Origin of the sequence: Aeromonas sp. QDB62 (assembly GCF_027705695.1) — a bacterium.
GTDB classification, from domain to species: domain Bacteria; phylum Pseudomonadota; class Gammaproteobacteria; order Enterobacterales; family Aeromonadaceae; genus Aeromonas; species Aeromonas allosaccharophila.
In genome coordinates, this window is the sequence record NZ_JAPDCD010000044.1 from 1 (window position 1) to 46,757 (window position 46,757).

Below are 46,757 nucleotides of genomic sequence, written 5' to 3' on the forward strand. Positions count from 1 at the left end.
CCAGCCCATTGAGGGTACCAGCCAGCCCTGTTGCGCTCACACTCTGGCCAGACCCTTCGCTGTTGCCGCTGGTCAGCACATCTTCATGGACCAAACTGCGCACAGATTGTTCTTCCCCATCAGCCAGAGTTGGTATGTCATCCAAAATGGTGACATCAAGGGTATCGCTGGCCGTATCACCATCACTATCGATCAGTACAACGCTGAAGCTTTCGCTCAGGGAGGTGTCATTGACGGGTCTTGTATGGTTTTCATTATCGCCAAGGGTATAGCTGTAACTGACTTGCCCTTCACCGGTCGCGGGGTTGTAGGTCACCGCTGTGATGGTCAGTACATTTCCTAATGGGCTGATAATGGACTGTGGAAACGACGCGCCTAACTGGCCATCGGTGATCAATGTAACGCCCCCCAGAGTCAAGCTCTGGACGCCGTCAGGAGCATTGAAGGTAAACACCCCACTTTGCGTCAAGGCTGCAGCGTTGGGAGCCGAGCCATCCGCTAAATTGGTATCGCTGACTTGTACCTCACCCCCTTCCCGATCCAGCCCAGCCAGATCTACTTCTTCATCAACCGGAGTGATGGAGATAACGAGTGTTGATGTCACTGTGTCCTGGCCATCAGTCACCTGATAATTTATTGGGGGAACGGCGCCATCATAGTTAGGCGCTGGCGTGAAGGTATAACTCCCATCCGGATTGATGCTCAGCGTGCCCACACCAGTAATAGTGGCAGCAACTCCAGCAGGCACACCGATGTTGATACCCCAGTCATATGAAACGATAGAGGCATCAGCTGGTCCATCAGGATTGGTGCTATTTTCGAGCAGATTACCGCTGACCTGAGAGTCTTCGAGGGTCACGACGGCTTCACTCAAATCATCAAGTTGATTCTCAAGAATTAAATCTTCTGCCTGATTTTCATTGATAACGACACCTGTATCGTAAGTAGTATCAAAACCGGCCTCGGCAATGGTCGCATCACCAGTTCGATCGATAGTGACAAAGCCACCATTACCACTCGCTCCGGCGACGCCTCCAATACCGCCACCACCACCGGCAGCAGGAGCACCACCAGCTGCAGAAGCCTCAAAATTCTGAGTAGGGTCCACACCTTGCAGAATCGATTGCTGCAATGCGGCAATATCGGAAGGGGCGCCTTCGGTGGGCGAAGCCCCTTGCGGTTGACCTGGCTCAACCGACTCGGAACCCGTAGGTGAATTCTGTGCAGGTGTGTCGTCATAAGGGGAAAGTGCCAGCTTGGCATCATCCGCTATGGTCAACTTGGCTCCGGGTTGGAGGATTTCACCTTTTTGCAGAGGGCGGCGGCTTCCATCAGCCAACACAATCTCCACATTCCCTTCGATGGCTGAGACAACCACGGACTTGTCGATAATTTGGGTACGCATATCCATTGCTCCAACGTGACAGATCTTGATGTCTATACGGTAGAAGGAGATAGCGTTCTGTTCCGTTGCAAAAATGTATGCATTTCGATCTGCATCGAACAGGTACACGGAAAAAAATCGAAGAGTTCAGTTTTTTCAATATAAATCAGAGCTCTATAGGCAGCCCCATTCAGCACTACGTGTACTTTGATTATATAAAGATGGAGAAAAGAGAATAGATAGATATAAAAATGACCCCATTCGGGGCCATTTTATGGCGTCTTATTCAAGACAATGGGAAGGTGGGGTGAACAAATCCCTGATAACCATCGATATGCAACTTGGAGAGCAACTCGACTTGATGTTGATCTTCGACACGGGTCGCAATGGTGGTCACACCCGCATTGTGCGCAGCTCGGCACACTGCGGCCAAGAATGAGGTGTCAGCTCCCGGCTCCATAACCTGGCTGGTATAACCATGGTCGACCTTGACATAAGCTGGCGACAACTCCTCCAGATAACCCAGCGACTGGAAGTGACGACCATAGTGGTCAACCCCCCACTGGAAGCCATGTGCCTGCAAAGTGCCCACCAATGCAGCGACGTTATCTTTATGCTTCATGATGGCGACTTCAGGTATTTCGAATAGCAACCGCTCTTTCAACTCGGCATGATCGGTCAGATAGCCCGTCAGCCAGGTTAAAAATTCATCCGAGCAGAGCGAGCCAGCAGTGATGTTGATCGCAAGCACCAGATCAGACTGCTTTTGTAATAAAGGAACGCAGGCATCGAGAACCGCCTGGTCAAACTCGCCACCCAATTTGAACTGTTCAATTGCGGGCAAGAACTGGCCAGCAAAATAGTCTGTGCCATCACGGGAGATAGAGGCAAACAGCTCGGCATGCAACCTGGCGCCATTATCGAATCGGCAAGCTGGTTGGGCTTTGAAACGCCAGAGTTGCCGTGAGATGGCATCTTGGACCAAATCTCGCCAGGCCAAACGCCCCATCAAACCTTGTTCGGTGCCCCCTTCCATCACGACAGCACCGCGGCGTTCATTGCGCGCCTTGCCAAGCGCATTATCGGCCTTGGTCAACAAGGCAGAGAGATCATCATTACCATCACGACCGGCAATACCGATGACGGAGAGCGCATCGCCTTCGCCCATTGGATTCACCACCAGATCGGCGATGCGGCTATTAATCACTTCAGCCAACTCCTTGAGCTGAGTGAGGTCGTCGGTTGGACATAGCAACGCATATTCCGTCGCAGAGATCCGTGCCAAGGCTGCGCCATCCCACCCTTTTAATTGCTCTTTCAAGGCCTGTGCGATCGATTTGACCATGTTGTCTCTGGCCGCAAAGCCTTCATCACGATAGATATCGTCCAGCATATCGACCGCAACAAGCATGACACCACCTTGACCAGCCTCCGCTATCCATGCGTTCACTTGCCCTACAAAATAGGCGCGGTTGCCAAGGCCAGACACAGCATCGACATAAACCCGTTCACGCAATTTCTCGGCCTCATCGGCTTGCTCTTTGAACTGCAACGCCAACTTGCCTGATAGGGTATTGATCGCTTGAACGACCTGCTTCAATTCATGGGTGTTAGGCTCCGGTATCGTATGACCAAAATGGTGCAGCTCAATCTCGACTGCCTGTTCACAGATCTGTTTGAGTGGCTTGAGCAAGTAATTAAGTGCTCTCATCAACAAAATCGTGGTGATCAAGAAACCGACCAGAAACCAGCTCGCCAGTTCGCTCATTCCGCGCCACAACTCGTAATAAGCCTGGCCCGGATGGCCAACCACTTTTAATTTTCCAAGCTGCAGCCAGCCAGACGTCAAAATTGACTCGTTGGATACCTCGGGAAACAGCCCCAAATTGATAAACCACTGCGGCACACCCTGAATGGTGTTGGTATTTTCCTGCTCGATAACATCCTTTGATGCCAGCAGATCGAGGCGAACCAGTCGATAATAGCCGCCATCAAAGATGGCCTGGATCACCGACTCGGCACCGACCTTGTCACCATTCTCCAGATAGGGGGTGAGAGCAAGCCCAAGTGAGGTTGCTGTATTGATGACCGTTGTTTCCTGTTGCTGCGCCAGATAAGTGCGGGTTGAATTGAATTGCACCCAGTATGTGGCCGCAAATAACAATCCAAACAGCAGCAGCATGGTGGCTAATAACTGTCGATAGAGCGTCATAGGTTAATCATCCAAATTCACCACAGGCCGAGCCAATCGCCCCGATGTCATGCGATTGCGTAAATCATTCCATAATCCCAAGCGAGATGATTGACCAGCCAGTTCCCCTTGGCCACGCGCCTTCATCAACCACAAGTGACTACCGTTAAAGCTATAAATAGGTACCAGATCCCGACGTTGACTTGCCGGACGGATAGAACCGATAAGATTGTCCAGGATCACCGGGACCGATGATGGCGTCTCGTAATAGGCAACAACCATATGAAACTGGTTATAATCGAGCGCCTTGACGTACACCATCCTCATTTTTTCATCCGGGATACCCAATTCAAGCAAAGTTGAATATTTGGCAATACTGAAGTCTTCACAGTCTCCCCCGGCTGCCCCCAAAAATTCCAACGGGGTTGCCCAATAATCTTTCTTACGCCACAACTTGATATCGTCAATAAAACGCATCCGATTGAAAAAATTATTTACCCGTTCGAGCTTTTTTTCTTCGCTCAGGGCTCTGCCCTTCGTCTCCATGACCAGCATACGCCAACTGGTAACACGCTTGCCGGCTCTGACGCCATAAGTCTGCTCCGCCCGCTTGATCAAGTTGAGATCTTCTTGTGGCAAAGGCTGACTGGCACAGAGCAACAGTGAGAAGGGTAACAGCAGGATCCATAGGGAGTGGCGCAGAGCACGTAGCGATCGGTATCTCCATTCATTGAGGAGATAACACCATCTGCCACCGATCCCGCGCTGGAGTGTCACATCATATTCCTGCTGCATTATTGCTGCTGCACTCCTCAAACCCGTGCAACCACCTGCTTTAGCCAAACATGGTGACTGCAAGCAGCAGTCACCATGATGGCGTCCATCATCCCGGCTGGATCATGGGCAAACGGTTATTGCTTGGCCTGCCATTCAGCGGGTTGTTTGACGCTAAATGCATTGAGCAGGCTGCCTGTCGCGTTAAGAATGCGATAGTCCGCCAGCAGTGCATCATACTCGGCAGTGATGTAGCTGCGACGCGCCTCGAACAATTCGTTCTCGGTGTTCAATACGTCCAGCAATGTCCGTTGACCCAAGCCAAACTGCTTCTTATATGCCTGTACGGTATCGTAGCTGGCGTCAACATGCTCTTTCAGGAAGGTTTTTTGCTTGGCCAGCGACTCTTTCGCATTCCAGGCCAAACGAGTTCCTTCCTCCACCTGGCGGAACGCATTCAGATGAATGTCTTTCGCCTGAGAGTAGAGCGCCGATGTTGCATTGCTCTCTGCCACATCAGAACCGCCACGGAACAGGTTGTAACGCATCCGCACCATGGCGGTCAGGTCATCGTTACGTCCTTTGACCGCATCGATATCCTCATTCCAGTTCTGATCTACCTCAAATGTCACATTGGGGTAGAAACCGGACTTGGCACCTTCATGCTGATACTTGGCCGCTTCAATATCCTGCAGGGAAGATAGCAGGGTCGGGTGGACTTCGGTCGCCGTTTTCAGGGCAGTATCGAGGCTGGTCGGGATAAGCTCGGTATTGGGAACCGGCTGTACCAGATCTTTGGGAACCTCGTTCACGACACGAATAAATTCACTCTCTGCATCGCGATAGTTGTTCTCGGCAGCAGCCTGGTTCGAATAGGCTCGAGCAACACGACCATCGATCTGGGTCTGGTCTGCGGTAGAACCCAGCCCGGAATCAGTCCGCTTGCTGATGTCGCTGCGGATCTGTTCGTGTGTTTCCAGGTTCTGCTTGGAGAGCTCCAGGATCTCCTGCTGGCGCAGCATATTGAGGTAGACCTCAGCTACCCGCAGCGCGGTGTTCTCTGCCTCGGAGATCATCGCCAGACGCTGGGCATTGGCTTCAGCTTCTGTTCTGGACACGTTGTTGCTGACATCAAAGCCATCAAACAACATTTGCCGTAAACTCAGTCCTGCCTCTTTACGAGTCATGGAGTCATCAATATTGCTGTTGGCGCTGGCAGCCCGGGTAGAAGGACTGTCAGTTTTTTCATAGCCTACGCCACCACGCAGATCGATCGTAGGATAATAGCCACCCTTTGCTCCATCATGCTGATAGAGGCGTGCCTGATAAAGATCAAACGCTTCCTTGATCTTGGGATGCGTTGCGAGTGTCTGTGCCACCGACTCTTCCAGAGTCTGAGCCTGACCCAGGCCGGGGATCAGGGTGATGCCACTGACCAGCATGGCAACAATCGTTTTTTTCATGTTATCTCCAGTCATGTTTTGTTTTTTAGATTGTTGGCTTATCGTTCTCTCAGTGCCGACTGCCTTGCCCTTAATATGGGTTTCAGCAAATAGTCTAGGACACTTTTTTTACCAGTAATGATATCAGCACTGGCTAACATACCGGGGATGATGGGAAGTGCGTTAAGCTCATCGCCCAAGTAACTCTTCTCGGTACGCACCCGAACCAGATAAAAGGAGTTCCCCTCCTCATCCTGGATCGAGTCCGCACTTATCTGTTCAACCTTGCCATGCAATCCTCCATAGATTGTAAAGTCATAGGCAGTAATTTTGACGATGGCCTCCAGCCCTGGACGCAGGAAGGCAATATCTTTCGGTGATACTTTGGCCTCCACCAGCAAGGTATCCTCCAGCGGCACGATCTCCATCAAATCCATGCCGGGCTGAACCACGCCGCCCAGGGTGTTGATCTTGAGTTTTTTAATGGTGCCTTTAAGCGGTGCGATCACACTGGTGCGATCCACCCTGTCTCTCAAGCCGACCTGCCCCTCTGACAACTGGCCAAGCCGCCCCTGCTTCTCATTCAGTTCGGTCTGGGAGTCTGCCCTGAACTTCAGCGCAATATCGTTGCGCTTGGAGATGGTCTCACGCAACACCGAATTGAGTTTTGGAATCAGCAGGCGGTTGCTCTCCAGCTCCCCCTGCATCTCGTTGACCTGACGCTCCAACTTGATTAGCTCCACTTGAGGCACTATACCTTCTTTCGCCAGCGGACGACTAATATTGAGCTCTTGTCTGGCCAAATCCACACTGCGGTTCACGGTACGGATTTTGGCATTCAGTTCGATCAGTTCCTGCTCTTTCTGCTCGATCTGCTGACCAAGAATATAGAGCTGGTTCTTCAGGTTATTCAGACGATCCCGCTGTACCGAGCGCTCACGGTTGGCATATTCGGCAAAGACGGTTTCATAACCATCGGGGAACTGGATAGGTGCCTCTCCCACTACCACCTGTTCACGCCATCCCAGCGCAGGCTCATTTTTCACCTCGACACTGGCCATCTCGGCGCGCAGACGGGCCACATCCCCTTTCAGGGTGACCACCTCCTGCTCACGCTCACGAAAATCGGAGCGGAAACGGGTGTCATCGATGCGCAGCAGTGGCTGCCCCTTTTCGACGATGTCGCCCTCCTTGACGAAGATCTCTTTGACGATCCCCCCTTCCAGGTTCTGGATCACCTGCAGTTGGCGGGATGGGATCACCTTGCCCTGACCCACGGTGACTTCATCAAGCTCGGCCCAGGCCGCCCAGACGATGGCGCTCATGAAAAAGAGGAAACAGCACCATAGCAGGATGCGAGCGCCGGTCGGCGTGGTCAGCAGTACAGCCGCAGCACCATCATCGACAAACTCCAGATGCTCGGGTGCTGGCAATACATCGCCGGAAGGCGCCTTTTTGCTGCGTTTGAACCAGCTCATGATCCCCTTAACCATGAGACACCTCCTGCACACGCACCTTGCCTTCCTTCAACTGCTGCAACACCGCCTCTTTGGGGCCATCAGCAACAATTTGCCCCTGTTCGATGACAATCACCCGTGACGCCACATCCAGCATCGAGGTCTTGTGAGTGATGAGGATCAAGGTGGTTTCCGGGCCGAGTCGAGCCAGCTCCTGTTTCACCTGCATCTCTGACTGGTTGTCCATGTTGGAGGTCGGCTCATCCATCACCAGAATGGGGGGATCATTGAGCAGGGCGCGCGCCAGCAAGATCGCCTGACGCTGGCCACCGGAGAGCTGGCGGCCCCCCTCGCCAATCTGGCGGTCCAGCCCGTTGGGATCCCGGTTGGTAAAGTTGGTGACGCCCGCCCGCTTGGCGGCACGCAAAACCCGCACATCATCCACTAGTGGATTGCCCAGCATGATGTTGTCTCGCACCGAACCAAAGAACAGGATGACATCTTGCGGGACACAGCCGATATTGCGGCGGATCACCGCAGAGGGCAGCTGATCCAGTTCAAATCCATCGATGCGCACCGAACCATCGGTCGGCCGATACAGTCCCATCAGCAATTTCTCAAGGGTCGTTTTGCCCGCACCAATCCGGCCGATAATCGCCACCTTTTCACCCGGCTGAATACGCAAATTGATATTGTGCAGAGTGCTGGTTTCCATTCCCGGATATTTGAAGGAGACATTTTCAAATTCAATGCGACCGGCAATCACCGGATGATGAATATATTGCTTGCCCTCCTCCTGCTCCCCCGGGGTTTGCATGATTTTTTCCAGAATATCCAACGCAGACTTGGCCTGGTTATAGCGGGTCGACAGCACGGAGAGCTGCACCATGGGCGCAATCGCTCGGCTGGAGAGCATCACGGCAGCAATCATCCCCCCCATGGTGACCAAGCCTTCGGATATCTGGTAAACACCGACGATCACCAGTCCGACGGTCACCACCTGCTGGATGTAACTGGCCAGCGATGACATGGAGTTGGTAATGCGGCGGGTCTGCACGCCCCAGGTGGAAATATGGGAGACGGCCTGTTCCCAGCGATGCTGGAACATACTCTCGGCACCGAAGATCTTGACGGTTTCCAGCCCGGAAATACTTTCAATCAGGTTGGCGTTTTTCTGGGAGGCCAGACGCGAGCCCTCTTCGATGGACTGCTTGAGCGGCTCTTGTATATAAAAGCTATAGGCGACCAGGATCAGCATGGCCACGATGGGCACAACCACCATCACGCCGGCAAACATCCAGATGATAAAGAGGAAGAAGACGGCAAAGGGAAGATCGATAAGGGTCGAAACGGTCGCGGAGGTGAAAAACTCCCGCACCGATTCAAACTCCTGCAGATGTTTGGCGAAAGCACCGGTAGAGGCGGGACGAGACTCCATCCGCATGCCCATTACCTTGGCGAAAATCTTGGCCGACAACAGCACATCGGACTTTTTACCGGCGATATCGATAAAGTAACTGCGCAACTGTCGCATCACAAAATCGAAGGTAAAGACCACCATGGCCCCGACCGCCAGTACCCAGAGCGAATCAAACGCCAGATTGGGCACAATCTTGTCATAGACGTTCATGGTAAAGAGGGGGCTGGCGATGGCAAACAGGTTGATCAGAATGGAGGCGATCAATACATCACGATAGATGCCGCGGGATTCGAACAAGGTGCTCCAGAACCAGTGGCCATCACGGGTTTCCAGCACCTTGGGCGAGCGCTCGTCAAACTTGAACTGCTTCTTCACATAGAAGAGGCGACCCAGATACTCATCACCCAACTGGGCAGCCGTCAGCCATTGCGCGGCATCACCGGCCTGCGGGAAGATCACCTTGCCCTGGCTGCGATCTTCGTTCCACTCCAGCAAAATGCAGGCGCCACCACTGCGCATCTGCAATACGCAGGGCAGCAGCAAGGGAGAGATATCGGCCAGTGGCTGGATCACTTCACGGGCGGATAAACCGCCCCGCTCGGCAGCACGGCAAAAGAGTGCGGTAGTCAGGCGTCCGGAGACCAGTGGCAACCCGGTCGTCAGGGCATCCTGGCTGTTGGGCACACCATAAAAACGGGTCAAGAAGACCAGACACTCCAATAACTCATCAATACGACTTGTTTCTGCTTGCATAGCATCCTGTCACTGCATAAATGAGGCCGACACGAAGAATAACCACTCATATTATCCTGCAATAGCGACTCTCAACACCGAGTCACACTCCCACTGAGGTGCCTGTTCAGTAGATAAACCGGTCTGGATAAAGCGCAACCTTCCCCATATTTACCAGTCAGGAAACAATTGCAGCATGATTCATTATTGGTAAAGCATGATTTCATCGATGTCATGCTAACACGCTAACCAGAGTGAATGCCGATGTTAATTGATAACGACATTTTTTATGGCGCATCACTATATCAACCGAAACGTACCAAAACTATAGTTTACGGTATGAACTTTTTTATATAACCCTATGTTTTTTGTAAAAATAATAACTACGCACTCAATTATAGGTCAGGAAGTATGAAGGGTCTTCCCAGCGAGTGACCTTGCGGGCCGCTCAATGAGAGGGCTTTGGCAATGTCCGCCATGGCCGTCCAGCGATTTTCACACCAGACCGGCGCCAGCAGGGTCGGACGGCGCGCCGATGCCGAGATCCGGTGATACACCACCTCGGGCGGCGTGTGCTGGATCATGGCGACAGCTGCTTCCACATACTGCTCCAGCGTCAATACCTCAAGCCGCCCCGCTTGCCATGCCTTGCCAAGAGTACTGCCCTCAACCACATGAAGCGGATGCAGCTTGATCCCCTCAACGCCGGTCTCCACGATGCGATGCAGGGTATCGAGGCTGTCCATCGGCACTTCGCCTGGCAAGCCAACGATCAGATGAGCACATACCTTGATGCCACGCTGATGGGCACGTCTTACCGCATCCTCATAGGCGGCATAGCCGTGGCCGCGATTGATCCGTTGCAGGGTTTTGTCGTTGGCGCTTTGCAGCCCGAGCTCCAGCCACACCTCGTAACCCCGGGCCTGATAGCCCGCCAGCAGATCCAGCACCGCATCCGGCACGCAATCAGGGCGAGTGCCCACACAGAGCCCCACCATATCGCTCACCGACAGCGCATCTTCATACATACGCTGCAGATACTCGACCTCGGCATAGGTGCTGGTATAGGCCTGAAAGTAGGCGAGATAACGCTTGGCACGGGTGACTTCATCGCGGCGTGCCAGCAGTTGTTGCACCACGGAGAGTTGCTGGGCCGACTCGTCGGCAAAAGAGGAGACATTGCAGAAGGTGCAGCCACCGCGGCCCAGGGTGCCGTCCCGGTTCGGGCAGGTGAAGGCACCGTGGATGGAGAGTTTGTGGATCTTCTGACCGTGACGCTGCTTGAGATCCTGACCGAATGTATTGACGAGTTCGTGTAACTGCATGACACCTCCGCTAAAGGAGCGTCATTGTACGAGCTTGCGCAAAACAGGGGCTGAGCTGGATCAAGCTAGCGAAGGGGGCAAAACATATAAATATCCGGTCAAATTTGAATAAATATAGAGAAAAAGCGCAAAAAATGGAGTCTGGCAGATCGTTGATCATTCCAACAGTAAACGTTCATATGAAAATGAGACCCGATAACTCACTGTTGAACAATGAAAATTTCAAAGAGACCCGACAGCACACAATTGCAAGCATGGGATATTGAAAATGTGATCCCATCCGCTGTCGGCAACGTCGGGTTGGTAAAATTACTACATTCACCCACAGTCGCTGAGCGCACCATTGAACCTTTCAATGGCGATATATTTAACCAAAAAAATCAAATTATACAGAACAACCACATCACCCCAACCAATTAACCCCTCCAATCCGACATTTTGTTATGCGAATGTAACCATGAAGACAAACCTGACCTGCGATTGACCTCGTCAGAAAATCCCATTAGTTTGGAGATTCGCCACGTCAGGCAGACGGAACCACAAGAGCCAATCGCAATTTATGCAGTCAGGTGATGACTGTGCGATGCAAGGCCGAGCAAGGGAGAAATGCAATGTCACTATATGATCCAAAGCTGGAGAGGGATAACTGTGGCTTCGGCCTGTTGGCCCACATGGAAGGGGAAGCCAGCCACAAGCTTGTTCGTCTCGCGATGTCAGCATTGGCTCGCATGCAGCACCGCGGCGGGATCTCCGCCGATGGCAAGACCGGCGATGGCTGCGGTCTGCTGCTGCAAAAACCCGACAGCTTCTATCGCGCGGTCGCCGAAGAGAAGGGATGGCACCTTGGCCGCAAGTACGCGGTCGGCATGCTGTTTCTCAACCCCGACCCCGTATTGGCGCAAGCCACTCGCGACATCATCGACGAAGAGCTGGAAAAAGAGACCCTGAGTCTGGTCGGCTGGCGCAAAGTACCCGTCGATACCAATGTGCTCGGTCCTATCGCCAAAGCCTCCCTGCCCAGTATTGAACAGGTCTTTGTCAACGCGCCCCCCGGCTGGGTTGAACAGGATCTGGAGCGCCGCCTCTATATCGTGCGCCGCCGTATCGAGAAGCGCATCAACGACGACTACTTCTATATCGTCAGCCTCTCCAACCTGGTCACTGTCTATAAAGGGCTGTGCATGCCGGTGGACTTGCCGCGTTTTTATCTGGATCTCGCCGACATCCGCATGCAGGCGGCCATCTGCGTGTTCCACCAGCGCTTCTCCACCAACACCAGCCCGCGCTGGCCGCTGGCCCAGCCGTTCCGCTATCTGGCCCACAACGGCGAGATCAACACCATCGCCGGCAACCGCCAGTGGGCCAAGGCACGCAGCTACAAGTTTGCGACGCCGCTCATTCCCGATTTGCAGGAAGCGGCCCCCTTCGTCAACACCACGGGGTCGGATTCCTCCAGCCTCGACAACATGCTGGACCTCTTCCTCGCCGGTGGTATGGACCTGTTCCGGGCCATGCGTCTGTTGATCCCGCCTGCATGGCAAAAGCACCCGAACATGGATGACGACCTGCGCGCCTTCTACGACTTCAACTCCATGCACATGGAGCCGTGGGATGGCCCTGCCGGTATCGTCATGACCGACGGTCGCTACGCCACCTGCGCGCTGGACAGAAACGGCCTGCGTCCGGCCCGCTACGTCATCACCAAGGACAAGTTCATAACCTTGGCCTCTGAGGTCGGCACCTGGGACTACACCCCGGACGAAGTGCTGGAGAAGGGCCGGGTCGGCCCGGGCGAGCTGTTCGTGGTCGATACCAGCAACGGCAAGGTGTGGACCAGCTTCGAGATCGATGACGATCTCAAGAACCGCCACACCTACAAGCAGTGGATGGACAAGCACTGCACCAGACTGGTGCCATTCGAGCAGATGGACGACAGCCAGACCGGCCGTCGCGAATTTGCCGACGATCAGCTGAAAACCTATCAGAAGCTGTTTGGCTACTCCTTCGAGGAGCTGGATCAGATCATCCGGGTACTGGGTGAGAACGGTCAGGAAGCGGTAGGCTCCATGGGGGATGATACCCCGATGGCGGTGCTCTCCTCCGGCCCGCGCACCCTCTATGACTACTTCCGCCAGATGTTTGCGCAGGTGACCAACCCGCCCATCGACCCGCTGCGGGAAAACCACGTGATGTCGCTGGCGACCTGTATCGGTCGCGAGCAGAACGTCTTCAACGAGACCTTCGGCCACGCCCACCGGGTGCTGTTTCAGTCACCGATCCTGCTCTACTCTGATTTCCACCAACTGCTGGCACTGGAGGGTGAGTACTACCGTCATCAGGTAATCAGCCTCAACTTCAAGCCAGAAGAGGGGCTGGAAGCGGCCATCGTGCGCATCTGCGACGAGGCCAAAACTGCTGCCAAGAGTGGCACCGTGCTGCTGGTGCTGTCGGATCGCGATATCAGCGCCGACACCCTGCCGATCCCGGCCGCCATGGCGGTGGGCGCGGTACAGCGCACCCTGGTAGACAACAACTTGCGCTGTGACGCCAACATTCTGGTGGAGACCGCAAGCTGCCGCGATCCGCACCACTTCTCGGTGCTGCTGGGCTTTGGCGCGACCGCCATCTACCCCTATCTGGCCTACGAAACCCTGGCTAAACAGGTTGAAGAGGGCGTGCTCACCATGTCCCTGCGCCAGGCCATGGTCAACTACCGCAACGGCATCAATAAAGGGCTCTACAAGGTGATGTCCAAGATGGGCATCAGCACGGTCGCCAGCTACCGCTGCTCCCAGCTGTTCGAAGCGGTGGGCCTGGCCAAGTCGGTGGTCGATACCTGCTTCCGCGGTGTGTCGAGCCGTATTCAAGGCGCCGACTTTGCCGACATCCAGCAGGATCAGCACAATCTGGCCCGTCAGGCCTGGCTGGTGCGCAAGCCCCTCGCCCACGGCGGCCTGCTCAAGTTCGTCCACGGCGGCGAGTACCACACCTACAACCCGGATGTGGTGCAGACCCTGCAAACAGCGGTGCGCTCCGGCAACTATGCCGACTACAAAGAGTACGCGCGTCTGGTGAACGAGCGCCCGGTCGCCACCCTGCGTGACCTGCTGGCCCTGAAGAAGGTCGACAATCCGGTCGCGCTGGATCAAGTGGAGCCGGCCGACAAGCTGTTCCCCCGCTTCGACTCCGCCGCCATGTCCATCGGCGCCCTCGGCCCTGAGGCCCACGAGGCACTGGCTGTCGCCATGAACCGCCTCGGCGGTCAGAGCAACTCCGGCGAAGGTGGCGAAGATCCCAAGCGTTTCGGTACCGAGAAGAACTCCCGCATCAAGCAGGTGGCTTCCGGTCGCTTTGGTGTCACCCCCCACTACCTGATGAACGCCGATGTGGTGCAGATCAAGGTGGCTCAGGGCGCCAAGCCCGGCGAAGGTGGCCAGCTGCCCGGTGACAAGGTCACCGCCCAGATCGCCAAGCTGCGCTATTCCGTGCCCGGCGTGACCCTGATCTCACCGCCGCCGCACCACGACATCTACTCCATCGAGGATCTGGCCCAGCTCATCTTCGACATCAAGCAGATCAACCCGAGCTGTCTGGTGTCGGTGAAGCTGGTCTCAGAACCCGGCGTGGGCACCATCGCCTGCGGCGTGGCCAAGGCCTATGCCGACTTCATCACCATCTCCGGTTATGACGGCGGCACCGGCGCAAGCCCCCTCACCTCGGTCAAATATGCCGGTTCCCCGTGGGAGCTGGGTCTGGCCGAAACCCAACAGGCGCTGGTCGCCAACGGCCTGCGCCACAAGGTGCGGCTGCAGGTGGATGGCGGTCTCAAAACGGGTCTCGACATCATCAAGGCGGCTATCCTCGGCGCCGAGAGCTTCGGTTTTGGCACCGGCCCCATGGTGGCGCTCGGTTGCAAATACCTGCGTATTTGCCACCTGAACAACTGCGCCACCGGCGTTGCCACTCAGGATGAGAAGCTGCGTCGCGAACACTTCACCGGCTTGCCGGAGATGGTGATGAACTACTTCAAGTTCATCGCCGAAGAGACCCGCGAGCTGATGGCCCAGCTGGGCGTCACCCAATTGACCGACCTCATCGGCCGCACCGATCTGCTGGAAGCCCTGCCCGGCCTCACCGCCCGTCAGGCCAAGCTGGATCTCTCCGGTATTATGGCAAGACCCATCGCACCGGCAGGCTCCAGCCTGTTCAGCCAGCAGCACAACCCCACCTTCGACAAGGGGCCGCTCAACCTGCAAATGGTCGCGGATCTGCTGGAAGCGGTAGAAACCTCAAGCGGTGGCGAGTTCCGCTACGACATCCGCAACACCGACCGCTCGGTGGGTGCGCGCCTCTCCGGCGAGATCGTCAAACGCCACGGCAACCAGGGGATGGCGGCGGATCCGGTCAAGGTGCACTTCAACGGCACCGCAGGCCAGAGCTTCGGCGTCTGGAACGCGGGTGGCCTCGAGATGATCCTCACCGGTGACGCCAACGACTACGTGGGCAAGGGGATGACCGGCGGCAAGCTGGTGATCAAGCCCCATGTCGGCGTGGCGTTCAAATCCAACGAAGCGGCCATCATCGGCAACACCTGCCTCTACGGTGCCACCGGCGGCAAACTCTACGCCGCAGGCACCGCTGGCGAGCGTTTCGCAGTGCGCAACTCTGGCGCGCTGGCAGTGGTCGAGGGGATTGGCGACAACGGCTGTGAATACATGACCGGTGGCATCGTCACCGTGCTCGGTCAGACCGGCGTCAACTTCGCGGCGGGCATGACCGGCGGCTTTGCCTACGTGCTCGACGAGTGCGGCAACTTTGCCAAGCGCACCAACCCCGAGCTGGTGGAACTGCTGGACGTGGCGGATCTCGCCATCCATCAGGAGCACCTGCGCGGCATCATCACGGCGCACCTCAATGAGACCGGCAGCTCGCGCGCCGAGGAGATCCTGGCCAACTTCGACTCCTATGTGCCCAAGTTCAGGCTGATCAAACCCAAGTCCAGCGACGTGAAATCGCTGCTGGGTCACACCAGCCGTTCCAGTGCAGAACTCAGAATCCAGGCGCAATAAGGAGGGAACCCTATGAGCCAGAACGTATTTCAGTTTATCGATGTCCAGCGGGTCGACCCGCCTAAGAAGCCGCTCAAGATCCGCAAAATCCAGTTTGTGGAGATCTACGAGTCCTTCAATCAGCCGCAGGTACAGATGCAGGCGGATCGCTGCCTCGAGTGCGGCAACCCCTACTGCGAGTGGAAGTGTCCGGTCCACAACTACATCCCCAACTGGCTGAAACTGGCCAAAGAGGGACGCATTCTGGAGGCGGTAGAGCTCTCCCACCAGACCAACAGCCTGCCGGAGGTGTGTGGTCGGGTCTGCCCGCAGGATCGCCTGTGCGAGGGCTCCTGCACCCTCAACGACCGCTTCGGTGCGGTGACCATCGGCAACATCGAAAAATACATCACCGACAAGGCGTTCGAGATGGGCTGGAAGCCCGATCTCTCGAACGTGGTCAAGACCGGCAAGCGGGTCGCCGTCATCGGCGCGGGCCCGGCGGGTCTCGCCTGTGCCGATGTGCTGGCACGCAACGGCGTCACACCGGTGGTGTTTGACAAATATCCGGAGATCGGCGGCCTGCTCACCTTCGGCATCCCCTCCTTCAAGCTGGAAAAAGAGGTGATGCAGCGTCGCCGCGAGATCTTCCAGGGGATGGGCGTGGAGTTTCGGCTCGAGACCGAAGTGGGCAAGGACATCACCTTCGCCGATCTGCTCGGCGAGTTCGATGCGGTCTTCCTCGGGGTCGGCACCTACAAGTACATGAAGGGCGGCTTTGCCAACGAAGAGGCGCCGGGAGTCTATGACGCCCTGCCCTACCTCATCGCCAACGCCAACCGCTTGCTGGGTTTCGAGAAGGCGCAAGCCGACTATATCGACTTCGCTGGCAAGCAGGTGGTGGTTCTCGGCGGTGGCGATACCGCCATGGACTGCGTGCGTACCGCCATCCGCCAGGGAGCCGCCAAGGTGATCTGCGCCTATCGCCGCGACGAGGAGAACATGCCGGGCTCCAAGCGGGAGGTGAAAAATGCCCGCGAAGAGGGGGTTGAATTCATGTTCAACCTGCAACCGGTGGCGGTCGAGCTGGATGCCAGTGGTCGCACCGTCGGCATCAAGGTGGTGAGCACCGAGCTGGGTGAACCCGATGCCAATGGCCGCCGCAATCCGGTGGTTATCGAGGGCTCAGAACAGGTGCTGGCCGCCGATGCGGTGGTGATGGCGTTTGGCTTCCAGCCCAACCCCCAGCCCTGGATGGCGGAGTTCGGCATCGAGCTCGACAACCGGGATCGCATCAAGGCTCGTGAGCAGGCGGAATATGCCTTCCAGACCAGCAATCCCAAGGTGTTCGCCGGTGGCGATGCGGTACGCGGCTCCGATCTGGTGGTGACCGCCATCTATGAGGGGCGCAAGGCAGCCGAAGGGATCATGGATTACCTCGCTGTCTAACCTGCTATTCCTCAGTCAACGCAAAACAGAGCCCCGCCAGTGCGGGGCTCTTCTTTTCAAACTCGGAATTTAAGGCTCGGAATACTCGCTGGCAGCGTGTCACTTATCGCCCATCAACCTCGTCTGGGGAGCAACTAGATGCTCCAGCTCTCCGGCAACCGCTCGGTGAGGGTAGAGATGTACTCGAAGGTACGCGCCCGCTTGGGGGTAGTGAACATCTGGCGTGCGCTACCTGCTTCCACTACCTCACCCGCCTCCAGAAAGATCACCTGCTGCGCTATCTGGGCTGCCAGCCGCAAATCGTGGGTGGCAATCAGCATGGTGGTTCCCTCCCGGGCCAGCTGGCGCAGTACGGTCACCACCTCCTGAGCAAGCTCGGGATCCAGTGCCGAGGTGGGTTCGTCACAGAGCAGCACCTTGGGCGCTGGCGCCAGCGCCCTCGCAATGGCAACCCGCTGCTGCTGACCACCGGACAAGGTGGCAGGCACCGCCTCGGCCTTGTGCCTGAGCCCCACCTTGTCGAGCAGTTGCAAGCCGCGCGCCTGCGCTTTAGCCCTTGGCCACTTCAACACGGTTACCAGCCCCTCTATGACGTTTTCCAGTACCGTCATGTGCGGAAACAGCTGGAAATTCTGGAACACCATGCCGGTCTGCTGGCGCAATGCCAGCACGCTCTGGCGGGGTAGATGATGAGAAAAATCGAGTTCGCTTCCCCCCAGCACCAATTGCCCTGCATCCGGCCGCTCCAGCACATTGACGCAGCGCAACAGGGTGCTCTTGCCACTGCCTGAGGGGCCAATCAGGGCGGTCACACTACCCGCCACCATGGCAAGATCGATCCCCTTGAGCACCCGCTGCCCGCCAAACTGCTTCTCGATACCACGCAACAGGATCATAGGGCGGCCCCCCGGGTCTCTTTGTGGGTCAACTTGCGCTCCAGCCGGTCTTGCAAGGTGGAGAGCACCGAGCTGAACAGCAGGTAGATGATGGCCGTCTCTATGTAAAGGATCAGCGGCTCATAAGTGACGGAGGCGAGCCGCTGGGCAGCCTGAAACAGCTCGGGCACGGTCACTGCTGCCGCCAGCGAGGTGTCCTTCACCAGCGAAATAAAGGTGTTGGAAAGCGGTGGCACCGCAATGCGCGCCGCCTGCGGCAGGATCACCCGCCACATCACCAGGGGCCAGTTCATGCCAATCGAATAGGCCGCTTCCCACTGCCCTTTCGGGATCGCAGCCAGAGTGGCGCTGATGATCTCCGAGCTGTAGGCGCCGATGTTGAGGGTGAACCCGATCACCGCGGCGGTGAAGGCATCCAGCACAATGCCGGCACTCGGCAAGCCATAAAAAATCAGAAAGAGCTGCACCAGCAGCGGCGTGCCACGAATAAGCCAGACATAAAAACGAACCAGTGCCACCAATGGTGTCGGGCCATATAATCTGGCCAGCGCCACCAGCAAGCCGAGCAATATTCCCAAGACAAAGGTGATCAGGGTCAGTGGCACGGTAAAAATAAGCCCCGCGCTAAGCAGGGGCCAAAAAGAGTCGATCATTAACTGCAACCAGGCTGGCACGTTTATTACCTCGCTAGTTATTATTTTTCGGCAATATTATTGCGAGACATCAGTACCAAAATATTTAAGAGATATTTTCTGGTAGCTGCCATCCTGTTTGGCAGTGCGCAGTGCCTGATTGATGGCGGCCAGCAATTCCGGCTGTCCCTTGGCGAGCAACACTGCCGATTGATCCCCCTTCGCCTCGGTCGCCGCCACCCTCAATTTGGCATCCGGTTTCTGTTTCTTGAAGTCGAGGAAAGAGAGGCTGTCGTTGATGGTGGCATCCACTCGCCCGGTCAGCACCAGCTGCAGTGACTGGTTGAAGCCCTCGGTGGCGACCACCTCGGCGCCCGATGATTTCGCCAGCTGAGCAAAGTTGCTGGTGAGCGACTGGGATGATTTTTTACCCTTCAGATCCGCAAAGCTGTTGATGCTGTGATTATCGCTGTGCACCACGATCACCGCTTTGGAGGTGATGTAGGGATCTGAAAAATCATACTTTTTCAGCCGCTCCGGGGTGATGGCTACTTCGTTGAGCACCAGATCGTAGCGCTTGGCATCCACCCCGGCGATGAGGCCATCCCACTTGCCTTCGACAAACTCCGGCTTCACCCCAAGGCCTTTTGCAATCAGCTCACCAATCTCCACATCAAAGCCGACCAGCTTGCCGCTCTTGTCGTGATAGGTGAACGGAGGATAGGCACCTTCAGTGCCGATTTTGATCGCACCGGCACTCTGGATAGCGGCGAGGCTGGACTGGGCTTGCGCCGATGTCATCAAAGCCAGTGGAAGAGCTGCCAGTAAAAACAGGGAGTGCAGTTTTTTCATTATTCACCTCGTTATATTTGTAAACATCCAGCACGCTTGCCAACGATAATCCGGATTACCATGCAATTATTATTTTGAATCCTGCTGCTGCCAGCACCATTTAATCGGGTCACGCCACATATACGATGACTGCCAATTAACGATTGCACTTGGCGGCACCAGCAAAACATAACGCGGTGGTTCCCGTTGCCAAACCATGAAATATGAGGATGTTTAGTGAAATAATGAATAACGGAAAAGCAGTCCCGCATTCGCTACTGATTGCGGGGCACACTGTTTATTCATGATAAAAAAACACACTGCCAGCCCGATACCAAATCCAGGCCATCACCTGATCACAAACACACCACCAGCCACTCCCCCTTGCCGACCGGCACCAGCGAGGTGGCAAAGGCTGGGTCCTGCCCGACCTCGTCCATCCACTCCGCCATCTCGCTGCGATGGGAGATGGCGTTATCGACCACCAGCAAGCCACGGGGCGCCAGCAGGCGGCGGATCTGCGGCCACCATGCCCGGTAGTGCTGACGATCCGAATCGAGGAAGATGAGCTGATACCCGGCTTGCGGCAAGGTCGGTAGCAGCTCGCCCGCGTCCCCTGCCAGCAGGGTGATCCAGGGGCTCAGTCCTGCCCACTGAAAGTTGTCATGGGCCAACACGCGCTTATCCTCATCAAGCTCGATGGTGGTGACATGACCCTCCAGCCGGCGCACCGCCTCTGCCAGCCAAAGCGTGGAGTAACCATTTGAGGTGCCGATCTCCAGCACGGCCTGCGCCCTGCGGATGTGCACCAGCACTGACAGCAACTCCCCCGTGTCGCGGGTGATGTTGAGCAGCTTGCGGTGGCGTGCCTGCTGCATGCTGTCATTGCGCTCGCCAAGCTGCTCCAGCTGGCGTTTTAACTGCTCCAGTTCCATCGATATCCCTTTCGTCCTTGCCAGAAACCGCTCGAGCTATCCTCTTGGTTTGGCCTTTGGGAGTCAAATGATTGCTTTTAAACGCCATTCCGAGCGCAAAGGATGAGAAAATGACAACCATTTGAGGCAGAATTTGTGACGTCTATCTGTTACACTTCGCGCCCGCCATTTTCCGGCTCACTCTCTGACTTGATGTCAGGCGCAGCCGTCGGTGGTTACAACCTCCGTCTCGCTCATGCCGAGCTAACCAAGCCAAACACAGCCCAGCTGGAACACAGGAACCCATTATGAGATTTGAATCGTTCGATTTTGCCCCCGAGATTTTGCGTGCTGTCTCAGATTGCGGTTATCAGGAGATGACCCCTGTGCAGCAACAGGCGATCCCGGCCATTCGCCGTGGCCGCGATGTGCTGGCCAGCGCCCAGACCGGTACCGGCAAGACCGCTGCCTTCGCCCTGCCCATTGTGCAGCGTCTGGTAGACAATCCGGCCCCGGCCCAGCCTTCCAACGCCCGGGTGCTGATCCTGACCCCGACCCGCGAGCTGGCGGCTCAGGTGGCGAGCAACATCAATGACTTCGCCAAGTATCTCGATATCACCACCATCACCATCGTCGGCGGTGGCAAGCAGGACGTGCAGGCCAGAAAGCTGAAAGCGGGCGCTCACATCATTGTGGCCACCCCGGGCCGTCTGCTGGAGCACCTCACCGCCTGCAACCTCAGCCTCTCCGGCGTCGAGTGTCTGGTGCTGGATGAAGCGGATCGCATCCTCGACATGGGCTTCAGTGCCGATGTGCAGAAGATCTTGCAAGCGGTCAACAAGACCCGTCAGAACCTGCTGTTCTCCGCGACCTTCTCCGATGCGGTGAAGAAGCTGGCCAACCTGATGCTGGACCGCCCGCAGATCGTCAGCGTCAACAAGCAGAACTCCACCGCCGACACCGTCAGCCACACCGTCTATCCGGTCGAGCAGAAGCGCAAGCGCGAGCTGCTCTCCGAGCTGATTGGCAAGCAGAACTGGCAGCAGGTGCTGGTGTTCGCCAGTACCCGCGAGAGCTGTGATGTGCTGGTCGAGGAGCTGAACCTCGACGGCATCAAATCCGCCGTGGTCCATGGCGAGAAGGCCCAGGGCAACCGTCGCCGTGCCCTGCGCGAATTCATGGAAGGCAAGGTACGGGTTCTGGTCGCCACCGAAGTGGCCGCCCGCGGTCTGGACATCCCGGATCTGGAATACGTGGTCAACTACGATCTGCCGTTCCTGGCGGAAGATTACGTGCACCGCATCGGCCGTACCGGTCGTGCCGGCAAGCGCGGCATGGCCATCTCCTTCGTCAGCCGTGAAGAGGAGCGCACCCTGCTGGAGATCGAGGCCCTGATCGGCCAGAAGATCCGCCGCATCATGGTGCCGGGCTACGAGGTGAGCAGCCGTGACGAGCTGATCAAACAGCTGCAGGAGCGTCGCCGTTTCGGCAAGCGCCCGCAGCGTGAAGATAACGCCGTGGCTCAGGTGATGGCCGAAGCCAAACTGCAGGGTCAGCGCCTCAAGCGTCTGGCCGCCGCCAAGAAGCCCCGTCAGCCGAAATAAGGCGGGCAGTTGCTCTATTGAACCGCAAAGGCGCCACTGGCGCCTTTGCTATCTCTGTCATCGGTGTTGACCTGTGGTGGTCAACTCAAGGATTGCTTATGACCTCTCCTACCTATAATCAGGCCCTGTTCGAGATGGCCACCCAGAGCCTGGCCGAACTGGCTCGCACCGCCGAACAAAAAGCGGGCAAGCGCACCCCGGCGCAAGAGAGCCACTTTCTCTGTACCTGGATGGCCGACTCCCTCAAGGAGAAACGCTTCTCCCGGCTGGTGATGGAAGATTTGAAAGATTGGGTACAGCTTGGCCGCACGCTGGGAGCGGGCGCCGATCTCAAGGGATTGCTGGAGCGCATCGCCTTCCAGTACCAGTGTGCCATGACCAATCCGCAGCAACTGGGAGCCAAGCTGGCGGCGCTGCTGGAAGAGCTGGCAGCGGCAGGCTGGCTGGTGCTGACCGAGAGCGAAGTGAACGCCAAGCTGCGCCTGCAATCGGGCGGTCAGCCGAATCTGGTGGTAAGCCATAGTGAATATGCAGGCCACATCGAGGCGGGTGAGCTTGTCAAACCCCTCACCCTCTATGTGCGCGGTGACGAGAAGGTATTGGCCGAAGCGGCCTTCAAGCACGGTCTGCTGCTGAGCCAGGGCAACAAGAAAACCACCCTGGTCAAACACCACAAGGCCTACCGGCTGATGCCAGATAACGCCCAACCGGCGCTGGCACTGCTGAGCGAGGCTCGCCAGAGCGCCTGATCCCGCCAGTGTGCAGCAATAAAAACGGCAGGCCCTTGTGCAGGGTCTGCCGTTTTTTATTGTTCGATCTTCGGTGATGAGGTCTGGTAGTCGCTTAGCGGATCTTGATGCCAATCTGGCCCGCGTCACACCACTCGAACATCACCTCCTCGCTCTTGCCACAGCAGCTACCGCCACAAACCCGGCTCTCGCGCTTGATGACCCGCCCCTTGCGCATCCAGACGCCGAGCATGGCCTCCACCGCATCTTCCGAGGTGTGGAAGTGGCGAGCCAGATCGCGCCGGCTCACCTTCTGCTGCGCGGCGAGGTAATCCCCCAGCTCGCGCAGGATCATAAGGTCACCACCTTGCGGGCGACGATGTCACCGTGACGGCGACCAGCCCACCAGAGCAGCACCAAAGAGAGGCCGTAGCTGACGATCCAGAACAGGCTCTGCTCCGGGTGAGCAGCAAAGGTGGCCACCTGATAGAATACGGTGGCGCACATAAAGGCCATGTAATTGCACCATACCGCCGTCATCAGCGCCCACTGGCGACCGGTTTCCCGCACCAGCGCGCCCATGGCAGCAGCACAAGGCATGTAGAGCAACACGAACAGCAAGTAGGAGAAGGCACCGGCCGCCCCGTCGAAGTGGGTCTGCATGTTGCCGTAGGTGGAGACATCGACCTCCTGCGCTTCGGCAGCTGCCTGCTGATCATCCAGCTCACCGACAGACAATCCCATGGGGTCGCTCGGGTTGATCTCCGCCAGATTGGCCGCCACGGCGTCGATCGCCTCGTGGAAACTGGCCACCAGCGAGAACTCGCTCTCCTCCTCTTCACCACCACCAGCACCGGCGTAGAGGCTGTTGAGGGTACCGACCACCGCCTCTTTGGCGAAGATACCGGTGACGATACCGACCGTGGCCTGCCAGTTGTCATCGCGCACACCGATGGGGTGCAGCACCGGCGTCACCGCCTGGCTTATCTTGCTCAGTACCGAGCCCTCTTGATCCTGATGGCCGAAGCTGCCATCGGTACCCAGCGAGTTGAGCACGCTCAGCACGGCGACTACCAGTACGATGGTTTTACCGGCGCCAAAGACGAAGGATTTCAGCTTCTGCCAGGTCTTGATGGCAACGTTGACCGGACGCGGCCACTCGTAATCCGGCATCTCCATCAGCATGGAGTCGCTCTTGCCCGGCAGCAGGGTGTTGCGCAGCAACAGGCCGGTGAGCACCGCCACCACAATACCGATGAGGTAGAGACCGAACACCAGGTTCTGACCGGATTCGGGGAAGAAGGCCACCGCAAACAGGGCGTAAACCGGCAGACGGGCACCACACGACATGAAAGGCGCCATGGCGGAGGTCATCAGCCGCTCCCGCTCGGAGTTGAGGGTACGGGTCGCCATCACCGAGGGGACGGTACAACCAAAGCCCATCAGCATTGGCACGAACGCCTTGCCCGGCAGACCGAGGCGGCGCATCAGGGCATCCACCACGAAGGCGGCGCGGGCCAGATAGCCGGAGCTCTCCAGCACCGCGAGGAACAGATAGAGGCAGCCAATCACCGGAATAAAGGTGGCCACGGTCTGCAAGCCGACGCCGAAACCATCAGCCAGAATGGCGCCCAGCCACTCGGGCGCATGGATCAGCCCCAGCAGGTGGTGCACCCCATCGACAAACAGGGCGCCGCCCATGATGTCGAAGAAGTCGATAAAGGCGCTGCCGACGTTGATGGCAAACAGGAACATCAGGTACATGACAAACAAAAAGAAGGGGATGCCAATCCAGCGATTGAGCAGCACCCGATCCAGCCATTCGCTCTGGGCCTCGGTGAGCTTGCCCTTCTGCTGGCGCGCCTGTTGTACCCACTGGTGGATATGACCGTAGCGGATATCCGCCAGTTGCAGATCGATATCCTGCCCCTGATGGGCGCGGGCGACCACATTGTGGGCGGCGGCCTGCTGACCGGGCAGCAGGGTCTCCTGCATCACCGGATCCTCTTCCAGCAGGCGCAGGGCGCGACCACGGGCAGTGAGGTGGTGCGGGGCGAGCAGGGTCTCCAGCTCCGCCAGATCGTTTTCAAGAGAGTGACCATAATCGAGCTGCAAGGCCGCTTGCGGCTGACCGATAAACTGCCGGATCTGCTGCTTGAAGGCGGCAACCTGCTTGCTGTTGTGGGCCGAGAGGGCCACCACCGGGCACCCGAGGGATTTGCCGAGCTTGCTCTCGTCGATGACGATGCGGCGCTTTTGCAGGATATCCAGCTTGTTGAGCACCACCACCATGGGCAGGCCCAGTTCACGCAGTTGTAGCGTAAGGTAGAGGGAGCGCTCCAGATTGGCGGCGTCGATGACGTTGAGCAGCAGGTCGGGCTGTTGGCCCTGGGCAAAGCGGCTGGCGATCTGCTCGTCCAGACTGCCATCCTGACTGGCCAGGCTATAGATGCCGGGCAAATCCATCAGCTTGAAGTGATGCTCACCCGCGCTGAACTCACCCATCTTCTTGTCGACGGTGACACCACTCCAGTTGCCCACTTGTTGGCGGGCGCCGGTCAGGGCGTTGAACAGTGAGGTCTTGCCGCTATTGGGGTTACCTACCGTTACCAGGGAGTAATTCATACCGGTTCGACCTCGATAGTGCTTTGACCAAGACGATTGTTTTGTGAGGTGTGTTTCATACCAGCTCGACCTCGATGTGCTGTGCCAGACTCTTTTGCATGGAGAGGCAGATCCCCTGGCACTGGATCTGGAGCGGGTCCCCCAAGGGGGCGGAGCGCAGATAGATGACTTCAGTCTGGGGCAGCAGGCCCATCACCATCAGCTTGCGACGCAGCGGCCGTGCCAACTGGTTCATATTCTTGATGCGAGCACTCTGTCCCGGCGACAACTGCGTGAGTACCATGACTGACTCCTGAAGTTAAACAATAATAATTCGCTTTTACTTGGGGCATTATAAGCTGTGTCTTCAACTTTTATTTGAGTAAAATCAAACTCCGCTTAGCTAACCGATAAAGTATTGCCATGAGTCACGACAACAACAGCCGCCTCGTTTACAGCACAGATGGCGGCATGATCAAGGAGCAGAGTGCTCCCCAATCCGCCTCCCCCTTCCCCACCGACGGCACCGTGCGCATTCGCCGCGAGACCAAGGGACGCAAGGGCGCCGGGGTGATCACCATTCATGGCGTACCCGCCGATCAGCAGAAAGCCATGGCGACCCTGCTCAAGAAAAAATGCGGCACCGGTGGCGGTATCAAGGAGGGGGTGATCGAGATCCAGGGGGATAAACGGGACCTGATCAAGGCCGAGCTGGAGAAGGCCGGTTTCAGCGTCAAGCTGGTGGGGGGCTGATCCCCTTGTCACCCATGCGGTTTTTCCCTAGAATGCCCGCTCCCATCGAGGGGGAGTAGTCTCGCACGCCGATTCCATCCTTTGCATGAATACCGGCCTGCGACCCTGATCAACATACTTGGTGCCAACTCACCATGGTCAGGGTGATCCATGCCAGTCATGGATTTGACAAGACCTTTGACGGGCCAGTGCCAATACCGGGGACGGATGGCGCAGGCTTGTCTTTGGTTTATAACAATTCCGTCCCCCGGTCATCTTTATGGAAGCCTTGTTAACCTCAACCCTCAGCGTTGCCATTGCCGAAATCGGCGATAAAACCCAGCTGTTGGCGTTGCTGCTCATCTGCCGTTTTCGCAAGCCCTGGCCCATCATCGCCGGCATGCTGGCGGCAACCCTGCTCAACCATGCGGGCGCCGCCTGGATTGGCGAGTTCATCAGCCGCTGGCTCGATCCCAAGATAATGACCTATCTGGTCGCCATCGCCTTTATCGCCATGGCTATCTGGATCCTGGTGCCGGACAAGATGGATGACGAGGAGAGCTCGCTGGATAAATACGGCCCCTTTATGGCCACCTTCGTGCTCTTCTTCATCGCCGAGATCGGGGACAAGACCCAGATCGCCACCGTGCTGCTGGCCGCCAAGTATGACTCGCTGGTGCAGGTCATCACCGGTACCACCCTCGGCATGATGCTGGCCAACGTGCCGGTGGTGCTGATCGGCAAGCTGGGGGCAGACAAGCTGCCGCTCAAGGGGATCCGCATCGCCTGCGCCATCCTCTTCGTCGGCCTCGGGGTGAGCACCCTAATCTTTGCCTGATCGCCTTTTCCGCTGACCAAGCCCTCCACTTCGGAGGGCTTTTTTGTTTGCTGCCTTATTTGTTGCTTTGTTTGCTGCTTTGTCTGTTGCGTAACCCGCTGTCGCAACCACCAGCCTTACAGCCAAGGGGCAGTGCACGGTTGCGGGTGCCTCATGCCATAATGGGGCAAACCTCGTGGAGTCCCCCCATGCACAACGTATCAAGAGAGACGCTACTCGAATGGATCAAACAAGGACGGCTGGCACCAGAGAAGCTGGCGGACGCCCTGACCCTCACCGATCTGCCCCCCCCTCCGGCGCGCTGGCAGTGGCTGTTTGACCGGCTGCTGCTTTGGCTCGGTGCCCTCTGCATCGGGGCCGGACTGGTCTTCTTCGTCGCCTTCAACTGGCAAGAGCTGGGCCGGGTCTCCCGCCTCGCCCTGCTGGAGGCGCCACTGCTCGCCATGCTGCTTCTGCTGTGGCGCAAACCGCTGGGGGATACTCCCCGTCAGGCGCTGCTGCTTGCTGTCGCCCTCAATATCGGCGCCCTGCTGGCGCTGGTGGGCCAGACCTACCAGACCGGTGCCGATCCCTGGCAGCTGTTCGCTACCTGGGCGCTGATGCTGGTGCCACTGGCGGTATTTGGCCAAAGCCCGCTGCTCTGGACCTTAAGCTGGTTGCTCGGCCAGCTGGCGCTGGTGCTCTACTGGCGGCTCGGCCTGTTCGCACTCTTCTTTACCTTCGATGAAGAGGGTCTGGGCTGGTGCCTTACCCTGCTCAACGCCGCCCTCTGGGGTCTGCTTCTGCTGGCACCGGCCCGCTGGCGCCTGATGCCAAGCTGGCTGGCGGGTCTGGCTGCTGGTCTGGGGGCCACCCTGCTCACCCTGCTGGCGCTGTTTGATGCCGCCTCACCGCTGGTGTGGCCGCTCTGGTTTGGCTGGCTCGCCGCGGCCTATGCCCTGTGGCACCACAGATTTATCGCCGGACTCGCCATGGGGTGCCTCAGTCTGATTGCCGTCATCCTCGCCACCCTTGGTAAATGGATGGAACCCGACATCAACGGCTTCTTGCTGCTGAGCCTGATCGCCATCGGTCTTTCTGTCACCGCCGCCCGCTGGCTGCAACAACAACGGAGGTCTCATGAGTGATCTGACCCTTTGGCAAGCGCTGCAACAGGCCAATCTGGTGGAAGGGGAGATGCCCCGTGACACCCAGCCCCACTGGTCGAGCCGTTTTATGCTGGGGCTGGTGGGCTGGATTGCCGCCCTGTTCCTGCTCTTTTTCCTGTTTCTCACCTTCGAGCAGCTGACCCGCGAGGCCAACAGCGCCCTGCTGCTGGGGGCCGTGCTGCTGGCGGGAGCCTACGCCCTCAATCGCAGCCAAAGCGGCGATCTCTGGGATCAGTTCGTGCTGGCACTCACCCTGGCGGCCGATGCCTGGCTGCTCTATGGCCTGCTCGATCAGCTGGATCTCCATCACGCCCTGCTCTGGTTCGGTCTGTGCCTGCTGTCGTTCGCCATCGCCGTGCTGTTCGATCACTGGCTGGTGCGGCTGTTTCACAGCGTGGCGGCAGCCCTGCTGCTCACCCTTGGTCTCGCCTGCCTCGGGCTGCAACTGCTGGCGCTGCCGCTGGTGATGGCGGCCATCACCTTCTGCTGGCTGCGGGCTGATAGTGATCCAGAGCGCCACCAGCTCTACCACTCCATCACCCTGGGGCTGGCCCTCTCGCTGCTGGTGCTGGGGCGTCTGCACCAGCCGCTGTGGGATAGCGGCAGCAGCATGCTGGACGAGCTGGGGCTGTCGCGCCTGCCGCTCTGGCTCAATCCATTGCTCTGCGCCGCCCTGTTGCTGGCGGTGATGGTGAAACTGAGGCTCCCCCTGCTGTTTGGCCTGCCACTGGTGCTGATCAGCGCCATCATCCCCGGCATGGGGGCGGGCGCACTGGTACTGACCCTCGGGTTTTATGCCGGTAGTCTGGGGCTGATGACCCTTTCAGCCCTGCTGCTGCTCGGTTATGGCTCCCTCTACTACTACGATCTGGGGCTCACCCTGATGACCAAATCCTGGCTGCTGCTGGGCTCCGGCATCCTGCTGCTGGGTGCCCGCCAGCTGCTCACCACCTTCGCGGCAAGGAGCGATTCATGAAACCCGTCACCCGACAGCTCGCCCTGTTGCTGAGCGGCCTGGCCATCGTGGCGGGCATCAATGCCACCGTCTGGCGCTATGAGCGCGCCATGAGCAGCGGCGAAGTGGTGCTGCTGCGACTCGCCCCGGTCGATCCCCGCTCCCTGATGCAGGGGGATTACATGCGGCTGAACTATGAGATTGCCCGCGAGCTGGCCAGCAGCGATGCCCGTGAAAAGGGCCGCGATACCCTGGTGATCCGCCTCGATGCCCATCAGGTGGCAACTCTGGTGGCCGCTGGCAAGCCGGAGCGGCTCGCCAGCGATGAGCGGCTATTGCAGGTGCATCAGAGCGAGCGGCAGTGGCAGATTGGCCCCGATGCCTACTTCTTTGAAGAGGGTACGGGGGATCAGTATCAAGCAGCCCGCTACGGCGAATTCCGGCTGCAAGCCGATGGCAAGACCCTGCTGGTGGGGCTGCGGGACGAGGCTTACCAGCCCATCGGGCAGACCCGCGCCCGCTGGTAATGGCAGTGAGTGGCTATTTACGCTGTTCATGGTCACACTCAATACAAGGTTGATCGCTAAGGATGTTCCCAATGAGGATATGGCTGATCTGTCATCTGTTGCTGCTCTGCTGGGCCTCGGCGGCCCGGGCTGATCTGGGCAAGCTCGAGTACCTCACCGAAGAGTACCCCCCCTACAACTTCAGCGATCCGCAGGGCCAGCCCACCGGCCTTGCGGTCGATCTGCTGCAGATGATCTGGCAACACAGCGGCGTGGCGCCCCAGCCGGTACGCATCCTGCCCTGGGCGCGCGGTTATTACTTGCTAACCCAGAAGCCCAACGTGGTGCTCTTCTCCACCGCCCGCACCCTGGCGCGGGAAGATCTCTTCAAGTGGGTGTGCCCCATCGGCTACTCGGAGTACATCCTGCTGGGCCGCAAGGCGCAAAACATCACTCTCGACTCGGTGGACCAGATGAGTCAGTACAAGATCAGCGCGGTGCGCTCGGACGCCGCCGAGCAACTACTGCTCAACAACGGCATGGATGACAACAACATCATCTCGGCCAACCGCCTGTCGCAGGGGTTGAAGATGCTGCTCTCCGGTCGCGCCGACCTGCTCGCCACCAGCAAGCTGGCGGGATATGACGCCATCCGCGAACTGAAGCTGAGCAGCGACGACTTCAACGTAGCCATGGTGCTGAGCGCCGAGCAGCTCTGCTACGCCTTCAGCCGTCAGGTACCCGACAGCGAGATCACCCTCTTTCAGCAGGCCTTGACCCGCGCTCTCGCCTCGGAAGAGTTTCGCAAATTGCAGGCCAAATACCTGCCGGTGCGCTGAGCACTCACTCACCCGATGGGCAGCAAGGCGCTGCCCATTTTATGAATGAAAGATGCAATAGAGGTGGCTAGCTATTCCCGCCGCGAGCAGTCAAACTGACCAACATCTTTGATTGGCAAGGATTTTCCCGTGCGAACATGGCACTTCTTTCACCTGCTGCTCCTGTGGACGACCTTCGCTCAGGCGGATCCGGGCAAGCTCGAATACCTCAGCGAAATCTCCCCCCCTTATAACTTCAGTGACGAACGGGGCCAGCCCACCGGTCTGTCGGTCGAGCTGCTGCAACTGATCTGGCAGGCGCGCGGCATGGCGCCCCAGCCAATCCGCATTCTGCCCTGGGCCCGTGGCTACAACCTGCTGCAACAAAAACCCAATGTGGTGCTGTTTGCCACCGCCCGCACCCCGCAGCGGGAGCCGCTCTTCAAGTGGGCCTGCCCCATCGATCACTCGGAGTTTGTGCTGCTGGAGCGCAAGGGTGACAACATCACCCTCGACTCGGCAGCGCAGCTTGGCCACTACAAGATCGGGGTGGTGCGCGCCACCGTCTCCAAGCAACTGCTGCTCGATCGCGATATCGATGAGCACCAACTGATGCAAGCCAACCGGCTCACCCAGGCGGCCAAAATGCTCATCTCCGGTCGCGCCGATCTGTTTGCAACCAACAAACTGGTGGGCTACCAGACCCTGCAGCAGCTCGGCTTCAAGCCGGATGACGTTCATATTGCCTTCGTGCTGGATGCCACACCGCTCTGCTACGCCTTCAGCCGTCAGGTGCCCGACAGCGAGGTCGCCCTCTTCCAGCAGGCGCTGACCCGGGTCGTCGCGTCAGCGGATTTCTCGGCCTTGCAAACCAAATACCTGTCGCTGCGCTAACGCCCTGATCGCCGCCGACAGATGGCGCGGGATGACAGCGAGCTCCTGCACTTTTATTACCAAACATGTCCTGTCGCCTTGGCGAAATCGGTCAGCTTGGTCACACTTGAGCATGATATTCCCTTGATCAGGATGGCAAAAATGAAAGCATGGATTGGATTGGCCGGGGCGCTGCTGGCCACCCTCGCACAGGCGAGTCCTGAGCTCGGCAAACTGCACTACCTCACCGAAGAGTACAAACCCTACAACTACGCCGATGCCAGCGGCACCCCTGCCGGCCTCGCGGTCGAGCTGCTGCAACTGGTGTGGCAGAAGACCAACACCCCGCCGCAGCCCATCACCATCATGCCCTGGGCGCGCGGTTACTACCTGCTGACCCAAAAGCCCAATGCGGTACTCTTCTCCACCGCTCGCACCCAGGCGCGGGATCCCCTGTTCAAGTGGGCCTGCCCCATCGGGTATGCCGAGATCGTGCTGGTGGGGCTGGCCGAGCGCAATATCACCATCACCAAGCTCGACGATGCCAAGGCGTTCAATATCGGGGCGGTGCGGGCCGATGTGGGGGAGCAACTGCTGCTCAACAACGGCTTTGACGAGACCAAACTGATGGCCGCCAACCGGCTGGCACAGGCGCTGAAGATGCTCACCTCCGGCCGGGTCGATCTGGTCTCCACCAACAAGACCACCATGGAGCAGCTGATCGTCGAGCAAAAACTCGACCCCGCCCGCTTCAAGGAGCAGTGGGTACTGAGCTCCGAGCAGTTCTGCTTTGCCTTCAGCCACCCGGTGAGCGATGCGCTTGTCAGAGAGTTCCAGACCGGCTTGACCCAGGTGCTGGCGAGCAGTGAATACCCGCTGCTGCACAGCAAATATTTCCCGGCGCCTGCGCCAGCCAACACTGAACAGGCCAAAACCGGGACAACCAACTAGCTCGCACAGCGCCAATACAGAGGGGCCCGATATGGGCCCCTCCGGTTTTGTGGCTCGCCACACTCAATCGCGCACGGCCTGTGCGTTGTTGTCGAGCACTCTCCTTGGGCTATTCACCTTGGGTTGACCACTTCTGGTTACTTGCACAGCCCTTTACGTTCAACCACGCACCAGCGCCGCAGCGGCCAGCTTGTGACGGGCGATAAGCCGTTCGATATCCAGCCCCTCGATGGCGCCATCCACCACCCGCCACTTGCCGCCCACCATCACCCGATCGGCCCGCTCGGCGCCGCACAAGATCAGCGCCGCGATGGGGTCGTGACTGCCGCTAAAGCGCAGATCATCGAGCTTGAACAGCGCCAGATCCGCCTGCTTGCCGGGCAGCAGCTCGCCGAGATCGCCGCGCCCCAGTAACTTGGCTGAGCCACGGGTCGCCCACTCCAACACCTTGCGCGGGGTGATGCGCTCGGCGCCGTAGCGCAGCCGCTGCAGATAGAGCGCCTGACGGGCCTCCTGCATCAGGTTCGAGGCATCGTTGGAGGCCGAACCATCCACGCCCAATCCTACCGGTGCTCCGGCCGCTTCGAGATCCAGCGTCGGGCAGATACCGGAGGCGAGCCGCATATTGGAGACCGGACAGTGGCACACCCCGGTGCCCGCCGCCCCCAGTCGCGCAATCTCGTCCGGATTGAAGTGGATACCGTGGGCCAGCCAGGTGCGATCCCCCAGCCAGCCCACCTTCTCCAGATAATCGACGGTGCGCAGACCAAAACGTTCGAGGCAGAACGCCTCTTCATCCAGCGTCTCCGCCAGATGGGTATGCAGCCGCACATCGAGCTCGGCGGCGAGCTTCGCGCTCTCCACCATGATCTCCTCGGTTACCGAGAAGGGGGAACAAGGGGCCAAGGCAATCTGGATCTGCGCCCCGGCGCCGCGCTGGTGGTACTGGCGCACCAGCCGCAAACTGTCATCGAGGATCTGCTGCTGCCCCTGCACCGTGTGGCGCGGCGGCAAGCCCCCCTCATCTTCGCCCAGACTCATGGAGCCGCGGGTCAGCATGGCGCGCATCCCCAGCTCACGCACCGTCTCGACCTGAATATCGATGGACTCCTCCATCCCGCGCGGGAAGAGGTAGTGGTGATCCGCAGCCGTGGTGCAGCCCGAGAGCAACAGCTCCGCCATCGCCACCTTGCTCGCCAGCGCCAACGCGTCCGGTGTCAATCTGGCCCACACCGGATAGAGGGTCTTGAGCCAGGGGAAGAGCGGCTGATTGACCACCGGCCCCCAGGCGCGGGTCAGGGTCTGGTAGAAGTGGTGGTGGGTATTGATAAGGCCCGGCAGCACCACATGGTCGCGTGCATCGAACAGCTGATCGCACGGCCGGGCTGGCTGCTGGCCCGCCGCCAGCACCTCGCTGATGAGATTATTTTCAATCACCAGCCCGCCGCGACCATCGACGGCCTCGGGGGTAAAGGTGGCAAGGGGGTTTTTAATCCAGATACGGGTAGCGGACATGGCCGGCGCCTCCATCAATCATACATAGGGGTGAGCCAGCTCAGTTATACCCTGTCTGCTGATCCAGAGGCGGCGCAGCGCCGCAGTGGCCCCAGTCTACCCGGCGATGGCAAAAAATCTGTGAGCCTCGTTTTAAATCAAGGTGATAGCCCCTCCCCTCGCGGGTTACCCCACCGCCCTGCCAGTACCCAGCCACGACAGCCATTGATTGAACACCCAGTCTGAAAAGTGTGCGCCAGCGCAAAAAAGCCTCTGGTCTCTGATAGTTGCGTGATGGCCGCCATAGTTAAGCGCTCAATGAATCCGTAAGATATCCAGCGGCGCCTGTTGGCCCCCTCTCGTGATCAATGGTCAACGGCGCAATCTGGTAGCGACAGTCAGGGGCGGTAGCAACTTTAGCGGAGACCAGCCGGTCTCCCGCCCCTGCGCCAGGGTGCGAGGGTTGCACCCTCGACGGCTTGCCCGTCAGCCACCGGGGCTATGCCCATGCCCCCATGCGCGGGGGACGCTTGGGGCAATGGGTAAGGTCGAATCGGGTCGAATTGGGTCGAGTATGGTCGATTAGCGAAGCGTAATCGTCCGCGGTAACCGTCCCCTCTCCCCCTGCGGGAGAGGGCTAGGGTGAGGGGTCACTAGCCTGATGGGCATGGCTTCGCCAGTAGGGTCGGTAGGGACGATTAACGCAGCGTAATCGTCCGCGATAACCGTCCCCTCTCCCCTTGCGGGAGAGGGCTAGGGTGAGGGGGACGGTAACGTCATTGCATAGCGGAATATCGCCCCCCTAATTGGCATGGCTTCGCCATGCAGGACACGAGGACTCCGTCCTCGACGGGGTTTCGCCGCCGCTGCGCGGCTTGGCGAGTGACTTTTCTTTGCGTGGCCAAAGAAAAGTCACCAATCGAGCGGCCACCCCCACTTGTTCGCCCTCCTGCGTCGGGTTCCCTCGGTTCACCCGTTTGTCCAACGGCACGCGCCGATGGGCCATCCCTGGCCCAGCGGCGCTCGCTCGGCGTCCTGCCTCGCGGCCTGGACAAACGGGCTCACCTCGGCGAACAACAGGGGGCAACCCCGAACCTTCAGCACCGAGGCAAGTTAAAAGTACCCTGTGATATTCGGGGCAACGATCTGGAGAGTTGTTATCTCTGATCCGGCCCCTCACCCACCCCATGGCGCGACCAGATTGCCGCACCAATGAAACAAGAATTATCAATGTAGTTTCATTGGTGAAAAAATCATTGTGAGCAGAGCAGCAAGCAGCAAGCAGCACATATCCATATCGGGAAACGGTTTTATATAGAAGGTCCGATAGTGAGTATTTCACCGTGTAATAAAGCCTTATTCTCGAACGTCCGATTACGCTTCGCTAATCGAACCTACGGCCCTTATATAAAATGTTTGAAGTGATATTCAATGGCAAAGTATAAATTCGCATTTAATTCAAAAAATGAAGTTGTCTCTGCAGATGATATTGCAAACAAACCTGTAGATGATGCTTACCATTGTCTTGGCTGTGGTAATGAATTGACAGCAAAAGTAAATGGCCAAGTAAAAAAACCTCACTTCGCACATAAAGTACAAATTGAATGCAGCGGGGAAAGCTATCTACATAATTTAGGTAAGCAAACTTTTTATCAAACCTATCTGCATTGTCTTGAAAGCAATGAACCATTCAATATAACGTTGACCTCTGCCAAAGTATGCCGAAAGTTTCGACCATTAATATTGACCGGCTGTGACTTGGGTGAGACAAAGAAAATCTTCGATCTCACAGACTACTTTCATAAAGTAGTGTTGGAGAAAAAAGATGGCAATTTCATTCCGGATTTAATGCTGGTTAGTATAAAAAATCCATCAGATAAGATTTATATAGAAATAGCAGTCACTCATTTCATGAGTGATGAAAAAGAGTTTTCAGGAAACAAAATCATTGAAATACCATTAGAATTTGAAGCTGATGTTTCTAAAATCTCAAAAGCACATTTAACCCCAGCAGATGCTATGTTTATTGGATTCAATCAATCAACAACAGCAATTGCGGAAAATGAATGTTCATGCTCAAATAAAAATTTCTATGGATTTTTTGTATTTTCATCAGGAAAATCTATTTTGCTATACAGAACATTATCAGCGCATTATTACTACATGAATCAGCACCATGACTCCTTAATTTATTCAAATATCATTTATGACCGTACTTTAAATATCAAGTCGCAACTTAGAACAACAAGTGACGAATTATTCAACTCTAGCGAAAACAGTGGCACACTATTTATTGAACAAGTTAGATTAGCTGCTAGCCGCGGGGTGAAAATAAGAAATTGCTTCCTGTGTAGCTATAAAGGTGAAAATTGGGATTACGATGGAAGCAATCCTATTTTTTGCAAAGGTAAAAAATTCAAATGCTCTTCAAGCCAAGCGGCTGAATGTGATTGGTACAAAGTGGATGCCAAATATAAAACAACTTTCTAGCTAAACCTTAACCACCTTTAATAAATCTCAATCGGATAAATAATCTCGAGGATACATAAATGTTTATTGAGTCAGTTAAAATTGAGAATTTCAAGGGGTTCCATGGTGACAATAATATTCTTCAACTAAAAATCCCTGATGGAGTTACAGAAGGAAGTGGGTTGAATATCTTTGTAGGTGAAAATAACTCTGGTAAGTCAACCGTCTTTGAGATTTTTGATTTTATAAAAGATGGTACAAAAAAAGACATAACTGACTTACTAAACAAATCTATACCTACTAATACAGCTTCAGTGCTATCCGTAGAAGTAACCTATACAGGGAATATCAGAAACGTTATCAATAATCATATTCAAGGCAATAAGGTAGGGACTTTTTTATCCAGTGTATATGATGAAAATGATCAAGAAAAGTTTAAAGTAAAACGAAGTGCAGATATTGATAATGAGGGAGATTTAAAAAAGATCTTATTTTGGAATGAGACTAATGGCACTCATAGCAACACAGCTGGAATAGATGCACCATTTAAGAAACTATATGATAACAACTTCATCTGGGCAGATACAAACCCGAGTGACGAATCTAAGTTTGGAGCATCTACAATTTGTGGTGCTTTATTGAAGGAAATAGCCTCTGGACATATATCCACAGCAGAGTACCAAGAGTTCACCGAAGTTTACAACAACATATTTAATAACCCAGCATCACAACTAAGAACACGATTGGCTCAAATTGAAAACAGTGTACAAGATGTTTTCTCTTCCCAATTTGGTCATGCAAACATCTCATTTACTTTTGATGAACCTCAGATCGATAGCTTTTTTAAAACCGCAGGGATACTTATTGATGATGGAGTATCTGTACCTATGGGAGAAAAAGGACATGGTATGCAACGGGCTGTCGCATTAGCTCTGCTCCAAGTCTATGCACATATAACCGCTACTGCATCTAACACTCCTATTTCAAAACCATTCTTTTTATTTATTGATGAGCCAGAGATCTGCTTACATCCATCAGGTCAAACAAAATTATTAGAAGCACTGATGGTGATATCTAAAGAGCGACAAGTTTTTATTACTACTCATTCTCCATTCATGCTCTCCTCACCAAAATTAAGAAATGCTGGGCTCTTTATTTTCAAAAAGACAAACAATATAAGTTCAGTCTCACGAGCAGACACATCTCCAATGTTTCCATGGAGCCCATCATGGGGAGAAATAAGCTATAGAGCATATAATCTACCAACTGTCGAACTGCATAATGAACTTTATGGCCATTTACAAGAGTTAAGCTCTTCAAATACAATTCGCTCATTTGAGCAATGGCTTTCCCAGAATGGCATCCAACGAAATAAACAATGGACTCAGGAACGACAAGGCGTTCCCCTGCAACCCGAACAAACTACGTTGCAAACTTTTATAAGAAATCACATACATCATCCAGAAAATACCACGATGCGGGGGAATATATATACACAATCTGAACTGAATCAATCTATCGCAGAAATGATTGGTCTACTCGCACTCTTTCCATAACTGACTGTTTCAAAGACTAAATAATAATTACAATCTAGAAAAAACCGCAGCCTTGAGCTGCGGTTTTTATTTCTATTCCCCAAACACTTTTGCACTCAATTCCCCCCCCCTTGCACAGCACTCCCCTTTCAGCGAAAGGCAGTCAACATGCACGCTAAAGCCACGGGCGGGCACGGTATTTGTTCCCCCTGCAAACCGCCGAGTCGAGTTCAACAGGTCAGGAGCGCCATCAGGGATGGTGGTGCAGCCGCAACCGACATAGGGGCCAAATCGGATCAGGGCGAGCACTGCTCGACCCCGATTTGGCGCGAGAACAAGGATGTTCGAAGCGGGCTTTGGCCGAAGCCAGGGATGGCGTAGGCCAAAGTGCCGTCTGCGGCGCTCCGTCCGACCCGTTGGACGAGACGAGGGAACCCGCGAAGCGGGCGGTTTGCCGGGGGAGAAGACTTTTGGTGACTTTTGGTCTTTCAAAAGTCACTCGCCAAGCCGCGTAGTGGCGGCGAAACCTCTTCGAGGGCAGCGCCCTCGCTTCCTGCATGGCGAAGCCATGCCATTAAGGCGTTGGAGGGCATTCAGCTGAGGAATGACGTTAGCCCCCCTCACCCTAGCCCTCTCCCGCAAGGGGAGAGGGGATCAGAGCGCAGGCCACCGAGGCTTAAGAGGTGTCGAGGGAAGAGACACAAACAAAAACCGCAGCCCAAGGGCTGCGGTTTTTTTATTGGCTCAACCTGTTGGCACCAGACGCCAACAAGGCCAACCGGCCTTAGGCACGGCGCCAGCTGGTCTTGCCGGCGCTGTCTTCCAGCACAATGCCCATCTCGGTGAGACGGTTGCGAGCGGCGTCGGCGGCGGCCCAGTTTTTGTCGGCACGGGCCTGATTGCGCTCGGCGATCAGGCGCTCGATCTCGGCTACTTCGTCGTCCGCTTCGTCACCCTTGAGGAAGGCGTCCGGATCCTGTTGCAGAATGCCGAGCACAGCGCCCAGCTCGCGCAGACGGGCACCGAGGCCAGCGGCAACATTGATGTCTTCCGCTTTCTGGCGGTTGATCTCGCGGACCAGATCGAACAGGGCGGAGTAGGCTTCCGGGGTGTTGAAGTCGTCGTCCATCGCCTCTTTAAAGCGAGCCACCTGCTCGTCGCCACCGGCAGCGGCGGCCAGCGGCAGATCGCGCAGGGCGGTATACATGCGCTCCAGCGCGGCGCGGGCTTGCTTGAGGTTATCTTCCGAGTAGTTGAGCTGGCTGCGGTAGTGGCCAGACATCAGGAAGTAACGGACGGTTTCGGCGTCGTAGTGGGCCAGCACGTCGCGGATGGTAAAGAAGTTGCCAAGGGATTTGGACATCTTCTCTTTATCCACCATCACCATGCCGCTGTGCATCCAGGTGTTGACGTAGTCACCACCGTGGGCGCAGCAGGACTGGGCGATCTCGTTCTCGTGGTGCGGGAACTGCAGATCGGAGCCGCCGCCGTGGATGTCGAAGTGGTTGCCAAGGTGCTTGGAGTTCATGGCGGAGCACTCGATGTGCCAGCCAGGACGGCCCGGGCCCCAGGGGCTTTCCCAAGTCGGTTCGCCGGGCTTGGACATCTTCCACAGCACGAAGTCGAGCGGGTTGCGCTTGGCATCGACCACGTCAACGCGGGCACCGGCTTGCAGCTGCTCCAGATCCTGCCCGGAGAGCTTGCCGTAGTCGGCGTAGGATTCGACGATAAACATCACGTCGCCGTTATCGGCCACGTAGGCGTGATCCTTGGCGAGCAGGCTTTCCACCAGTTCGATGATTTCGCTGATGTGCTGGGTAGCGCGCGGTTCGATATCCGGGCGCACCATGCCGAGGGCGTCGAAGTCGGCGTGCATGTCGCCAATCAGCCGTTCAGTCAGCTCGTCACAGGTGACGCGGGTTTCAGCGGCGCGCTTGATGATCTTGTCATCCACGTCGGTGATGTTGCGCACGTAGGTCAGGTCGTAACCGGCGTAACGCAGGTAGCGAGCCACCACATCAAAGGCGACGAAGGTGCGGCCGTGGCCGATATGACAGTGATCGTAGATGGTGACACCACACACATACATGCCCACCTTGCCCGGGTGGATAGGTTTGAATTCTTCTTTTTGACGAGTGAGTGTGTTGTATATCTTCAGCATCTTATAACCACTGCCTGTGAGTAAAATGGTTGGTCATAATACCCCGTTCAAGGGCAGAAAACGAGGCGGAAAATGTGGCCAATCCCGCCTGCCGCCTATGTTCTGGCACTGGATGCGCCCTTTGCAGCACTTTCTGCAACACTATGCCGCAGCCCCTTGATGGGCTAGAATTGCCACCACTTTATGCCACACCCCGCAAGCGCCCTGTCGCTTGCTCACTTTTCGTTCAAAAGTATGAAAGGACATATCATGGTCACTCTGCACACCAATCACGGCGACATCACCCTCACCCTGAACGCTGAAAAAGCCCCGGAAACCGTGGCCAACTTCCTGCAATACTGCCGTGACGGTCACTACGACAACACCATTTTCCACCGTGTCATCGACGGCTTCATGATCCAGGGCGGCGGCTATGCCCCCGGCTTTGAAGAGAAAGATACCCGCGCTCCCATCAAGAACGAAGCGGCCAACGGTCTGTCCAACAAGGTCGGCACCATCGCCATGGCCCGCACCAGCGAGCCGCACTCTGCCAGCGCCCAGTTCTTCATCAACGTAAACAACAACGACTTCCTCGACTTCAAATCCGCCACCACCCAGGGCTTCGGCTACTGCGTATTCGGTGAAGTGACTGCCGGGATGGACGTGGTCAACAAAATCAAGGGTGTCAAAACCGGTAACTACGGCCGCATGCATCAAGACGTGCCGACCGAAGATGTGGTTATCACCAAGGTGACCCTTGCTGACTGATCTTTGCCAACTCGGCACGGATGAAACTGCGGCCCCGGCCGCAGTTTTTCCATCTGCATCCCCCAGCGCCAGTCCGAACTGGCGCCGCCTCGACTATCTGGCCTACGGCAATCCGCGCCAACGCTCGGCCCATGCCCTGCTCACAGCCGGTGTGTGGGATGCGCTGGCAGCGCAGTGCGCCGATATGGCGCTGGTGAGCACGCTGGCCATCGGCCTCGATCGACCCGGCAGCGATCTCGATATCCTCTGCCAGCATCCTGATCCGGCGGCGTTTGCCGCTACTTTTGCAGAGCAAGGTTGGCAGGCGAGCGCCAAGGGCGACAATATCTGGCTGCTGGAGCGCACCTTTCCCTGTCTCGACCAGAACAGTGACGATAGCGGTTGCGATAACCGCATCGCCAGCTGGCCGCTGGAGCTTTATGTCACCCCCACCCCCATCGAGACGCTGAACGGCTGGCGCCACCTCACCCTGATGGCCACCCTGCTGCAACGCTTTGGTGATGCTTTCTATCGGGAGGTATTGCGTCTGCGCCTTGAGCAAGGCTTGAAAGGGGAAGCGGCGATGTGCCAGTTGCTGGGATTGGCTGGCGATCCTTACACTGCCCTGCTGACGCTGGAGGGACGCAATCTGGCCGAGCTGTCATGGCAACCCCCATCCCGTGACGGTATGCATAGATCCACTGACGCGACGGCGATGGCGCCTGTCGTGCAACCTTCGTCCCCTGTGTTTTCCACTATCTCTGCCACTCCTGTTTGCCCTGTTTCGACCGAGAGCCCGACCCCCACATCATGAGCACCCTCTTTATCAGTGACATTCACCTCTCTGCCCAGCGGCCCGATATGACCGCGGCACTGGTGCGCTTTCTCGAGCACGACGCCCCCGGCGCCGATGCCCTCTATGTGCTGGGGGATCTCTTCGAATTCTGGATTGGCGACGATGACCCCAATCCGCTCCATCAACAGATGGCCGACGCCTTCTTGGCCCTGAGCCAACAGAACGTGCCCATCTACTTTATCCACGGCAACCGCGACTTTCTGCTGGGCCAGCAGTTTGCCAAGCGCGCGGGGATGACCCTGCTGGGGGATCCCTGCGTCATCGAACTCTATGGCGAGCGGGTGCTGCTCAGCCACGGCGATCTGCTTTGCACCCTGGATGAGGGGTATCAGAAGTTTCGCCGCATCACCCAGCTCAAATGGCTGCGCTGGCTCTTTTTACGGCTGCCGCTCACCCGCCGTCAGGCCATCGCCTGCAAGATGCGCGGCCAAAGCCAGATGGAGAACGCCCACAAGAGCCAGATCATCATGGATGTGACGCCAGCGGCGGTAGACGACACCCTGCGCGCCCACGACTGCCGGATGATGATCCACGGCCACACCCACAGACCAGCCATCCACGACTTCACCCTCGACGGCCACCCCGCCCGCCGCATCGTGCTGGGTGACTGGTTCGAGCAAGGCTCGGTGCTGGTCTGCCGCCCCGGCGAGCAGCGGCTGGAAATGCGGGCGCTGGCAGAGGCTTGATAGCCCGCCAGTTCGGTTGACCCACCAAGCGATCTGCCTCCCATCATCATGCCCCCGTCGTTCGCGCCACCCGGTTCACACCGCATCAGGCGCGAACGAATAAGTGGTGGTCGCTCACAGATCAGCAAAGCAAACCTGCTGGCGTGCATCAGGACACAAGGTTGTGTGAACCCCGTCACCTTGCCCCTTGCCAATTGAGAGGATGATGGCGCTCAGGCAGAAACGTCTTTCTCGCCAGCAATTTCAACAAGTTGAGGTTTGTATGCCTGACAGTAATGCGGTCGCTCACCCGTTCGATGCCAAGAAGATCAATGTCAACGATCCCTATGAGATGAAGCAGTGGATCAAAATGTTCGAGTGCACCGAAGTCCAGCTGAAACGGGCGGTCAAGGCAGTCGGCACCTCAGGCAAGGCGATCAGAAAACACCTCAAGAAGTGAGGGCGCCTCCCCGTTACAGACCAGGCCCCGCTCGCGGGGCTTTTCTCTTTCTGTCATCTATTTAACAACATCTATTTCCGACAAAGCACCCAGTACGCTGGCGAAAAAGGTTGTTGTTTGAAATCACCACCATTTCGGCAAAAACAAAAAAGGCCACTATTTCTAGTGGCCTTTCGTAACTCTTTGATTGCTTTACTTAATAACTGGTGCCCGAGGCCGGAATCGAACCGGCACGACGCGAACGTCGAGGGACTTTAAAAGCCAAGAGTGAGTTGACGGAAAATTTATATGATTGATTTATAAGGGCTTCAAGTTTACATGAAATGCCTGATTTCACGCATTTTGTGGGGGCATTACGCCTGATAGTTCTGACTTTAAAGCCCATCGGACAAAGCATGAGAGCATCAAGCTCTCTCCATCTTTCGCTAACCACATATCTTGACAAACAGGTAATGTGACAAAAGTCACATTACCTCCACACGATAAAATACGGATACATAAGCAATTGATATAGCTGGGTATTTTTTTCATTAATTGGTGCAAAACAATTAACTGGCGAATAGTTACAAAAAATTTTTCAAAGACCCTATTGAAAACGTCATCGCACTCACAGACAATCCTGTAGCAAAATAAACATCCGTATCAGATGTTCAAAAAATAATAATCACAAGCATCAATAAACTTTCAGCACGATGGGTAAAAAAATGCGTAATACGTTTGTAATGATCTTCTTGGCGCTCTGCGCCATGATGCTTGGTGGCTGTTCCTCAGTGCCAACCGTCACCGATGAGGCTGTCGTCAATGAGGCCAAAAGCTTCTCACCTCCTGCCGAGGGCAAGGCTCATGTTTATATCTACCGTCACGGCTGGCTTGCTCGCAATAGCAATATGGATCTTTTTATCGATAAAAAATTTCTAGGTGAATCAGAAAATAAACACTTCTATCTTCTGAAACTTGATGCAGGTAAAAACTATACATTTGAAACTGAAAGTGAATTTTCAAACAATAGTATTTCCCTAAATACCGAGTCAGGCAAAACATATTATATCTACCACTATCTTCGTATGGGGCTTCTCTTTAGTCAGTCTGATTTTGAGCTTGTGACAGACCCTGACGATATTGAAGATGCTCAAGTTCTGATCAAGAAATCTGAAATGTCATTACCACATACTTTATAACTTCTTGTAAAACCATCTGTATCTTTTAGGTCCTAGTATTTGTATCTGCATTTTTTATTTGGAGAAAATAGAAATGAATAAGTTACTGTTAGCTGTTCCAATCACTATGTTACTTACTGCTTGTGGACCTACCTCAGTTGAGGATTTTATGAAAGATCCGAAATTACTGAATGAAGCCCTGCAAGAGTGCACCTTGAAAATTGCACAAGGTAAAGACGCCAATTCAGATGAATGTAAAAATGCAATCGCAGCCCAGCAAAAAATGGCTACTAACTTGATGAAAAACATGTTGGGCCAGTAGTTTTTATTACCCATAAGAAATTAGTCTAAATTAAACGATTAGATTTTTTGCCTAATCATGCCACTTGTTAGTATATAAACTGATAGCATCATCTAATCAGGTGGCAAAAATCAATTTTAAGGTTCGCCTAACTGGTGCAATTACGAATGAGGCATTATCGCCTCCCAGTTGGGGAACTACACAGGGCGAGGCTGAACGAGATATATTCAATAGCCAGAGTAAACCTATCCAGTGGGCGGATGAGTATCAACACTCCACATAAACCAATTATCTACATGAGGTGTCACCTTGACCCATAAAACCCTGCAGCTCTCTGCACTCTGCTATGCGGTCAGTCTCATTGCCTCACCGGCCATTGCCGCAAATACGGGCTTCAAAACCCTGACAGTCGACCTGCCCATCACCACGCTCCAAGTGGTCAACGATGGTCTGATACGCTATGACTGGCGCAGTGACATTGATGAAGACTTTCGCGGCAAACCGAAGGCGGGCGAGGGATTCCTAGGACGACCAACTACGGGTGAGTATTACTATGCGGTCTACCAACATAAAGTGCTCTCCTTCGGCGGTACCATGGCATTGTACCAAGACGACTCCGTTGCTTCTGTCAAACAGGCCAAGGCAGACTTCGAGGAGTTAGTCAGTCAGGCGACCAAGATCTTGAAAGTCAAACCGGTGATCGTCCGCACAATAAAAGATAAGTCGGTGCCGTTTTTTGAATGTGTAACCGACAGCGTGTGTGGTGATTACAGCGCAACCTATACCATCGGTACCAACGAGGTCTCGATCAAATTGATGCAAGACCGTGATGCTGAGGACGGTGATCGCCAGCTCAACGCGGGAATGCGCAAGATTTTTAAGTAAAATGCGTCTTCCTTAAAGTGTTTCTGATTATCCATGATTAGTAGTCACCACAAACTATCCAGATCTTACATACAGTCATTGAAGTGCGAGAGCATGGCCAAAATTACAGAAAGGCTACAGCTTGTTTGAGTTTTTCAAAAATTATGGTACCGAAGTAGCACAGTGATATGTGATGGGTTGGCATGCTTCAAGCTTCAAAACGGCCATCTAGGCCAGCTCTGAGCATCTAGGCATAGTCATCGGATAAAACTTGGATTGGCTATTCAACTGGGTAAATACGATGATAGGAAATATTAAGAACTCGTTGCAGGGCAGTTGCCATACGCTCGGAGCTAAAAATATGCCAAGGCATTTGGCGGTATTGCTTCCGCTTTAATCATCGGTTTGACCTTAAGAGTATGCAGGTTGAATTGAGGTCTGTGGTGGCAACACCTCCGATGCAATATCAGCGCTTGAAGCTGGTTGAGTGTCATGGATAATTACAGCATCATATTTAATGCATGATTATGTGACTACATCATTTCAATAACGCACAAAAAGTAGGTGATAAATTATGGAAGAAAATAGTGGGAACATATTAAACCAAGAAATCGTTGATATACTAGGCACGTTAACGGAAAGTGAGGCGGAATCATTCGAAGATGCAGAAAAGGGCAAAATGGTTCCTTATGTGATGGGATGTTTCTTTTTAACACCCTTCCTTGCCGTCCCTGCGAGCATGTTATTTGGCATTGACGATGACTATATTGGTGGAATATTAATTTGTACTTTCGTAATATTAGTCTTTGTCACACACAGACTTATCCTTCGCTCAGCTAGACGTAATATAAAACTACTTAATACTGGACTTTCACATTACATGCGTGAAACAATCGGTAGTTTGAAAAAAGTAGACTACTTTTGTCGGAGCCCCTATAGCGGCTTGGCTGTGGATGTTGAAGATAAAAAATAGCCCTAATTGAGGGTGATCTTTGGCAGCCTACAGATACCAAAGTCATGCTTTATCCATTGGATAAGATCAAAAATGTCAGATTTTTTCAGCCAGATGTAAATGTTGCATTGCAGTCCACTAATATCAATAATGGTGGTGCCGTGGGGCTAGCACAAAATACTATCGCTTCCATATCTGATAAAGCATTTAATAATATAGCGGTATCAGATGCAAATATTGAGGCGGCAAAGAATACAGGGCTGTATTTTGATTTTGATGACATCCATAATCAACAAGCATTCCTGATGATGAGTGCCGAGCAAGCAGAGAGATGGATTCTGATTTTTGAAAAACTCTTTGATGGCTCACTAGAGCCTCAACCAAGACCATTGGAGTTCCCACAGGACGTGTGCATATTTCACAAGAGGAGAGTCTGTAAATAATTTTATGTAACTGACCACTCCATTACAGGTGACCGTTCAGGCGATCACTGAATTCGATATTAAAGCGATTCAGGGCAAGCTTCCAATTCTGGAGCGGAATGGTCCATTTCTTGGAGGCTTGCTGTGTCGCGAGGAACGCAACTTTTAGCACCGCATCATCGGTCAGGAAGATCTTCCTTTGCTTGGTCGCTTTGCGCAGCACGCGGCGTTGTTTCCCAAATCAGCCATCAGGTCACAACTTCCCCAGCCCCAGGTGACCGCTACACTCGGGGCTTTCTGACAGGTAGGCTAAGGGTATTCAGTTTATTTATGGCGCTTACATACGCCATGACTTCCCCTACCTGACCGTTGTAGTTACGCAGACTGATTTTGCCCGTCATCAACTGCTTGAACCGATACATCGCCGTCTCTGCCAGCGAGCG

Annotated in this window: 39 protein-coding genes and 3 pseudogenes; 24 read left to right on the plus strand and 18 right to left on the minus strand. The window is 55.7% G+C overall.

Features of this window, described 5'->3' with window-relative positions; genetic code table 11:
• From OKC27_RS18585 to OKC27_RS18615, 7 genes are all read right to left on the minus strand, one after another.
• Nucleotides 1-1,513 (minus strand): retention module-containing protein (locus tag OKC27_RS18585; RefSeq protein WP_270693975.1); only part of this gene is annotated, 1,513 nt, incomplete at its 3' end.
• A gap of 157 nt (nt 1,514-1,670) precedes the next feature.
• Complete coding sequence (locus tag OKC27_RS18590) at nt 1,671-3,596, minus strand: EAL domain-containing protein (protein ID WP_182939396.1); 1,926 nt, start codon at nt 3,594-3,596, stop codon at nt 1,671-1,673.
• Between the two features lie 3 nt (nt 3,597-3,599).
• A complete protein-coding gene (locus OKC27_RS18595; protein ID WP_182939728.1) occupies nt 3,600-4,352 on the minus strand; it encodes a transglutaminase-like cysteine peptidase in 753 nt (250 codons plus the stop codon).
• 134 nt (nt 4,353-4,486) lie between these two features.
• Nucleotides 4,487-5,812 carry a TolC family outer membrane protein gene (locus tag OKC27_RS18600; RefSeq protein ID WP_042057685.1) on the minus strand — a complete coding sequence of 442 codons (1,326 nt, stop codon included), beginning with the start codon at nt 5,810-5,812 and terminating at the stop codon, nt 4,487-4,489.
• A 38-nt stretch (nt 5,813-5,850) separates the two neighbouring features.
• Nucleotides 5,851-7,284, minus strand: a complete 1,434-nt coding sequence (locus OKC27_RS18605; protein WP_162491778.1) for an HlyD family type I secretion periplasmic adaptor subunit — start codon at nt 7,282-7,284, stop codon at nt 5,851-5,853.
• Entirely contained in the window at nt 7,277-9,421 is a 2,145-nt protein-coding gene (locus tag OKC27_RS18610; RefSeq protein WP_042057686.1) for a type I secretion system permease/ATPase, read from the minus strand. Before OKC27_RS18610 ends, OKC27_RS18605 begins: the two co-directional genes overlap by 8 nt.
• 374 nt (nt 9,422-9,795) lie before the next feature.
• Entirely contained in the window at nt 9,796-10,725 is a 930-nt protein-coding gene (locus tag OKC27_RS18615; RefSeq protein WP_182939395.1) for a TIGR01212 family radical SAM protein, read from the minus strand.
• 611 nt (nt 10,726-11,336) lie between these two features.
• Between OKC27_RS18615 and gltB the strand changes: the two genes are divergently transcribed.
• A complete protein-coding gene (gltB, locus tag OKC27_RS18620) occupies nt 11,337-15,794 on the plus strand; it encodes a glutamate synthase large subunit (RefSeq protein WP_182939394.1) in 4,458 nt (1,485 codons plus the stop codon).
• A 12-nt stretch (nt 15,795-15,806) separates the two neighbouring features.
• Nucleotides 15,807-17,222: an FAD-dependent oxidoreductase gene (locus tag OKC27_RS18625; RefSeq protein ID WP_005346752.1), complete on the plus strand. Its 1,416-nt coding sequence runs from the start codon at nt 15,807-15,809 to the stop codon at nt 17,220-17,222.
• Between the two features lie 134 nt (nt 17,223-17,356).
• Here the strand turns inward: OKC27_RS18625 and OKC27_RS18630 are convergent, their stop codons facing one another.
• From OKC27_RS18630 to OKC27_RS18645, 4 genes are all read right to left on the minus strand, one after another.
• Nucleotides 17,357-18,118, minus strand: coding sequence for an amino acid ABC transporter ATP-binding protein (locus tag OKC27_RS18630; RefSeq protein WP_182939393.1), 762 nt, complete (start codon nt 18,116-18,118; stop codon nt 17,357-17,359).
• Complete coding sequence (locus OKC27_RS18635) at nt 18,115-18,771, minus strand: amino acid ABC transporter permease (protein WP_182939392.1); 657 nt, start codon at nt 18,769-18,771, stop codon at nt 18,115-18,117. The genes OKC27_RS18630 and OKC27_RS18635 overlap by 4 nt, the downstream gene beginning before the upstream one ends.
• A gap of 57 nt (nt 18,772-18,828) precedes the next feature.
• Nucleotides 18,829-19,602: an amino acid ABC transporter substrate-binding protein gene (locus OKC27_RS18640; protein WP_182939391.1), complete on the minus strand. Its 774-nt coding sequence runs from the start codon at nt 19,600-19,602 to the stop codon at nt 18,829-18,831.
• A 335-nt stretch (nt 19,603-19,937) separates the two neighbouring features.
• Nucleotides 19,938-20,516, minus strand: a complete 579-nt coding sequence (locus tag OKC27_RS18645) for an O-methyltransferase (RefSeq protein WP_182939390.1) — start codon at nt 20,514-20,516, stop codon at nt 19,938-19,940.
• Nucleotides 20,517-20,803: 287 nt separating this feature from the next.
• Between OKC27_RS18645 and OKC27_RS18650 the strand changes: the two genes are divergently transcribed.
• Both OKC27_RS18650 and OKC27_RS18655 read left to right on the plus strand, forming a co-directional pair.
• Nucleotides 20,804-22,099: a DEAD/DEAH box helicase gene (locus OKC27_RS18650; protein ID WP_162518058.1), complete on the plus strand. Its 1,296-nt coding sequence runs from the start codon at nt 20,804-20,806 to the stop codon at nt 22,097-22,099.
• Nucleotides 22,100-22,197: 98 nt separating this feature from the next.
• Nucleotides 22,198-22,848 (plus strand): DUF2913 family protein, encoded by a 651-nt coding sequence (locus OKC27_RS18655; RefSeq protein ID WP_182939389.1) that lies wholly within the window; start codon nt 22,198-22,200, stop codon nt 22,846-22,848.
• A gap of 94 nt (nt 22,849-22,942) precedes the next feature.
• On the opposite strand, the gene OKC27_RS18660 is transcribed toward OKC27_RS18655, so the two are convergent.
• The 3 genes from OKC27_RS18660 to OKC27_RS18670 are packed head-to-tail and all read right to left on the minus strand — an operon-like array spanning nt 22,943 to nt 25,735.
• The gene (locus tag OKC27_RS18660; RefSeq protein WP_005350974.1) at nt 22,943-23,182 is read right to left on the minus strand and encodes a FeoC-like transcriptional regulator; all 240 of its coding nucleotides are present in this window, start codon (nt 23,180-23,182) and stop codon (nt 22,943-22,945) included.
• A complete protein-coding gene (gene feoB, locus OKC27_RS18665) occupies nt 23,179-25,452 on the minus strand; it encodes a Fe(2+) transporter permease subunit FeoB (RefSeq protein ID WP_182939388.1) in 2,274 nt (757 codons plus the stop codon). Before feoB ends, OKC27_RS18660 begins: the two co-directional genes overlap by 4 nt.
• Nucleotides 25,453-25,507: 55 nt before the next feature.
• Nucleotides 25,508-25,735, minus strand: coding sequence for a FeoA family protein (locus OKC27_RS18670; protein ID WP_042063457.1), 228 nt, complete (start codon nt 25,733-25,735; stop codon nt 25,508-25,510).
• A 119-nt stretch (nt 25,736-25,854) separates the two neighbouring features.
• On the opposite strand from OKC27_RS18670, the gene OKC27_RS18675 reads away from it, so the two are divergent.
• The 8 genes from OKC27_RS18675 (at nt 25,855) to OKC27_RS18710 (ending at nt 32,252) form a co-directional block, all read left to right on the plus strand.
• Nucleotides 25,855-26,184 (plus strand): translation initiation factor, encoded by a 330-nt coding sequence (locus tag OKC27_RS18675; protein ID WP_058053784.1) that lies wholly within the window; start codon nt 25,855-25,857, stop codon nt 26,182-26,184.
• A 259-nt stretch (nt 26,185-26,443) separates the two neighbouring features.
• Nucleotides 26,444-27,001, plus strand: a complete 558-nt coding sequence (locus tag OKC27_RS18680; RefSeq protein ID WP_058053785.1) for a TMEM165/GDT1 family protein — start codon at nt 26,444-26,446, stop codon at nt 26,999-27,001.
• A gap of 188 nt (nt 27,002-27,189) precedes the next feature.
• Nucleotides 27,190-28,128, plus strand: coding sequence for a DUF2157 domain-containing protein (locus tag OKC27_RS18685; protein WP_270693967.1), 939 nt, complete (start codon nt 27,190-27,192; stop codon nt 28,126-28,128).
• Complete coding sequence (locus OKC27_RS18690) at nt 28,121-29,125, plus strand: DUF4401 domain-containing protein (RefSeq protein WP_270693966.1); 1,005 nt, start codon at nt 28,121-28,123, stop codon at nt 29,123-29,125. The genes OKC27_RS18685 and OKC27_RS18690 overlap by 8 nt, the downstream gene beginning before the upstream one ends.
• A complete protein-coding gene (locus OKC27_RS18695) occupies nt 29,122-29,631 on the plus strand; it encodes a GDYXXLXY domain-containing protein (RefSeq protein WP_270693965.1) in 510 nt (169 codons plus the stop codon). The genes OKC27_RS18690 and OKC27_RS18695 overlap by 4 nt, the downstream gene beginning before the upstream one ends.
• Nucleotides 29,632-29,702: 71 nt before the next feature.
• Nucleotides 29,703-30,449, plus strand: coding sequence for a substrate-binding periplasmic protein (locus OKC27_RS18700; protein WP_270693964.1), 747 nt, complete (start codon nt 29,703-29,705; stop codon nt 30,447-30,449).
• Between the two features lie 129 nt (nt 30,450-30,578).
• Complete coding sequence (locus OKC27_RS18705; RefSeq protein ID WP_270693963.1) at nt 30,579-31,322, plus strand: substrate-binding periplasmic protein; 744 nt, start codon at nt 30,579-30,581, stop codon at nt 31,320-31,322.
• Nucleotides 31,323-31,463: 141 nt separating this feature from the next.
• Nucleotides 31,464-32,252: a substrate-binding periplasmic protein gene (locus OKC27_RS18710; RefSeq protein ID WP_270693962.1), complete on the plus strand. Its 789-nt coding sequence runs from the start codon at nt 31,464-31,466 to the stop codon at nt 32,250-32,252.
• Between the two features lie 159 nt (nt 32,253-32,411).
• On the opposite strand, the gene OKC27_RS18715 is transcribed toward OKC27_RS18710, so the two are convergent.
• A complete protein-coding gene (locus tag OKC27_RS18715; RefSeq protein WP_270693961.1) occupies nt 32,412-33,767 on the minus strand; it encodes an 8-oxoguanine deaminase in 1,356 nt (451 codons plus the stop codon).
• Between the two features lie 1,410 nt (nt 33,768-35,177).
• Between OKC27_RS18715 and OKC27_RS18720 the strand changes: the two genes are divergently transcribed.
• Nucleotides 35,178-36,236, plus strand: a complete 1,059-nt coding sequence (locus tag OKC27_RS18720) for a competence protein CoiA family protein (RefSeq protein WP_270693960.1) — start codon at nt 35,178-35,180, stop codon at nt 36,234-36,236.
• Nucleotides 36,237-36,295: 59 nt separating this feature from the next.
• Nucleotides 36,296-37,771, plus strand: coding sequence for an ATP-dependent nuclease (locus OKC27_RS18725; RefSeq protein WP_201902131.1), 1,476 nt, complete (start codon nt 36,296-36,298; stop codon nt 37,769-37,771).
• A 763-nt stretch (nt 37,772-38,534) separates the two neighbouring features.
• On the opposite strand, the gene cysS is transcribed toward OKC27_RS18725, so the two are convergent.
• Nucleotides 38,535-39,911 carry a cysteine--tRNA ligase gene (cysS, locus tag OKC27_RS18730; RefSeq protein WP_270694068.1) on the minus strand — a complete coding sequence of 459 codons (1,377 nt, stop codon included), beginning with the start codon at nt 39,909-39,911 and terminating at the stop codon, nt 38,535-38,537.
• Nucleotides 39,912-40,160: 249 nt separating this feature from the next.
• Between cysS and OKC27_RS18735 the strand changes: the two genes are divergently transcribed.
• The 10 genes and pseudogenes from OKC27_RS18735 to OKC27_RS18780 all read left to right on the plus strand — a co-directional run bounded on the left by OKC27_RS18735 (nt 40,161) and on the right by OKC27_RS18780 (nt 46,335).
• Entirely contained in the window at nt 40,161-40,658 is a 498-nt protein-coding gene (locus OKC27_RS18735) for a peptidylprolyl isomerase (protein WP_042655573.1), read from the plus strand.
• Nucleotides 40,648-41,451 (plus strand): DUF4269 domain-containing protein, encoded by an 804-nt coding sequence (locus tag OKC27_RS18740; RefSeq protein ID WP_270694069.1) that lies wholly within the window; start codon nt 40,648-40,650, stop codon nt 41,449-41,451. The genes OKC27_RS18735 and OKC27_RS18740 overlap by 11 nt, the downstream gene beginning before the upstream one ends.
• The gene (gene lpxH, locus OKC27_RS18745; protein ID WP_270694070.1) at nt 41,448-42,179 is read left to right on the plus strand and encodes a UDP-2,3-diacylglucosamine diphosphatase; all 732 of its coding nucleotides are present in this window, start codon (nt 41,448-41,450) and stop codon (nt 42,177-42,179) included. Before OKC27_RS18740 ends, lpxH begins: the two co-directional genes overlap by 4 nt.
• A gap of 262 nt (nt 42,180-42,441) precedes the next feature.
• Nucleotides 42,442-42,618, plus strand: coding sequence for a DUF3606 domain-containing protein (locus OKC27_RS18750; protein WP_019445078.1), 177 nt, complete (start codon nt 42,442-42,444; stop codon nt 42,616-42,618).
• A gap of 704 nt (nt 42,619-43,322) precedes the next feature.
• Entirely contained in the window at nt 43,323-43,796 is a 474-nt protein-coding gene (locus tag OKC27_RS18755) for a DUF2846 domain-containing protein (RefSeq protein WP_162517145.1), read from the plus strand.
• Between the two features lie 73 nt (nt 43,797-43,869).
• Nucleotides 43,870-44,097 carry an EexN family lipoprotein gene (locus tag OKC27_RS18760; RefSeq protein ID WP_139727431.1) on the plus strand — a complete coding sequence of 76 codons (228 nt, stop codon included), beginning with the start codon at nt 43,870-43,872 and terminating at the stop codon, nt 44,095-44,097.
• Nucleotides 44,098-44,385: 288 nt separating this feature from the next.
• The gene (locus tag OKC27_RS18765) at nt 44,386-44,961 is read left to right on the plus strand and encodes a hypothetical protein (RefSeq protein WP_139727433.1); all 576 of its coding nucleotides are present in this window, start codon (nt 44,386-44,388) and stop codon (nt 44,959-44,961) included.
• A 156-nt stretch (nt 44,962-45,117) separates the two neighbouring features.
• Nucleotides 45,118-45,440: pseudogene (locus tag OKC27_RS18770) on the plus strand (IS1595 family transposase); the annotation flags it as partial.
• Between the two features lie 74 nt (nt 45,441-45,514).
• Nucleotides 45,515-45,913: a hypothetical protein gene (locus OKC27_RS18775; RefSeq protein ID WP_270806587.1), complete on the plus strand. Its 399-nt coding sequence runs from the start codon at nt 45,515-45,517 to the stop codon at nt 45,911-45,913.
• Nucleotides 45,914-45,969: 56 nt separating this feature from the next.
• A complete protein-coding gene (locus OKC27_RS18780) occupies nt 45,970-46,335 on the plus strand; it encodes a hypothetical protein (RefSeq protein ID WP_270806588.1) in 366 nt (121 codons plus the stop codon).
• Nucleotides 46,336-46,357: 22 nt separating this feature from the next.
• Here OKC27_RS18780 and OKC27_RS18785 read toward each other — a convergent pair.
• Together OKC27_RS18785 and OKC27_RS18790 are read right to left on the minus strand one after the other, a co-directional pair.
• A pseudogene (locus OKC27_RS18785) lies at nt 46,358-46,537 on the minus strand (hypothetical protein); the annotation flags it as partial.
• Between the two features lie 58 nt (nt 46,538-46,595).
• Nucleotides 46,596-46,757, minus strand: a pseudogene (locus tag OKC27_RS18790) (IS5/IS1182 family transposase); the annotation flags it as partial.

Coding starts and splice junctions, on each gene's coding strand:
- OKC27_RS18680 (WP_058053785.1), top strand. CDS start 26,444: ATGGAAGCCTTGTTAACCTCAACCCTCAGCGTTGCCATTGCCGAAATC.
- OKC27_RS18750 (WP_019445078.1), top strand. CDS start 42,442: ATGCCTGACAGTAATGCGGTCGCTCACCCGTTCGATGCCAAGAAGATC.
- OKC27_RS18655 (WP_182939389.1), top strand. CDS start 22,198: ATGACCTCTCCTACCTATAATCAGGCCCTGTTCGAGATGGCCACCCAG.
- OKC27_RS18710 (WP_270693962.1), top strand. CDS start 31,464: ATGAAAGCATGGATTGGATTGGCCGGGGCGCTGCTGGCCACCCTCGCA.
- OKC27_RS18630 (WP_182939393.1), bottom strand. CDS start 18,118: ATGATCCTGTTGCGTGGTATCGAGAAGCAGTTTGGCGGGCAGCGGGTG.
- OKC27_RS18755 (WP_162517145.1), top strand. CDS start 43,323: ATGCGTAATACGTTTGTAATGATCTTCTTGGCGCTCTGCGCCATGATG.
- OKC27_RS18675 (WP_058053784.1), top strand. CDS start 25,855: ATGAGTCACGACAACAACAGCCGCCTCGTTTACAGCACAGATGGCGGC.
- lpxH (WP_270694070.1), top strand. CDS start 41,448: ATGAGCACCCTCTTTATCAGTGACATTCACCTCTCTGCCCAGCGGCCC.
- OKC27_RS18645 (WP_182939390.1), bottom strand. CDS start 20,516: ATGGAACTGGAGCAGTTAAAACGCCAGCTGGAGCAGCTTGGCGAGCGC.
- OKC27_RS18690 (WP_270693966.1), top strand. CDS start 28,121: ATGAGTGATCTGACCCTTTGGCAAGCGCTGCAACAGGCCAATCTGGTG.
- OKC27_RS18670 (WP_042063457.1), bottom strand. CDS start 25,735: ATGGTACTCACGCAGTTGTCGCCGGGACAGAGTGCTCGCATCAAGAAT.
- OKC27_RS18685 (WP_270693967.1), top strand. CDS start 27,190: ATGCACAACGTATCAAGAGAGACGCTACTCGAATGGATCAAACAAGGA.
- OKC27_RS18625 (WP_005346752.1), top strand. CDS start 15,807: ATGAGCCAGAACGTATTTCAGTTTATCGATGTCCAGCGGGTCGACCCG.
- OKC27_RS18760 (WP_139727431.1), top strand. CDS start 43,870: ATGAATAAGTTACTGTTAGCTGTTCCAATCACTATGTTACTTACTGCT.
- feoB (WP_182939388.1), bottom strand. CDS start 25,452: ATGAATTACTCCCTGGTAACGGTAGGTAACCCCAATAGCGGCAAGACC.
- OKC27_RS18660 (WP_005350974.1), bottom strand. CDS start 23,182: ATGATCCTGCGCGAGCTGGGGGATTACCTCGCCGCGCAGCAGAAGGTG.
- OKC27_RS18615 (WP_182939395.1), bottom strand. CDS start 10,725: ATGCAGTTACACGAACTCGTCAATACATTCGGTCAGGATCTCAAGCAG.
- OKC27_RS18590 (WP_182939396.1), bottom strand. CDS start 3,596: ATGACGCTCTATCGACAGTTATTAGCCACCATGCTGCTGCTGTTTGGA.
- OKC27_RS18720 (WP_270693960.1), top strand. CDS start 35,178: ATGGCAAAGTATAAATTCGCATTTAATTCAAAAAATGAAGTTGTCTCT.
- OKC27_RS18715 (WP_270693961.1), bottom strand. CDS start 33,767: ATGTCCGCTACCCGTATCTGGATTAAAAACCCCCTTGCCACCTTTACC.
- OKC27_RS18605 (WP_162491778.1), bottom strand. CDS start 7,284: ATGGTTAAGGGGATCATGAGCTGGTTCAAACGCAGCAAAAAGGCGCCT.
- OKC27_RS18735 (WP_042655573.1), top strand. CDS start 40,161: ATGGTCACTCTGCACACCAATCACGGCGACATCACCCTCACCCTGAAC.
- OKC27_RS18700 (WP_270693964.1), top strand. CDS start 29,703: ATGAGGATATGGCTGATCTGTCATCTGTTGCTGCTCTGCTGGGCCTCG.
- OKC27_RS18640 (WP_182939391.1), bottom strand. CDS start 19,602: ATGAAAAAACTGCACTCCCTGTTTTTACTGGCAGCTCTTCCACTGGCT.
- OKC27_RS18600 (WP_042057685.1), bottom strand. CDS start 5,812: ATGAAAAAAACGATTGTTGCCATGCTGGTCAGTGGCATCACCCTGATC.
- cysS (WP_270694068.1), bottom strand. CDS start 39,911: ATGCTGAAGATATACAACACACTCACTCGTCAAAAAGAAGAATTCAAA.
- gltB (WP_182939394.1), top strand. CDS start 11,337: ATGTCACTATATGATCCAAAGCTGGAGAGGGATAACTGTGGCTTCGGC.
- OKC27_RS18725 (WP_201902131.1), top strand. CDS start 36,296: ATGTTTATTGAGTCAGTTAAAATTGAGAATTTCAAGGGGTTCCATGGT.
- OKC27_RS18775 (WP_270806587.1), top strand. CDS start 45,515: ATGGAAGAAAATAGTGGGAACATATTAAACCAAGAAATCGTTGATATA.
- OKC27_RS18650 (WP_162518058.1), top strand. CDS start 20,804: ATGAGATTTGAATCGTTCGATTTTGCCCCCGAGATTTTGCGTGCTGTC.
- OKC27_RS18610 (WP_042057686.1), bottom strand. CDS start 9,421: ATGCAAGCAGAAACAAGTCGTATTGATGAGTTATTGGAGTGTCTGGTC.
- OKC27_RS18635 (WP_182939392.1), bottom strand. CDS start 18,771: ATGATCGACTCTTTTTGGCCCCTGCTTAGCGCGGGGCTTATTTTTACC.
- OKC27_RS18695 (WP_270693965.1), top strand. CDS start 29,122: ATGAAACCCGTCACCCGACAGCTCGCCCTGTTGCTGAGCGGCCTGGCC.